The organism is Ercella succinigenes (genome assembly GCF_900002895.1).
Genome location: NZ_CDHP01000018.1, coordinates 1 through 57,671, shown reverse-complemented (window position 1 = coordinate 57,671; position 57,671 = coordinate 1). Strand labels below are relative to the sequence as shown.

Genomic DNA, 57,671 nt, shown 5'->3' with positions numbered 1-57,671 from the left:
ATTCCTCTCATGGAATCAATTGCACCAGGATTAGGTACGCACGATGTCCTCCTAAGATTAGATTGGGATACTTTGCAAAGTACTGATAACGACGATTTTGAGATAGAAAAGCCTGTAGAACAGTCCCCTGCAATTAATCATGAGGAACCCACAACAGGTGTGAAAATAAGTGCTGATAAAGGTGTATTCCCTGAAGGCACAACCTCATTAATAGAAGCTATAACCAACGGCAGTAACTATGAAAAAGCAAAAACAGCTCTTTCAGATGTTTCAGGCAAATTTATTCTGTTTGATATAACCTTTAAGGATGCAGATGGTAATATAATTCAGCCGAATGGATTAGTAAAGGTGAGCCTGCCTATACCGCAAGATTATGATCAGGAAAATATAGCAGTTTACCGCATTAATGATGATGGAACAAGAACACTTATGAGTGGAACTGTAGAAGATGGTTATTATGTATTCTATTCAAATCATTTCAGTTTGTATGCTCTTGTTGAAAAGACCGGTGATTTGTCAGACGATAGTTTGATAAGTGATGAACTGATAAAAACAGGTGAAAATTTATCTGGTGGTGTGATTCTGGGATTTGTTCTTTTGATGATCAGTGTTGCAGCGATGATTTTCATGAAAAAGAAAAAACAGCTTTTTCTGCCTGAATAAAGCAAATCACAAATCCTGCACTTGGAGAAATATTTTCAGGTGATATGTAAAGAGTAAAAATTATTCAATAGAGCACCCGGTAAAGATTCAGCAATTGATCTTTGCCGGGTGTTTTTCAGGTTAAGCCAATCAGTAAGAAGAAAAAATTAAACAAAATATGCGAAGAAAAATACAATTGTATATTATAATCTAGTTATTAACAGCATATGCCAAGGGAGGCGAATAACATAGATACAAAGATATATGAAGGTTTTGATAAATACCGAATTGGTTTGCGGACAATAAAAACAGCTATTGCAGTTTTTTTGTGTCTTGCAGTGCAATGGTTTTTCCCCGAAGTTTCAGCATTAAACGCAGGTATAGCAGCAGTAGTATGTATGCGTGAAACTCCCGGCAAAACTGTTGAAACAGGAATCAACAGATTCATAGGAACTGTAATTGGAGGTGTATTTGGCTTTGTGCTGGTAAAGCTTGCCGGTATAATACCGTTTTATGGTTCCGGATTGTTTGTAATTGTAATACCTTCTATAATGATGCTTTCGATAAGCACTTGTGTTTGGCTTAAAAAATATGATTCTGTAATAATATGCTGTGTTGTTTATTTAATAATTGCTTTGGAAGCGGGTGTTGATACCGGCAACACGATTAATTACGTTGTCATGCGTGTGCTAGATACAACAATAGGCATAATTTTTGCTACTTTGATAAACAAATTCTTCTTTCCTTATAAAGGCGAAGACAAGAAAGAACTTTCTTAAAAAGTTTTTGGCCGAGTTGTGTGAGGCAATATATATTTATTATATGCTTCGGCAATTCTTTTGGACAATTTGGTAAAAGCCCACATTGCTGAAGGAATAAGTAATGCCAGGACAAAAAGTATCAACTTGCTGCCAAATGTTAAAGCCTCAAGAGAAAATAGACCCGGGACAATTACCAGAATTAGAATCAGCATTATAATCAAGGATACAAATAGAAATTTTCTTTGCCAGTTAAAAGGTGTTGAAACACGCCAAAGCATTATAAAACCGACCCCTACAATTAATAATGCGGCTACTGTAGAAATCTCGTCGGCAGAGACTGGAAAAGCAAAAGAAAACAGCATCAGTATGTTGACAATCATTAGATTGGTTAAAGAGGCAGGCAGTGCACGATAAAGTACATTTTGCAAAAAGCGACCCTTTACAAGATCTGAATTAGGTTCCAGAGCAAGGAAAAAAGAAGGTGCACCAATGGTAAGAAAGCTGACCAGTGAAAGGTTTGCTGGGTTTAGTGGATAGGCGAAAATTGCAATTACCGATATTATTGCAAGGAAAAAGGAAAGAATATTTTTCACAAGAAACAGTGAAGCTGTTCTTTCAATATTATTGATTACACGTCGCCCTTCGGCCACAACCAGAGGCATGGAATCAAAATCCGAATCAAGAAGTACAAGATCGGAAACGTGGGCGGCAACGTCACTGCCGGAAGCCATAGCAATGCTGCAATCTGCTGCTTTGAGAGCAAGTACATCATTTACTCCGTCTCCTGTCATACCTACAGTATGCCCCGCTTTTTGAAGTGAACGTATAAGCTGGCGTTTTTGTTCAGGAGAAACGCGACCAAAAACAGTATATTTGTCAGCTGCTTGGATTATTTTTTCATATGTATTCAAAGTTGTGGCATCAATATAATTTCCGGCATCAATAATCCCGGCTTTTATTGCTGCAGTAGAAGCTGTTTGCGGATTATCACCTGATATGACTTTTATTTTTACATTCTGTGATGCAAAATAAGCAAAAGTTTCTTTGGCGGTGGCTTTTATCGGATTTTCCAGAGCAATAAAAGCAAGCGGCTGACCTGATATCTGATTTCCCTCAGCAACAGCGGCTTTTGTCAATAAAAGAATTCTTTTACCGTCTTCGAGCTGTCTTTGAACCATATTCATACATGATTTTTGCTCTGCTGATAGTAAAATCTCTGGTGCACCTAAAACATAGATCTCATCATTGTCAAAAGAAACCAGGCTATATTTTTTCTTGGAAGAAAATGGTTGAACAAACATAGCTTTTCGATAGTTTGTATAACCATACTTATCCTTGATTGCCTGCATAGTTGAGTTGTCAGATGGCATATTGGACGCATAATCTGATAGAATGGACTCGATCTTTTCAATAGGAGTATTATAATTTCCTTTATCAAAATCCGGATCATAGACTGGCAGCAGATCTGTCACCAGCATGTGGTTTTCCGTTATTGTGCCGGTTTTATCAAGACATAGTAAATCTACTCTTGCCAAAGTTTCTACTGAATTAAAATCGTGTACAACCGTCCTTTGCTGAGCAATACGTACAACACTTGCGGCAAGGGCAACACTAACCAGAAGATATAATCCTGCGGGGATCATTCCGACAAGCGCTCCGGTTGTATTTTCCACACTCTCTTTGACTGATAAGCCCAAGGTATCAATCTGCCTCCAATAGAGAAGAGCACCAACAGGTATTATAGAAACACCTATAATTTGCAAAAGCCTTGTTAGAGATTTCATCATACCTGCCGGTTTTTGTTTTTTTGATTTCTTGGCTGCCAAAGTAAGCTTGGCGGCAAATGAGTTTTCTCCCACATTATCAAGTCTGGCACGGCACTCTCCATTTATAACAAAGCTGCCGGATAGCAAAAGGTCTCCCAGCTTCTTTTGTATTTCATCGGATTCACCTGTTACAAGGGATTCATTAACAAGAATTTCGCCCTCCAACACAATAGCATCGGCAAAAATCTGATTTCCGCCTCTAAAAATGACAATATCATCCAAGACCATCATATTGGTTGGTGTTTCGTAAATGTTTCCTTCTCGAATTACTGTGCCGATAGGTTCTTTCAAAATTACAAGCTTATCAAGTTTTCTTTTGGCATTTATTTCCTGAACTGTGCCAATAGCAAGGTTAAAAAGAACTATTACCATAAACATAAGATTATTGTAGGAGCCAACAATAATTAATGCTGCCGCTATGACGAAAAAGATTAAATTAAAATAAGTAAAAATATTGCCGATTATTATCTGAGAAGTTGTTTTGGTAGGTGATTGAACTTCCTTATTATAAAGACCGGCTTCTAAACGCTCCCTGGCCTGATCCTCACTAAGACCATAGTCTGGCGTCGGAGAAAAACGTTGTATATTTTTATATTCATTTTCTGTACCGCTAGAACGTCTATTGCCTATTTTCATAAAACCAAAATCTGCCATGAAGATCACCTTCAAATAAAAAATTAAGCTTCTATCATTATAATACCACGTGTTTGATTATACGGACGGAACAGATTTGTTTTACATTAAAATGACAGTGGACGTATTAGAAAAATTTAGTATTGACAATTCAGAATAATCGTATAGAATACTATATAGTACAAGGTACTAATAAGCGAGGAGACAATTCATGAGTGCTAAAAGATCGACTATTCAGAAGCAGGTTATCTATGAAGCTGTAAATGAGCTCAAAATACATCCCTCTTCTGATGAAATCTATGAATATGTTCGAATCAAATATCCAAATATAAGCAGAGGCACTGTATTTCGCAATCTTAAGCAAATGGCAGATAATAGTGAAATAAAAAGGGTAGAAGTGCCTAACTCTGCTGATCGGTTTGATTTTAACTGCAGTGATCATTATCATATGCTCTGCAAAGAATGCGGGCGTGTTTATGATGTCGAAATCGACTATGTCAGTGATATGCTTTCAAGGATAAAAGATATGAACGGCTTCAAGATTGAAAAGCATGATATTGTCTTTAAGGGGATTTGTGCCAAGTGCAATAATAAATAAGACATCTGGAGGTAAGGGAAATGGTTAAATACGTATGTCAGGTTTGTGGTTATACAGCAGAGGGTGAGAAACCCGGCAAATGTCCACAGTGTGGCGCAGATGGTTCAAGATTTGATGAACTTTCAGGCGAAAGAGTGTGGGCAGATGAACATAGGATAGGTATAGCCGAAGGTCTTGACGAAGAGATTGTCAAGGGATTAAGAGAAAACTTTATGGGCGAGTGTACCGAAGTAGGTATGTATCTGGCTATGTCCAGACAAGCTGATCGTGAAGGCTATCCTGAAGTGGCAGAGGCTTATAAAAGAATAGCTTATGAGGAAGCAGAGCATGCTGCGAAATTTGCTGAATTATTGGGCGAAGTTGTTTTTGCAGATACTAAAAAGAATCTGCAGCTTAGAGCCGATGCAGAGGCTGGAGCTACAGCTGGTAAAATGGCAATCGCCAAAAGAGCAAAAGAACTCGGCTATGATGCCATACATGATACCGTGCACGAAATGGCAAAAGATGAAGCCCGTCATGGCTGTGCCTTTGAGGGACTTCTCAAACGTGTTGTGACTGATTAAGTAAATATAGAAAATTAAATAATTGAACGTAAATATACTGACAAGGTTTCAGCTTTTCATTTACTTTCAATGACCTAAAGAAAAATAAGAAACTGGAAAATCTTTTTTAAGCATTTTTCCAGTTTTTTATTGTATTTTTTGAGTTTCGAAGTTTGCTGTCTTTGTAGTTTTCTTGTTTATGCCCAAATGAGCCATAATCTGCTATCATATAGTTGTTGTAGCTCATTGGAAGATTGGATACAATCGAAATGAGATTTCCAAAGAAATTTTACTGTTTCAAAAAAGCCTGATGGAGGGTTTGTATGTTGGATATAAGATATTTGCAGCTTTTGTCGAGAGATTATCCGACGATTCATGCTGCAGCAGCAGAAGCCATAAGATTAAATGCTATTTTAAGTTTACCTAAAGGCACAGAATTCTTCTTTAGTGACCTGCACGGTGAACATGAAGCCTTTATTCATTTGCTTCGCAGTGCTTCCGGTTTTATACGTTTAAGAATAGATGATCTTTTTTCTAAATCTGTTTCCAAGGCGGATAGAATTGCTCTTTCAAATCTGATTTATTATCCAGAGAAAGAACTGGAAAGAGTTGATCTGGAAGGACAGGAGAAAGAAGACTGGTATAAAATAACCATATTCAGACTTCTGGAAATATGTAATAATGTTTCAGCAAAATATACACGTTACCAGGTCAGGAAAAAACTGCCATCACAGTTTGCTACCATACTTGATGAGCTTATGCATGTTGATTCTGCCAGTAAAGCAGAATTTTTTGATGCCGGAGTTGCATCAATTGCCAGAACTGGCATGATGAATGATTTTATAACAAGTCTTTGTATAACTATACAAAAACTGGCAATAGATAAATTGCATATAATAGGGGATATTTTTGACCGAGGGCCAAGAGCTGACGCTATTATGAACGCGCTTATAGAATTTCATGATGCAGATGTACAGTGGGGCAATCATGATATTCTCTGGATGGGTGCAGCAGCAGGAAGTCTTGCCTGCGTTGCTAATGTTGTACGTTTGGGAATCAGTTATAATAACTTTGATTTGCTGGAAGATGGTTATAATATAAATTTGCGGTCACTGTCGGTTTTTGCCTCACATGTATATCGTGATGATCCTTGTGAAATATTTAAACCACATATTCTTGACGAAAATAAATATGATCCGGTAGATATTGCTCTGGCTGCCAAGATGCATAAAGCTATAGCTGTTATTCAATTTAAGCTTGAAGGTCAACTGGTAAAAAGACATCCTGAATATAATATGAATGACCGTTGTATTTTAGAATCAATCAATATAGATGACGGCACTATAAAAATACAGGGAAAAACTTATCCGCTCAAGGATAGATTGTTCCCGACGATTAATCCCCGGAATCCACTTGAACTTATGCCCGAAGAAGAAGAACTGATCAGAACGATAGCTATTTCTTTCAGACATGGCAGAAAGCTGCAGGAACATGTTACTTTTTTGTATAATAAAGGGTCAATGTACAAAAAAATCAATGGCAATCTTCTTTATCACGGCTGCATACCAATGACACCGGAAGGTGAATTTGATCAGGCTAATTTTGATGGAAAAGATTACAGTGGCAAAGACTATCTTGACTATATAGACAGCAAGGTTAGAAGAGCACATTTTGCTCCCGCACATACTCAGGAGCAGTACGATGCAAGAGATTTCTTATGGTATTTGTGGTGTGGCCCTAAGTCGCCTCTTTTTGGCAAAAACAGAATGGCTACATTGGAGCGCTATCTGGTTGATGATAAAGCAACACATAAGGAAGTAATGAATCCTTATTATAAACAACTAGATGACCGTGTAGTATGCGAAAAAATACTAAAAGACTTTGATATGGATACGACAAAGTCGCATATAATAAACGGTCATGTGCCGGTTAAATTGAAAGCGGGAGAAAGTCCGGTAAAAGGCGGCGGCCTTTTATATGTTATTGACGGAGGTATATCAAAAGCTTATCAAAAACAGACCGGGATAGGTGGCTATACGCTGGTATATAATTCCCGTTACCTTGCACTTGCCGAGCATCTGCCTTTTCATGTGGATGAAGATAAGCGCCCAGTAGATTTTTCACCTGTAATGCAGATTGTTGAGAATATGCCATATAGAATAACTGTGGCAGATACTGATGAAGGCATAGAAATAAAGCAGGAAATAGACGAACTTCTGGATCTGGTTGAAGCATATAGAACCGGTCTGCTAAAAGAAAAAGTATGAGAATCTAACGTGCTATAAGGTGTTATCTTTGATATAATACCACTGAAATCTGAAAGGAGATATTTGTTATGGGTAATTCTGCTGAAATCAAATCTGCTATTGAAAGTGGTAAAACGTCTGTTGGTATTGAACTGGGGTCAACCAGAATCAAAACTGTGCTTGTAGGCACAGATAATTTCCCGATCGCTTCAGGTAGTTATGACTGGGAGAACAGTCATATAGACAATATCTGGACGTATAGCCTGGAAGACGTCTGGAAAGGCGTACAAAGCAGCTATCAGAAAATGGCTGAAAATGTCAAAAAAGAATATGGTATTACTATCACTAAATTAGGTGCTTTAGGATTTAGTGGCATGATGCATGGATATATGGTATTTGACAAAAATGATAAGCAGCTTGTTCCATTTCGTACATGGAGAAATAATTTTACCAGTCAGGCATCTGAAGAGCTGACTGAACTGTTTAACTATCCTATTCCTCAAAGATGGAATATAGCACACTTGTATCAGGCTATAATAAACAAAGAAGAGCATGTTTCCCAGATTAATTTCCTGACTACTTTGGCAGGATATGTACACTGGCAGCTCACTGGGGAAAAAGTACTAGGTATAGGTGAGGCTTCAGGTGTATTCCCTATCGACTCAGTTAATAAAAATTATAATCTCTCCATGGCTGATAAATTCGATCAGCATATAAGTAAGAACGGTTTTGAATGGAAGGTTGCCGATATACTGCCTAAAGTTATGGTTGCCGGAGAAACTGCAGGATATCTTACTGAAACTGGTGCGAAACTGCTTGATCCTACAGGTAATCTGCAGGCTGGTGTTCCTCTTTGTCCGCCGGAAGGTGATGCAGGTACAGGAATGGTTGCGACTAACAGTATTGCAGTCAGAACCGGTAATGTTTCTGCTGGAACTTCAGTTTTTGCGATGATCGTTTTGGAAAAAGAATTATCCAAAGCATATAGTGAGCTTGACCTAGTTACTACTCCAGAAGGAAATATGGTAGCTATGGTTCATTCTAATAACTGTACCTCCGATTATGATGCCTGGCTGGGGATTTTTGCCGAGGCTATCAAGGCATTAGGTCTTGATGTTCCCAAACCCAAGCTCTACGACACCTTGCTGGAAACAGCTCTTAAAGGTGATCCTGATTGCGGTGGTCTGCTCTCATACGGCTATATTTCCGGTGAGCACATGACCGGATTTGAAGAAGGTCGTCCTTTGATTGTTCGTTCATCAGCCAGCAACTTTAATCTTGCCAACTTTATGAGAGTTCATCTTTTCACCGCTCTAGGAGCACTTAAAACCGGAATGAAAATATTGATTGAACAGGAAAATGTTGAAGTTGATGAGATCAGAGGACATGGTGGATTCTTTAAGGCTCAGGAAGTAGGCCAGCGTGTGATGGGTGCTGCTACAGGTGTACCTATATCGATTATGGAAACAGCTGGTGAAGGCGGAGCATGGGGAATCGCATTGCTTGGTGCTTATATGATTAATAAAGCAGCTGGTGAAACTTTGACATCCTATCTGGAAAATAAAGTTTTTGCCGGCAAAGAAGCAGATGTTCTCACTCCTGATCCGGCCGATGTTGAAGGCTTCAATAAATTCTTTGAACGCTATACCAAAGGTCTGGCAATTGAAAGAGCCGCGGTTGAGAATCTCAGATGATTTTCAGATGATTTTCAAAAAATCATGTTTGTACTAAAAAAGTGACAACATAGGGCATAAAAATAAATTGATTATCGGACAATAAAATAGTATAAAGAAAAGGGATATTTCAAAAAGGTTTTAAAACCACGAGATATCCCTTTTTTCAGTAACTATTGAGCTGGAAATGTTTTTGCATAAGGTATATTGCTTAAAGTAGGAACTGGTATAGTAAATCAGTAAATATATTATAGAATCGAGGGATTCGTATGAATGTTATAAAAAAAGCTATTCTAGGCACATTAAAAGGTGCCTTGTATTCTTATCAGAAATATCCAACTGCTATGATAGGGGCTACTTTGCTTGCAATTCTAACCAGTATAAGAATTGCCGATGATAATCTTTGGCGCCCGGTATTATTTGACAAATGGCAAATGATATTTGTGTTAACAGCTTTAATCGGACTTGCCTTTACTGCCTGGCTGCAGACAAGAACAGAAACGAAAAAAGCCGGTCTTATTTCCCTTGCAGGTCTTATTGTAATTTTGCCTTTGTATTTTCTCATTCAACCTATAGATGAACGAATTCCACAGCTTACTGTTATAAGAGTGCTTGCAGTTTCTGTAATTGCAGTAATTGGTATGCTGATAATAATTAGTTATAAGCAAGATAACACAGATTTCAACAAACGCTTTTTTATGCTGCATAAAGCTTTCTTTATAGCTCTTTTATATATGCTTGTAGTAATGGGTGGATCTAATTTTATTGCAGCTGCAGTAAAAGCTTTGCTATATAACGATATGCCTTATGATGTGTATCAGCATCTTTCAACCTGGAGTGCATTTCTGGGCTTTGCTTTTTTCCTTGGCAATCTACCCGCTTTTCACAAAAACACTGATCTCAAAGAAATACAATCTTCCCAGAGACAGGCCCGTTTTATTGAAGTTCTTTTTGTTTATGTAATGATTCCTATCATAATGGTTTTGTCTTTTGTATTATTACTATGGTCTTTAAGGATGGTAGTTACAGGGGATTGGCCGCCCTTTGAACAATTAGCATCAATTTTTAGCGGCTATGTACTTTTAGGTGTATGGCTAACCATTATGGTTGCAGATTCAGCCAATGGTCTGGCAAAATTCTTCCGCAGAGTTTACCCGGTCACGGCAATAGTTTTCTTGCTGGTTGATGCGGCAGCAATTCTGCGTCAGATCAATCTGTATGGAATTAAAGCAGGTGAATATGCTGCCATTGTAATCTGGATATTTGCTTTCACAACTGCAATTTTTTTCCTAGTGAGGCCTGTTAAGTTCAATCATCTGACGGCCTGGCTGGCAGCAGCCCTGATTCTTGTCAGTGTATTGCCATTAACCGGTTTTAACGATATTACAGCAGGATCACAGACAAGAAGACTAAGAGCTGTGCTTGAAAAAAATAATATGCTCCAGAATGATCAAATTATTGCTGCGCCTGAAAACAATCTGCCGGAAAAAACGGATCAGATTCTAATAACTGAAGCAAGTTTTTACCTTGCCGAACTGGACAGCAGAACTAAATTGCCCTCGTGGTTCCCTGAACAAGAAGATATTAATTCACGTTTCAACACGATTTACGGATTTCAAAGCCGCTGGGATGATGGTGATTGGATTAGCACGCCAAGAGCCGCCTGGGTATGGCATGAATCAGCAGTTATTGATGTTAGTGAATATCAACTGGCAATTACAAGCGATATCGACACAACTGATATAACAAAACAATTTTCCACAGACAAGGCAGACTATGAAATAAACTGGAAGACACAAAAATATGAAACTCCCAGTGTGCCGCAACTTACCATAACCAGAGATAACGAAGTTATCATTGATCAAAGCCTGAAGGATTTTCTGGAGCCAATTGCCGAAAAAGCAAAAGAAGCAGGAACTTATCAGATTTCTCTGCCTGCTGAGGATATGCATTATACTTTAGACAATCAATACGTAAAAGTAATGATTGTCTTTGAAGCAATAGATATTAACTGGGAAAATACTAATCAAGAGACAAGCTACAATGTTAATATTTCTGCTTTGTATTTTGCTGAAAAATAATCGGCAAAATCTCGCTGAGATTTTCCAGCATATAGGTGGCCTTGGACTGTTCAAAACCAAAACGGTGGTCTTTGATAGCAGCTACATCAAGTCCTGCGGAAATTGCAGCTTGAATACCATAGGTAGAATCTTCGACAGCCAGACAATCTTCAACTTTTAATCCGATTGCATCAACAGAGTGAAGATATATTTCTGGATGAGGTTTACTTTGTGCGAACATTTGCCCACTTACAATAGACTGAAAGTAGTCTGTTAATTCAAGAGCATTGAGCACACGCTCTATGGTAGGCATTCCAGAAGAGGAGGCAAGTGCCATTATAAAACCTGCCTCCTTTATTTTACCCAAAACATCATAAACATCCGGAAAAATGATCTGCCTGTAATCAGGCCGCATGCCATCTGTAGATTCTTTGTACATTTCCCGCAGTTTTGCCGGTTCAATTTCCTCGCCCCAGTATCTGCTGACAATCTCAAATTCCATTTTGCTGGAAGCGCCTGTAAGTAAGCCTCTTACCTCATCGGTAAAAGGCTTATTATGATCTGCGAAAAATTTTACGAACTTAGATCTATAGAAAGGTTCACTGTCTATAATAACTCCGTCCATATCAAAAATTATTGCTTTATAAGATTTCTGTCTATTACTCATTATTCGTTAATCCATGCATCCATTTTCTGTTTAATCAGTTCATAAGTTTTACTTGAGATGTCGGGCAGCTGACCACCAAGAGCTTTTGATGCTTCGCTAAATCCTTTGTCAATAGCTGACATTAAAGTATCTATTTTGCTCTTGTCTCCCCCTGATATTGCTTTAGCAAACTCAACAATTCTGTCACTGACTGCTTCAGCACTAAAGGCACCACCATCTGCAATAGCCGCAGCAGCTTCCGTACGGGTCTGCTCGTCTACTATTATTTCGCCATCAAAACCCTCCAGATCCTTAAAAGTCATTCCCTGACGTTCAAGCATTTGTCTTACCATTTCGCGAAGATGACTATATGTTTGCTCGCTTTGAGCCTTTAACTTTGCTATTGTGGATTGATCAGGTTTGCTATAAACTGCCGACTTGGAATCGGTCTCACTAGGCTGCGAAGGTATGTACTTATCAGTTGTGTCCACACCTTGTGGCGGCTGATTGCTTGCAGCACCAGCCTTATTGCTCTTGCCTTGATTTACATTATCCGAAGTTTGTGTTTTCCCAGCCTGATTGTAGGCGTTCTCATTACCATTTACTCTCATTTTTTGCCTCCTGCATAATTTTGAACACACTAACATGCATCCTGCCTTGTTAGATAGATTTACCATATATATTATATCGTACAAATGTGAATTTGCTTTAATTATATAATAAATTGGCATGCCAGCTAAATAATATTGACAGTAAAAAAGCAATGTGATAATCTTCATCTGTGTTAGCTTTGGTTAACTTGAGTTTGTATCATGGAGGTAGATCATGCAGCAGGAAATGTCTGTTTTAAAGGCAAGAATACTTATTTGCCTGACACAAATGGGCAGAAGAAGCAGCAATGTAACACATCTTTCCGAAGTGTTTTGCGTTGCAAAATCAACTATAAGCCGCTCGGTGGACTGGTTTGAAAAAAAGAATTTATTATCTCGCAATCCTGACAGGACAATATCTTTAACTGATTACGGATATGAAATCGCCATGGATTATTCCTCCAAAAGAGAAATTTATTTTAGCTGGCTGATCTCCGAAGGTCTTCAACATAAAATTGCAGAACAAGATGCACTGATATTAGCTGTAGAAAGTTCAAATGAAACAGTCGCGATAATAAGAAAATATAATGAAATAAGACAGCTGAAGAAATTTTTTGGTAATAGTGCTCAGATGAATGGAAAAGACTTGTGTGAGCAAATGCATGATGGAATTTATCCCTTCGACTTTATGTTTTTCAAACAGGAGAAATATAACAGCTCCAGCTTAAGTCCATCAATGGCAAATGCAGGGTTTGACAGCTCTGGAGAATTAACAGTCAAGAATGGTAATGGACTTATTTCTTTAAATGCAAAACAAGTAGAGCATATATCGATCCTAGGTAGTTTAAAGGTAAAAGGTATTCTGAGAAATATGCAGTATCTTGCCGGCAAAGAGTATAAAGAAGCCGGCAAAGAGGGCAACACATACTTTTTTCCCGCTTCCTCACTAAATTTTGTACGTATAGGGAAAAATAATATTATACAAGGTTCGGTAAGGGTGAAATTATCCTGCAGTGCAGGTAAGGTTCATATGCCTGATAGTGAAGCCTTTTTTGTACTTTATTTATAAAAAAGATAATTCAGCGCATAAAACAGATTAACTTTGTTGCCATGACGCAACTCTCGAGAATAATTATTTTGCAGAGCAAATATTTGAAAATATAAGTTTTTTGTTGCATAGGGGCAACAAAAAGGTTTATTGACCTTATAAGGCTAAAATATTAGAGTAGAAAAGAAAGGAATTTTTTTGTCCTCAGGTTAGCTTAGGCTAACTTGATTCGCAACTATATAAAACTACTTTTTTTAATCATCATTAAATTTACAGGAGTCTAAAATGACAAGAAATAAACAAGTACTCATGTCTTTTTGCAGTTTTATCTTAATACTTACTTTTGTGATAAGTCTAACTCCCCAAAAAGCATTAGCTGCTTCTCATGGAATATATACTGCAATATCAACTTCACATTATATACATCCTGTAACAGGTGTAATTGAAGATAGTGGAAATAATGTAGAAATAGGGCAAGCAATGACAGAAAGTGCATTGCATAAAACTGCCTTGATAGAGGTAGATAGTAATGGTAAGCATTATGCAACTATAAGATTTAACCTGATGGACAATATCAGTAATTTTTCTTTTAAAGTGCAAAAAGATGGCAGTTCTGCATTTAGAGATGTAAGTTCGACAATAGTAAAAGAAGATTTGGGCAATAACAGATCTGATTTTCGTTTTGAGATACCCAGCGAGAAGGCTATTGTCAGAACTAGTTTTTATGTAGGGCCAATGGGCAGAGATGTTGTTTTTTACATTACATTTTCTGGATTGAAAGCAGGTAGTGCAGACTTTGTTACGCATATAAAAATAGAAGAAACCACCCAGCCAACAACTCAGGAAACTACTAAAGTTTCTGAGCCAAAACAGACTGATTTGCCTGCGCAGTCTACTGACAATAATACTCAAACCCAGCCAAGCACGACAACTAATGCACAAAATAATATAACAGCAGAAACACAAAATCAAAACAATAATGGCGCCGCTCAAATAACAGAAGCGTCGGACAATACATCAATTGATAATTCTGATACTGCTGCTGACATACCAGAAAGCAGCCAAACAGAAACTGATGTTTCAGATGATGAATTAGCCAATGGTGATAAATCAAAAACGAATCAGAGCGATAGCAACGAGACAGAGTATTCAGATGAGAATTCCGAGGTTCAAGAATATGAAGCAGAACCGCTGATTGACACCTTGAGTTATTCTGAAAAAGAAGGGCTGCAGATTTATCAGATAAAAGCACAGGCTGAACAAAAGCCGCCGCTTGGAAAAAATGCACTTATAATAATCCTTGTTCTTATTTTTATCGCTCTTGCATCTATACCGGCATACATTTTTATAAAACGCAGGAGATCAAAAAAAACATGAAAAAAATAATTTCAATACTTATTTGCCTGGCTTTTGCTATAAACATATCGGCATGCTCTTCGGATGAAAACAATGTTTACAGTGACGAAATACCAAAACTTAATCCGGATAATCTGCGAATAATCGGGACTTCACCGGCTGTTGTGGATATTCTTGACAAGTTGGAGATAGATTTGGTAGGTGTGCCTTCAAGTGAAATAAGTGTAATTCCGTCAAGGTACGATGATGCCACTGTAATAGGAACTGCAATGAGTCCGGATATGGAAATAGTAAAATCACTAGATCCAGACTGGATTCTAAGCCCTGTTACCCTCTTATCAGATTTAAAACCCAAATATGAAGCTGCAGAAATCAATTCAGCTTTTTTAGATCTTAGAAGTGTCAAAGGAATGTATACATCTATCGGCCAGTTAGGGTATATGTTCGACCGTCAAAATCTTGCTGAAGATCTAATAAATGATTTTGAACTGTTCTATGAAAAATACAAAGAAAAAACAGATGGCAAAGAATCACCAACCGTACTTGTATTAATGGGACTGCCCGGATCTTATATAGTTGCTACACCGAAAAGCTATGTAGGCTCTCTTGTCGAAATGGCAGGCGGTATTAATGTTTATTCAGAAGAAGACAAAGAATTCTTAAATGTCAATACAGAGGATTTGTCCAAAACAAATCCAGACATAATTCTCCGTACAGCACATGCCTTGCCCGAGTCGGTAAAAGAAATGTTTGCAGAAGAATTTGAAACAAATACAATCTGGAAACATTTCGGAGCAGTAAAAAACGAAAAAGTCTATGATCTCGACCACAGTCTTTTTGGTATGAGTGCTAAATTCAATTACGAGGAAGCACTTGAAGAGTTATACGATATTTTTTACGGAGATGCAGTCAATGACTAAAGAAATAAAGAGCTTTCTTGCCTTTTTTACCATAACAGTTATGCTGCTAATTATGATTTTTATTTCAATAAATACAGGCAGTATAAAAGTAACACCGGTTGAACTGTTCAAAGGACTATTTTTAGAATATAACAGCGATGTAAATGTAATTTTTGATTTAAGATTCCCACGTATTGTTATAGCTGTTTTTGGCGGAGCAGCTATGGCCGTGTCCGGTGTTCTTCTGCAGGCTGTTATGAAAAATCCTTTAGCAGATCCCGGCATTATAGGCATTGGTGCAGGAGCAAGTCTATCAGCAGTTATAATCTCAGCATTTTTACCTGCTTTATATTATTTCATACCTTTTTTTGCCTTTGTAGGAGGAATGATAGCCTGCTTGATAGTATATTTTCTTGCCTGGAAAAATAACTCATTAAACCCCTTACGCATAATACTTGTAGGTGTAGCTGTGAACGCTCTTTTTACCGGACTTATGAGTTCACTAAACTCCATTACAGGAAACAGCTATAGCGGTGTCGCCAACATAGTAAATGCTAATATATCCATGAAAACCTGGCAGGATGTGAGTATTTTGTTTTGGTATGTCTTAGTAGGGCTGTTGCTATCACTTATTGTTTCCAGATACTGTAATGTTCTGGCTCTGGAAGACAAAACCATACGCTCATTAGGCATCAATGTAAACTTAATTCGTATTTTGATATCAATAGTAGCTGTAGCATTAGCAAGTATCGCAACCGCTGTGCTTGGAGTCATAGGTTTCCTCGGACTGATTGTACCTCATATAGGCAGAATTATTATAGGATCGGATCACAAAAAATTGATTCCTTTTTCCACAATTCTAGGAGCCTTTACTCTACTGGCGGCAGATACATTAGGTAGAGTGATTGCATACCCTTATGAGATATCCCCATCTATAATAATGGCTGTAATTGGCGGCCCGTTTTTCATTTTTCTATTAAGAAGGAGTGCAAAGATATATGGCCTCTAAAGCAGTTTTCTCAATAAATAATTTAAGTTTCTCCTATGACCAGATAAAAGTTTTTCAAGATGTATCCCTGGATGTAGCAGCAGAGAAGATCACAACCATAATGGGAGCAAACGGTTGCGGCAAAACGACGCTTTTCAATTTGATGACAAAATCACTACAGCCGGAAAAAGGAACTATAGAACTGGAAAATAAAGATATACAGAAAATCAAATTGAAGAATTATGCACAAAAAGTAGCAATTGTTCATCAAAACAACGTAGCGCCGCACGACATCTCTGTAGAAAAATTAGTCAAATACGGGAGAACTCCCTACCATAAATTCGGACAGGCAGAAACTAAGGAAGACGAAATCGCAGTCGAGAAGGCTCTGGAAATAACAAAAACCAGCAATTACAGGAACCGTCTTCTCTCCGAATTGTCCGGAGGTCAAAAGCAAAGAGTATGGATAGCCATGGCTCTGGCACAGCAAACGAACATATTATTTTTGGACGAGCCGACAACATATCTGGATATACGTCATCAGATAGAAATACTGAAAATAATAAAAAACCTTAATAAAGAACATAATCTAACCATAGTAATGATACTCCATGATATAAACCAGGCGATTCATTACAGTGATGAGGTAATAGTTCTTTCACCACAAGGCAACGTTCTCGCCAAGGGTGAGCCGGAAAATGTAATTTCCAGTGAACTTATAAAAGAAACTTACGGTATAGAATTAGAACTATTTAATGTGAAAGAGAAAAAACTGGTGCTGGGCATTTAGCAATTGCTGCTTTATTAAGTTTGCAATTTTATATTCATAATATCTATAAAAAGTACTATATAAGATAAGATTTTACAAGAAAGCATTACTCTGTAAGTTTATAGTGATTTTACTACAAAATATGGAGGAATATTAAATGAATTCAATGGAGCGTATCCTGACAACCTTATCACATAAAGAGCCCGACCATGTTCCTGTTTATCCTATTTTAAGTGGTGTAACACGTAATCTTGTAAACGCAACTTATGAGGAATGGTCTAATGATTCCGATATTTGTGCTAAAGCATTACTTGCAGCTGCTGAAAAATTCGAACAGGATTGTATAGTTACGCTGGTAGACTTATCAGTCGAATGTGATGCTTGGGGACAACCTCTGATTTTTCCTGAAAAAGAAGCTGCACATCCAGACTATTCTCAGTGCTTAATCGAAGAAATTGAAGACTATGCCAAAATAAAAAAAGTAGATTATAAAAACTCTAGACGTATGATGTTTCATATAGATGTTTGCCGCAAACTGGTGAATGCTTCTGGTAAGGACAAACCAGTTGTAGGCTTTGTTTTTGGTCCTCTCGGCGTGCTTTCTATGCTGCGCAATCAACAGGACATGTATATGGATTTGTATGATGATCCTGATGCAGTTAAAGAAGCTGCACGACAAATCAACGAAACGCTAAAAGACTACGTAAATGCCATCATTGACACTGGTGTTGCTGCGGTAATGTTCGATACTTTGTTTGCTTCCGGATCTATAATGTCTAAACAAATGTGGGATGAAATGGAAGGTCCACTGGTACAAGAACTGGCACAGATTTGTCATGATCGTGGTGTTGCTGTAATGGTTCATAATTGTGGTCAGAATATTTACTTCGATGTGCAAATAGAGCGTATGAAGCCTGTTGCTATATCTTTCCTTTATCCACCTGATGATTGTGCAAATTTTGCCGAATGCAAACAAAAATATGGTGATAGCATTACTTTAATTGGCTGCATACCACCTGCAATGGTTGTAACGGCAACAGACGAAGAATGGGATGCAGCATGTAAAGAACAAATAGATAATATGGCAAAAGGTGGCGGCTTTATTCTGGCTACTGGTTGTGAATATCCTTCAAATGCATCATTTGACCGCGCGGCTCGTATGGTTGAAATAGCAAAGACTTATGGTAAGTATTAAAAATGGCTGTTATTGATCTGTTTACAGGACTTTTGGGTGCAGGTAAAACTACGCTTATTCGCCAGTATTGTCAATATCTTTCTAAACAAGGCAAAAATTTTGTGATTATTGAAAATGAATTCGGCAGTGCAGGTGTGGATTCTGCACTGCTTAGTTCCTGTGGAGTAAGGGTAAAAGAACTTTCTGGTGGCTGTATTTGTTGCACAATGAAAGCTGGTTTTGCTCAAATGCTTTTAGATTTAGCTGAACAGACCGACCATATTATAGTTGAACCATCCGGCGTGTTCACTTTAGGTGATTTTTTTGAAGTAATTAAGGCTCCTTCTCTGCAGTTCGATTGCTCGATAGGCATTGTTGCAACAGTTTTGGATGCAAGTATATTATCTTCACTAACAGAAGATGACAAAGCTTTGCTTACTGCTCAGTTGTGCGGAACTGGCAGCATTATTGTTAACCGCTGTAATTCAGAAGCTTTGCATAAAACAGTTTTTAAAATGATAAGAAGTCAAACTAAATCTCCTTTATTTTTAACCGATAGTATGCTTGGAAATATTGACTTTAATTCGCTTTATGCCTGCAAACCTAGTTTTGTAAAGGCAATTTGTGCAGATATCAACCATTCATATGTTTATCAAAGTACAACTATTTTCCCCAAACAAAACTACACAAGTGAACAAGCATACCTTATTGCTACTACTGCATGCAGCGGTAAGTATGGAGATGTTCTGCGAATAAAAGGCCAGCTGAATACTAAGGGCGACAGTATGATCTTTTTAAATGCTACAAAAAGCGGCATCCATACAGAAGAACTAGAGCAAAAAGGTTCTGGGATGATAAATGTAATCGGGCGTCGCTTACAAAGAAACAACTTAAAAAAACTATTTGAGTGAAATCACAATTACACCAGCATATGTTTAATAGCAATTATAGGGTGATATATCAACATTCTAGGTCCGGAAAATTTCATAACCTCTTTTATTTTAGAACGCATATCCTTTGAGTAACAAGGTGTCTTACACTTACTGCAAAAACTCTTGGACTCAATAAAACGACAATTATCAATACGAACAGCAGCATAATCAAAAAGCTTCTGACACTCAACACATAATTCTTTGGAATTCTTATGCTTCCGACGACAATAAATTTTAATCATCAATTCCACAAGCTCTTTTTCATTCTCTCTTTTAGATATTATGTTCATAATATTAAATAACCTCTTATATCAGATAATTATACTGGTAGAAAAATTGTTTCATTAAGCAAACTTTATTATAAACTAGATTTGAGGAAATACTCAACCTTATCTCTGCACAATATAGAAGACGATATTCAGAGAACTCTATCTTAGAAAAGCAACCACGGGGGAACAGAGGGACACTCTATCTTAAATCGAAAAAACTTTAGAACATCTGGCAATAGGTCTTTACAGCCGTATTTGCCTAGATGCTTGTCTGGCGCCTGGTGCCAGATAAGATTATCGATTTAAATAGTCAAAGGTGCTGATATAAAAACACTTCAAAGGATTATTCTTATATCCTTGTCTGGTACTAAGTACCAGATAAGAATTATAATAAGAAGCCTGTATAAGCCTGCAAATAATGCATTTCTAGGCTTGAATTAAATTATATAGAGTGTCCCGCTTAGGCGATTAATCATAAAAAGTTCGTAGCATAGTCTTAAAACAATCGGTAGGCAGAGACATAAAATGTTCAATTTTATTTTAATTGTAAATATTACAGCATGCAGATTTGAAAAATGTGATTAATAATAGTTTTAAGTTATTATAATCTGAAATCATTCGTTTAAGAAAATTGAGTGGAGGTTAAAAGTGTTATTGTTCTGACTTCTTCACGAATTTCGTATGATACAATATAACTTGTTTCAATCCACGCCCTCGCAAGGTTATAACTCCCCGAAATTCCTTGGTATGATATAATTTGAGTTCAGGCAGTCCGCCGATTGATGTCGTTATAACTCCCCGAAATTCCTTGGTATGATATAATAAAAATATGGATATCAAGCGCGGGATTTTCGTTATAACTCCCCGAAATTCCTTGGTATGATATAATGAACGGACTGAATTTCTGATCTGTTTTGGTGTTATAACTCCCCGAAATTCCTTGGTATGATATAATAGAGATAAGGCTATAGCGGCGATTGAGAAAGTTATAACTCCCCGAAATTCCTTGGTATGATATAATGTCAGAGTCGGCAGCAAGGTTAAGGTTCGGGTTATAACTCCCCGAAATTCCTTGGTATGATATAATCGAATGCTTTAACTTTTTCCGTTCTGATTGGTTATAACTCCCCGAAATTCCTTGGTATGATATAATAACGATTACGAGCTTCTGGAACTTTTTGCGGTTATAACTCCCCGAAATTCCTTGGTATGATATAATGCACCTTGTTATCACTGCTGATATTGCCAAGTTATAACTCCCCGAAATTCCTTGGTATGATATAATTTAATTTTGAATTGCAAGTAACGTGTATTGGTTATAACTCCCCGAAATTCCTTGGTATGATATAATAAAACATCATTTTTTTTCATGATGTTTTTAGTTATAACTCCCCGAAATTCCTTGGTATGATATAATCAGTCGGCACATTTATCGCTCAGGCGCTCGGTTATAACTCCCCGAAATTCCTTGGTATGATATAATCTGGGCATAGATTCCAACACAATGGTTAAGGTTATAACTCCCCGAAATTCCTTGGTATGATATAATTCTTTTGCCAGTCTTATCGATCGTGTAAGTGTTATAACTCCCCGAAATTCCTTGGTATGATATAATTGTCATTGGGTCAGGCAAAGGTACATCTACGTTATAACTCCCCGAAATTCCTTGGTATGATATAATATGAGATATATCTTTACCGCAAACTTTTGCGTTATAACTCCCCGAAATTCCTTGGTATGATATAATCCGATTGTAAAACAAAAAATCAGATATTAAGTTATAACTCCCCGAAATTCCTTGGTATGATATAATCGAAGCCGCGCCGCTCAGGCCATCAGGCATGTTATAACTCCCCGAAATTCCTTGGTATGATATAATATCAAAGCAGCAAACCGGCACTGATCCGTTGTTATAACTCCCCGAAATTCCTTGGTATGATATAATAGAAAAGCGGTCTATCAACTAGCAATTCCAGTTATAACTCCCCGAAATTCCTTGGTATGATATAATTGTCTTTCCTGCTTTGGTCCTCGTTATGAGGTTATAACTCCCCGAAATTCCTTGGTATGATATAATTCATAGTCCGTATAGAGCCAGATTAACGCAGTTATAACTCCCCGAAATTCCTTGGTATGATATAATCAGCTTTCTTTTGATGAAGTTGATGTTTATGTTATAACTCCCCGAAATTCCTTGGTATGATATAATCAGAGAGCTTGGCAAGGAAGTTATTGAGATGTTATAACTCCCCGAAATTCCTTGGTATGATATAATCAACTATAGTTGGTCTCACTCTTCCAACAAGTTATAACTCCCCGAAATTCCTTGGTATGATATAATCAAGGAACAGAGCGAGCCACGCAGTCAGCAGTTATAACTCCCCGAAATTCCTTGGTATGATATAATGTCGATCGGGTCAGTGAAGCTACCGCCGATGTTATAACTCCCCGAAATTCCTTGGTATGATATAATATCTACTGCCATCATCACAGCAAAGGTCATGTTATAACTCCCCGAAATTCCTTGGTATGATATAATTAAAAATATTTTCATAAAACCCCCTAAAAAGTTATAACTCCCCGAAATTCCTTGGTATGATATAATCATTAGGGATTACACGAACACTCCAAGCAAGTTATAACTCCCCGAAATTCCTTGGTATGATATAATATTTAACGCTGGTACAAAATCAGTGTGCAGGTTATAACTCCCCGAAATTCCTTGGTATGATATAATTTTATCAACTTATTATAGTCGTCTGTGCCGGTTATAACTCCCCGAAATTCCTTGGTATGATATAATAATCAAATGAAGGCCTTGAAACAGCAATCAGTTATAACTCCCCGAAATTCCTTGGTATGATATAATTGGCAGGCAGTTCGGAAGGATGGTCAGGCAGTTATAACTCCCCGAAATTCCTTGGTATGATATAATTAGATTGTTCACAACCTCGTCCGAATTGGTGTTATAACTCCCCGAAATTCCTTGGTATGATATAATTACACAGATGAAGGCTTCGCCGCTTACTTTGTTATAACTCCCCGAAATTCCTTGGTATGATATAATCATGCTCGGCAGCGGTACTGTGACTGTCGGGTTATAACTCCCCGAAATTCCTTGGTATGATATAATAGTGCAGATAGTAGCAATCGTCGCAATAGTGTTATAACTCCCCGAAATTCCTTGGTATGATATAATATGTTCTTCTTGTTCAGCATGCCCAGCTCTGTTATAACTCCCCGAAATTCCTTGGTATGATATAATGTAAGGCGGCTGCACGCGGCCGGATTGGAGGTTATAACTCCCCGAAATTCCTTGGTATGATATAATGGGTGCCCTACTCAACCGGTGCCAGCACCAGTTATAACTCCCCGAAATTCCTTGGTATGATATAATTATGTAAAATTGTTTTGTTATCGGAACTAGTTATAACTCCCCGAAATTCCTTGGTATGATATAATTCTTTTAACATGCCTCTGGCCTGCCTGCTCGTTATAACTCCCCGAAATTCCTTGGTATGATATAATTCCTCACGTAAAAACCAAATCCGGCAAATTGTTATAACTCCCCGAAATTCCTTGGTATGATATAATTTAATGGAATTCTTAGAAGGCATTTAGAAAGTTATAACTCCCCGAAATTCCTTGGTATGATATAATAACAAAATCAAAATGGAGGACTATAAAAATGTTATAACTCCCCGAAATTCCTTGGTATGATATAATATTGTTGTACCTGGCAAAAAGAGTAGCAAAGTTATAACTCCCCGAAATTCCTTGGTATGATATAATTGTAAGCGGTAGCGCCGCCGACACCAGTAAGTTATAACTCCCCGAAATTCCTTGGTATGATATAATGAAAACGCCTTTGAAGCTTGCAATATAAACGTTATAACTCCCCGAAATTCCTTGGTATGATATAATAAATATGCTGGACGGTTTCGTCCGAATGCTGTTATAACTCCCCGAAATTCCTTGGTATGATATAATACAACCGTTAGGAGGATAGTTTAATGATCGGTTATAACTCCCCGAAATTCCTTGGTATGATATAATAATAAAATCAGCAGCCAGGAAGGATTTAATGTTATAACTCCCCGAAATTCCTTGGTATGATATAATGACAGCAGCTGACATGAGAACCAGATAAATGTTATAACTCCCCGAAATTCCTTGGTATGATATAATGGCGAAAATGGCGACATTAACATTTCTGGGGTTATAACTCCCCGAAATTCCTTGGTATGATATAATAGAAATATGGATATCAAGCGCGGAATTGTTGTTATAACTCCCCGAAATTCCTTGGTATGATATAATTGATGGGAGTGAAAAGCTTGGAAACACTTTGTTTACAGGCTTTTTTTCTTTTAAAAATGGAAAAATCTAGAATAAAGTTAGTTGCTCATAAACAAAAGGTGTGTCGCTTTCTGTTAAATCACCAACTAGAATCTCCATTGATTCGTATTGTCTCTCTGTAACTATTAGCAAACGAATAGAGCCGTTATCTGGCAGAGCTTTATAGAGTCTGTTTTTGTGCTTAGTAACAGCATCGGTGCCATTACATACCCTAGCATAGACAGAAAACTGCACCATATGATAGCCGTCTTTAATCAAAAATTTTCGAAAAGACGTAGCTATGCGGCGTTCTTTTTTTGTTTTTACTGGTAAGTCAAAAAATACTAATAATCTCATAAAACTATTCATATCTATGCATTTTTAATTCAATTAATTCTGGAAATTCGATAATTGATTCGTTGTTGCTAAAACAGCGAGTTAATTTTTTTATAACTATTTCTATAGCATATGAAATGCTTTGGCGTTGACCATTCATTACTATTTCATGGTTCAAAAGATTTAGTAGAGATGATTTCATCTCTGTGTTCATAGAATCATCTACAGAAATATTTTGCTTAACATATAGATCAACAATTGGTCTGAATGGTTCAATTAAATCATCTGCCAAATTGTATTGATTTAGATAATTATGATGATGTATTCCTATGTAAGGGGTGAATCCGTATGTACATAATGTTCGTGCTATATATGATCTTAATATTGCATAGCCATAGTTTAAGGCTGCATTTATGCAATTTGCGCTGTCACCTCTACAAAAAGTTTTTCCAAATAAACTGCGAAAATAAAAGGCTGCCGCCGTAGCTTCAACATTACTTGTATCACCAGATAATACTTTTTTAATTAGACTATATAAATAATCTGCTTTTTCTTGCATTTTACAAAGAGATAAACAGTTGCCTTGATTATATATTTTTGCAATTACTATCTTTTGCCATATTCTTTTTTTGCAAGGTTCGGTCATTTTCAATTGATCATTTAAAACACTTAAAGGTTTATTATGTTGAGCAAATGGAAGTAAAACACCACAAGGAAGGTGCTTTTCATCACAAAAAATAACAGACGAACCATTTTGCATAAGCTTGCTTATAGCAGGAATGGATATTTTGCCACCATGCTGCTCTATCAATAATATATCTATATCTTCAATTGGTATGTGATGATCCGAATCAGTATTTATTACTAATTGTTCATCCTTGGTTGATATCAGTGCAGGGCTTGCTATCATTACTTTCCTGTAAGACATATTCTCCTCCGTTTTTTTTGAACCCCTGTCTTTTTTCCTTACAGACTTTATAATAATTACCCAATACATCTACTTGGTATTTTTCAAGTCTTTCTAAAGTTTTAATGCCTAAACTTCCTTTTTTGTATGTACTATCATGATTTTCCACTGTTATAACTCCAGAAGATATATTTGCTTTAATAAAATAGAAAAAGCCTTTTTTAATGCTATGTTTAGGAGGTAAAGAACTGTTTTTGTTGGCTAATTCTAGTTCAATAGAAGTTTTGTGCTCAACAAATAATAAATCATTTGGGTAGACTGAAAAAATAAAATCTTTGTCGCTCATTTCTTTCCAGTCAAAGTAAGGTTTTTTTGAAATGACTGCTTTGTTTGGTAATTCGGGCTTTACAACATCAGATGTATATATCGGCACAAAATAATAACCTTCTTTATCTATATGGAAAATATCTATCCTGATCATACTGCCATTGTCGGCTACCGCGTTTTCTTCAAGAACAGGTACTGTGAGGGAGGATTTTTCCATGATTTTTACTTTTTTCACTAAAGGACCTGCGCTTCCGTCACTTTTGGGTTTGAAAAAAGGTTCAGCAAAAGCGTCTTTAGCACTACCTTTAAAAACTTTTAGTCTTTTTATTAAAGCTTCATAGAGCAATTTATCACTCTCTGGATTATAGTAGTTTAATATCTCTTCGGTTTTACTATCTAGTTTTAGATTACTCAAAGCCGTCTTAGTAATTGTATATCCGCAGTTGCTAAGTCTCGCACTACGATAGGTTTCTTTATGAGCTGCTCCTGTTACTTTTCTTCTAGGCATTCTAGATACAAAAACCGGTTTGATAGTTGACAAATCTATTCCTCTGTAATAGGGCAAGTTTAATTTGCTTAATAATTCAGAAGGGTTATTACTTGTTCTTGCAGTTAACTCATCTCTGAAACCGTTCCAGGGAGCTGGAAATTCCTTAAGGACCTCACCTTCCTTATCAACCTCATAACTTGTGCTATTATATTGAACATAGTATGATTCGCGAACATTATAATATCTAGATATTTCTTGGATCATTTTATCTGTTGTGCAAGCTACAACCAGAGCATCGACTGCATGATGTATATCACCATCTTCTCTTATTTTTTGAATTCCCCAACGTTTTCTTATGTGCGATGTAACTGCACCATTTACAGCTGTTACTCTTTTGTTTTTCCCTGTATGTGATTCCGCAAATAACAAGTTATGGCGTATGTAGTTATATAGAAATCTGGACATGGTTTTTGTATCCTGAAGATTTCTTTCTTTAAATTTATTTTTGTCTTCCTCACTTAATTCTTTTTTTAATAGATTTTGTTTTTTTCTTAAATTTTTTACAGTAGTATTAACATATACGATATATCTATCTTTTCTTTCACCTGTTAAATATTGTAATGGCAGGCGATTACCTTTTTGTCTATTTTCATTTGAAAGAACTAGCACTTTGTTTTTATAGGAATCATCAAAGCAGATGCTGTAAGGAATAATATGATCAACATCTGCGTAGCCCGCTTCAAACAAACGATTAATAGAAATTGGTTTTTGAGAATAAATACATTTGCCGTCTTGTTCTTGCCAAAGTTTTAGTTTGACTATATCAAGTCCAGTTGGGTTTAAATTCCCGAATTCGTTTTTAATTCTATCTTTTATTCTTTCGTTAAGTGCTCGGTTTTCTTCTTGAGATTTAATAATTTTGTTGCGCTCTTGGAAATCTTTGGACATTTCTCTTGCTAGTTCTATGTTTAGATATATTGGACTACAACCTTGTTCTCTTATAATGGCATTTATAACTTTTATTGTCCGTGATACCGCTCTTTTCACCACAGGACTTGTTATGCTTTCCATTGCATCTGTCGTACTAGGAAGAGTAAACCTTTTTTCCTTTCCACTGTCTTTTTTGAAATCATAGCCCACTTCTGAACAGGCTTTGTCGTATTCAAGACCAGTTTCAAGAAAAGGTATGATTTTATCACATGCCATTATGGAAAGATGTCCAAATTTGCTAAAGCTGCCTATTTCCAAAACTGCTGTGATTTCATAATCTGATAAATCATAATTCTTCAGATAATCTATAATGTTTTTATCTGTTTTATATGCAGAAAGTGCATAACCTATTGCGTTTTTTTGCTCTTTAGTCAAAGAAGTAATACGATCCTTACTAATCTTGTTGAGAGCTTTTCGAATTCTATGATAGGACTGCATCTGATTAAATTTTGTTTTCTTTTCGGAAATTTCGATACCATCATCATAGTTAACAAAATTAAAAACATAATTTGAGGACAAATTAAGCGCTTTTCTAATTTGATTGTAATTTAGATTTTCTTTGGTGTGTGCAAGTTCCCTTATCACCAATCTTTGTTCAGGTGTTAATTTAATATTATGTCCATTATCTATTAATCTTAGACTATTGATTTTTTGCAGGAGCGAAAATAATTCAAAGGAATAAGTTGCCTTGGCTGCACGTTTTTGATCTTTTTCAAATGTGCACGAACCAATCATTTTCTCAATTAGATTACCTGAATAGGGGCTGTTGCCACCTGGGCCTTCATCAAAAGGTCTTTGCCCCAGCATTATTTTAAGAAATTCAGAAATGAATTCAGCCTTTATTTTATTATTTCCTAATTCAACTTGCTTTTCACAAATCTTTTTGACTTCTTCTTCGGTCATTGATCTATGCACTGTTGAAAGGTAACTTTCAGCCTTGTTTCTTTTTTGGAATTTATATATATCATCTTTGTAGAACATTTCACCGACAGTTCTGTATTGTTTTTTAGCCATTAGCTTTTTATTTGCTTCTACAGCAGATAAAAGCTTTCCTGCTTCTTTATCTGATGATTCAGATTTTCTGTTTGATTTAAATCCTCGTCTTTTAGCAATATGCAGTAGGGCTCTCATTAAATCTGAATTGCTTATTCGCTTGTCAAGAGCAGACGCGCGTATTTTGTAAATATCACGATCGTTTTGATCGTATAAACTATCGATCTCTTCTTGAGAAAGTATATTGGCTGATACAATTAATTTTTTCAACCTTTCAATTCTGTGCTTCTTTCTTCTGATTCTTCGTCTTGCACTTCTAGCCTCTCTACGTGGTTCCGCTAAAGATGCACCTGTTTTAGGATTTTCTGCTTTAGTAAATGTATGAGACCCAAGACGGATTATTCCGCATGGTTCCTCAACGGAGTTTAATGCCACTACTGCATATCCTACTGATCCAATGCCAACATCTAAACCTATTGCATATTTCATCTTGAACCTCTGACGATTAAAATCGTAAAATGGAATCTAGCTTAAATTAATAAATTACATAACTTTATAAATAGATAACGCCTTGCTAATCGCAAGGCGTTAGAGCTTTGCGGTTTGTTTCCTTATTATAACAACCCGACAATCCCTTGGTATGGTATAAGCTCATAATTAAAATTATCATAAGTTTCCCTTTTTGTAAACACTGTAATTATAATGAAATGAATTTATATTATATCTATAATAATGTTTTAAAAAATAATGCATAATCAACAAATATAGTTACTACAAGTGATAAATTAACAACAAAAACAGCTTGCCAAAAAAATGCCAAAAAAACAATCTCTAAGACATAGGCTAGGTTTAGGCTTTTTTCCTCCCCCATATCCAAATCCTCACCATCATCACAAAAACAAATATAGGCATAAACCGATCCTATTGCTATAATGAATTAAAACAGAGCTTTTCTGTTTGAACTGTATTTTTTCCTATGACAATGTTGACTATTGATGCTTCTGCTTGGTGTTGGAGGTAGGTGGCCAAATGGATGTTTCTGAGAAAAAAGCTTTAGTTTTTCAGTCTGATTTTGGTATTAGTGATGGTGCCGTTTCTGCTATGTACGGGGTAGCGTTTTCCGTTGATCCAAATTTGAGAATTTATGATCTGACTCATGATATACCGCAGTACAACGTTTGGGAGGCGTCCTATCGTTTGATCCAGACTGTCCAGTTCTGGCCTCGGGGAACTGTTTTTGTATCTGTGGTTGATCCGGGGGTTGGTTCCAACAGGCGCAGTGTTGCGGTTGAGACTAAGACAGGTCAAATTATTGTTACACCGGATAATGGTACATTGACGCATATTATCCGAATGCTTGGACTTGAACAGGCAAGGCATGTAATAGAGGCTGAGAATCATTCTCCTTATGCTGAGCTTTCATATACATTTCATGGCAGAGATGTGTATGCTTATGTTGGCGCTCGTCTGGCTGCAGGAGTTAGCAAGCTGTCGGAGATAGGGCCTGAATTGCCTTTAGATTCTCTTGTGCAGTTAAATGTTGTCGAGCCGGCAAAAACAGGTGATAGTGTAAGTGGAACAATTGATGTTCTCGATGTCAGATTCGGCAGCTTATGGACAAATATTTCTTTGAATATGTTTAGGGAACTTAATATTCCTGTTGGCGGCCGTGTTGAGGTTGATATACAGCATGATACGAGAGCTGTTTATAAGAATTTTCTTGTTTATGCAAAATCTTTTGCGGATGTGAATGTTGGTGAATCACTGGTTTATCTTAATTCATTGAGTAATATGGCGGTTGCTATTAATCAGGGTTCTTTTGCTCAGGCTTATAGTATAGGTACAGGTACAAACTGGAAAATCACTATGAGACGTGCTCCTAAATTGGTATATGATTGAGTTGGGGGAGATATTGTTTTCAAAGATAAACGGCTGTCTGGCTCTGCGGCTGTTTGTCTTTTTGAATAAAAAATAATAAGACAACGGTTGAAATGAAGTTTTTGCTTATTTCTAAGGAGGGCAACCATGAAAAACAAAATTTTTAGTATCCGTACAGTAGTCGCCATTGGTATTGGAGCGGCAATATTTTTTGTCTTAATGAGATTTGTTGCTGTACCGTCAGGTGTTCCCAATACTAATCTTAATCTTGCTATTGGTATTCTGGCTTTGTTCTCAGCAATTTTCGGGCCGATTGCCGGATTGCTTATTGGTCTGATTGGCCACGCTCTGACTGACCTTACCTGGGGATTTGGTATCTGGTGGAGCTGGGTTATTTCTTCTGCCTGCTTTGGATTTATTGTTGGTGTTTTCTACCGTCTTTATAAAATAGAAGAAGGTCGTTTTAATGCCAGACAGATTATTGGTTTTAATGTTGTTCAGATCATTGCTAATCTTGTAGTCTGGGTTGGGGTTGCTCCATCGCTTGATATCCTGATGTACAAGGAGCCTGCTGAAAAGGTTTATTTGCAGGGACTTGTTGCCGCAGGCCTTAATATAGCCGTGGTACTTATTGTTGGAACCTTGCTGGCTTTAGGTTATTCCAAAACAAGAACCCAAGAAGGTTCGCTGACAGAAGATGCGGATGAAAGCAACTAAACAGATCTGGCGAATTTATAACTGCATGTGCAAAAATTTGCATTTGCTGTTTTTGCAGAAAAGAGCCGTTGTTAAACGTCAGGTCAGTAAGTATGACCTGACGTTTGCTATAATATTTAACCAAAATATTTAATCAAGGGGTTGTAAATGATAGATTCCAGTCTGGTTTTTAAGGATTTTAGCTTCAAATACCGCAGTCAGTCTGAGCCTACTTTGTATGATATTAATCTTGATATCAAAGTGGGAGAAAAGATTCTGATTGTGGGGCCTTCAGGTTCCGGCAAATCAACGCTTGCGCATTGTATTAACGGTTTGATCCCTCATGCTTTTAAGGGTAAATGCCAGGGAGAGTTAACAATTTCTGGTGATAATGCTTTGTCTAAAGGTATTTTTGATATTTCTAAACTTGTCGGAACAGTTCTTCAGGATCCTGATGGTCAATTTGTCGGCTTAAGTGCTGGTGAAGACATTGCTTTTGTACTGGAAAATGATTGTGTGCCGCAGCCTGAAATGAGACAGCGTGTACTGGAAGTTTCAAATCTGGTTGAGATTGAAAGCCAGCTTCATAAAGCTCCTCAGGATTTATCAGGTGGTCAGAAACAACGTGTCTCAGTTGCAGGTGTGCTGATTGATGAAGTGGATATTCTTCTGTTTGATGAACCTTTAGCCAATCTGGATCCTCAAGCCGGTACGCATGCGATTGATCTGATTGATATGCTGCACAAGAAAACTGATAAAACTATTGTTATCATAGAGCATCGTTTAGAAGATGTTCTTTTTCGCAGTGTTGATAGAATTGTTGTTGTACATAAAGGACGTATTATTGCAGATGAATCGCCTGATAAACTGCTTGAGGGCAATCTGTTAAGAGAAATCGGCATAAGAGAACCGCTATATCTTACTGCTTTACGTTATTCAGGTGCCGAAATCACAAAAGAGATAAGACCTGAGAATGTAAATTTTCTGGAATTGTCTGTTGCTGGCGAAAAATTAAAGAAATGGGATGTCGGTCTCCCTCCTTCTCCTGAGAAAAAAAAGCTTGAGCCTCTTCTTGAAGTAGAAAATATCAGCTTTTTCTATCCGCAGGATTTACGGCAAAAGCTTGTTGTTGATGATATATCTTTTGCTATCGGTAAAGGTGAGGCGGTTAGCCTTGTAGGGCGAAATGGAGCCGGTAAATCGACTCTGGCTAAATTGATCTGTGGTTTTGAAAAACCTCAGAAAGGTAGTTTGAAGTATTGCGGACAGGATATGATGACAGATTCAATTAAGGAACGTGCTGAAAAAATCGGCTATATAATGCAAAATCCCAATCAGATGATTTCTTTGCCGATGATTTATGATGAAGTTGCTTTGGGGTTACGTGTTCGCGAAGTACCGGAGGAAGAGGTCAGGGAACGTGTTGACCAGACATTGAAGGTTTGTGGTTTGTATCCTTTTAGGAAATGGCCTGTAAGTGCTCTTAGTTTTGGTCAGAAAAAAAGACTTACCATTGCGTCAATTCTGGTATTAAAACCACAGCTTTTGATTTTGGATGAGCCTACGGCAGGTCAGGATTTTTATCATTATACTCAGATCATGGAATTTTTACTTGAATTGAATAGGGAAATAGGGCTTAGCCTTTTAATGATAACGCATGATATGCATTTGATGCTTGAATATACTACAAGAGCGATTGTAATTTCTGATTCCGTTAAACTTGCTGATGATACACCTGCGAATGTTCTTACAGATGATGCCCTGATTCAGGCTGCCAGTCTTAAAAGGACTTCTCTTTATGATCTGGCAATTCGTTGCAATCTTGATGATCCAAGGGGGTTTGTGCAGCGGTTTATTCATTTTGACAGGGAGGTGCGTGAGAATTGAGTAATTTGATGCTATCTTATATAGATCGTAAATCTCCTGTTCACACACTTAGCGGTGCTACAAAATTTGCTTTCTTTTTCTTGTGGGCCATTCTTGCCATGACAACATATGATGCCAGAATTTTACTTGTGATGGCAGTAATAGGCATTACGGCTTTTTTCGTTTCCAAAACAAAAATTTCTGAGATATCCTTTATCTTTAAGCTGCTTCTGGTATTTATGGGGCTTAATCTGCTGGCGATTTATTTATTTGCACCGGAACAAGGTGTTGCTATTTATGGTACGAGAAATATTATTTGGGATGGTATAGGACGTTATACGCTGACTGCTGAGCAGATATATTATCAGGGGAATATTTTTCTCAAATATTGTGTTGTGGTGCCTATAGCTATTCTGGTTATTGTGACTACACATCCAAGTGAATTTGCGTCTTCTCTAAATAAGATAGGAGTTAATTATTCGATCGCTTACGCCATAAGCCTTACCTTGAGATATATACCTGATGTTCAGCGTGATTATCAGGATATTTCTAAAGCGCAGCAGGCAAGGGGGATTGAGCTTTCGGGTAAGGTTGCCTGGTATAAGAGGGTCAAGGGTTCTGCAGCAATTCTGATGCCTTTGGTATTCTCGTCGCTGGAAAGAATCGATCTTATCAGTAATGCGATGGAACTTAGAGGATTTGGTAAAAAGAAGAAAAGAACATGGTATTCGGGACGCCCTTTTACCAGAGTAGATGCTTTTATTATGATCCTGACAATAATTTTGTTTGCTCTTGGCATGTGGCTGACTTTTCGCACAGGTACACGTTTTCATAATCCTTTTATAGACTGGTAGTTATGGTAACTGGTTCAACATAAATAATGATTGCAGCAGACTGAGAGGTGTTATCATGAAATCGGATGTTCAGAATTTGAAATGGTGGCAAAATGAGGTTGTATATCAGATATACCCCAGGAGTTTCCAGGATAGCAATGGAGATGGAGTAGGGGATATTCCCGGCATTATCAGTCGCCTTGATTATCTTAAAAGTCTGGGAGTAGGCGTTATCTGGCTGTCTCCGGTTTATAAATCTCCACAGGTTGATTGTGGTTATGATATTAGTGATTATTGCGATATTCATGAAGAATACGGCACTATGGAAGATATGGATGAATTGATCAGGCAGGCTGGTATGCGTGGTATCAGGATAATAATGGATCTGGTTATCAATCATACGTCCGACCAGCATGAGTGGTTTCAGCAAAGCAGAAATCCAGATAGCCCATATCGTGATTATTATATTTGGCGAGAGGGGAAAGAGAACAATAAGCCGCCGAATAACTGGACAAGTTTTTTCGGTGAGGATTGCTGGGTTTATGACGATAAAAGCGGTCAGTATTATTTGCATCTTTTTGCCAAAGGTCAACCTGACCTCAATTATAATCATCCGCCTGTTCTTGAAGAAATAAAGAAAATAATGCGTTTTTGGCTCGATCGTGGGATTGCAGGATTCCGCTGCGATGTCATTAATGTAATTTATAAAGACTCTCTTGAAGATGGGCGTAAACGCTTTATTCTTACGGGGAATGAACACTATATATCCAGACCGGGAACCCATGAGATTCTTCGCAAATTACGCCAAGATGTTTTGAGTGACTATGATTGTTTTACAGTTGGGGAGACCGTTTTTGTAACCCTTTCAATGGGAAAAGAATTATGCGATCCGGAGCGGGAAGAGCTGGATATGATATTTTCCTTTGAACATATGGATAGCGATCATTTTATTGTTAAATGGTTTAAGCGTAAATTCAACCCGGCGCGTTTTGGTAAAATAATCAATCGTTGGCAACAGGCTTTGTACTGGCCTGCTAATTATCTGGAAAATCATGATCAACCAAGAAGTGTTTCTCGTTTTGGCAATGATGGCAGATATTGGCGTGAATCTGCTACCATGCTGGCTGTCTTGTTATTAACACAAAGAGGTACTCCTTTTATTTATCAGGGTGAAGAAATAGGTATGACTAATTTTGATTTTACTTCTCTGGAGCAGCTTCAAGATGTTGAGTCTCATAATATAGACAGGCTGGCACGTAAATTATATTTCCCGGCTGGTTTGCGCTGGAAAATGATGCAAAGAAGCAGCAGAGACAATGCCAGAACACCAATGCAATGGTCGGAAGAGCCTTTTGCCGGATTTAGCAAAAAAAGACCCTGGCTGGGAATAAACAATAATTACCATAAGATTAATATGCAAAAGCAGGATAAAGATCCTGATTCGGTATTGAATTTCTATCGTTGCATGATAAATCTGCGGCGGGAACATCCGGCATTGCTGCATGGTAGTTTTAATTTGCTTGAAGCAAAGAAAAGTCACATTGTGTATGAACGTAAATCCGGTAGTGAAACAATGTTGATTCTTCTTAGTTTTTCGTCTAAAAAAATAAGGCTTCAGCATCGTGGTGATTTGATTGTGTCTAATTATGGCAGGCAGACTTTTGACGGTATATTAAAACCTTATGAGGCAATTGTGCTGGAGATAATAAAATGATTGAAGCGATTGATAATACTTTTTACCTGAACACTAATAATACCAGTTATATTTTCAAAATATCGTCGTTTGGACATCCGGAGCATGTCTATTATGGTGAAAAATTACCGGTTAAATGTGATATTAATTCTCTTGTTTTCAAACGTACGGCTGTTACGGGTGGTTCTGTTCTTTATGATGAAAGTGATGAAACATATTCACTCGATGCTCTTGCTCTTGAATGGGCTGGCACAGGTAAAGGTGATTTCAGGCATAGTCCGATAGAATTAAAAATGCCGGATGGCACGTTTGTCTGCGACTTTGTTTTTGACAGTTATGTCACGGGCGAAGGCGTTTTGCCGATGCAAAACCTTCCTTGCGCGCATAATAGTCATGATAATAATGTGCAATATCTGGAAATCACTTTGAAAGAAGTTCTTTACGAAATAGAACTCAAAATTATTTATACGGTTTTTGCCGACTGTGATGTGATTACACGTAGAATTGTTCTTGTAAATAAAATGGGCAGAATTATCGAAATCCGCAGGCTGATGAGTCTTATGCTAGACATGCCTGATAGGAATTTTTCTCTCACTACTTTGCATGGCAGCTGGATTAGGGAAGGGCAGCGGCAAAAACAGCTTTTGCCTGTTGGTGTTACAATACGTGAAAGCCTGACTGGAAATTCAAGTCATCGTCATAATCCTGCTTTTGCTTTATCCGAGCAAGGTACAGATGAACTATGTGGTAGAGTATATGGCTTCAATCTTGTTTATAGCGGTAATCATTATGAGGCTGTTGAGAAAAATGAGTTCGGTCTTGTAAGATTAATGAGCGGTATCAATCCTTATTGTTTTGACTGGCAGCTTTCTGATGGTAGTTTTGAAACACCTGAGGCTGTAATGACTTTTAGCAATCAAGGATTTAATGGCATGAGTGCTAATTTTCATAATTTTATTCATAATCACATTATCCCGCCTTTGTGGCGTTATAAAGAAAGGCCTGTTCTAGCAAATAGTTGGGAAGCACATTAATTTGATTTTGATCAGCGTAGATTATTGCGCCTGGCCAGGCAAGCTGCTAATTTAGGGGTCGAATTATTTGTTCTTGATGATGGCTGGTTTGGTAAAAGAGATAATGATCGTGCCGGGCTGGGAGATTATAATGTAAACCGTAAAAAATTCCCGTCAGGGCTACCTGCTTTTGCTGCCAAGTTAGCAAAGATGGGATTGAAATTTGGCTTGTGGTTTGAGCCTGAAATGATCAATCCCGATAGTGATCTCTATCGGCTTCATCCTGAATATGCTGTTCAGCTGCCGGGTCGCAAAGCTGCTTTAGGCAGACATCAGCTAGTACTGGATCTTTGCCGAAGTGATGTGCGTGATTATATTGTTGAGTCTGTTGGCAGTATACTTGATGAATCTTCAGTCAGTTATGTCAAATGGGATATGAATCGTCATATGAGCGATGTTTATTCTGCGCTTCTTTCAAATCAGGGAGAATTCTATCACCGCTATTGTATAGGCCTATATGATATTTTAAAACGTATTTTTGCTAAAAGACCAGAGATTTTGCTTGAGAGCTGTTCTAGTGGCGGCAATCGTTTTGATCTTGGCATGCTCTGCTTTTCTCCTCAAATCTGGGCATCAGACAATATAGACCCTATTGAAAGACTGGAAATACAAAGTGGACTTTCCATGTTCTATCCTCTTTCTGCAATAGGTTCGCATGTTGCAGATTCACCTCATTCACAGACTTTGAGGCAGACATCATTGGCAACCCGTTTTCAGGTTGCTGCTTTTGGTTGTCTTGGCTATGAGTTTAATCTCAATTTCCTTAATCGTTTGCAAAAAAGAGAAGTTAAAGAGCAGATTGAGTTTTACAAAAAATATCGCAAGGTTTTTCAGTTTGGCAAGTTTTACAGATTGCCGGCACAAAAAGAGAATAAAGTTCACTGGCAGGTAGTTTCTTCAGATCTTTCTTGTGCCGTTGCCGGGTTTTATCAAAAACGTATGGAAGCAGCAGAAGGATACGATAGTTTGCCTATAGTAGGACTGGATGAAGAAAAAATGTATGTCGTAGAGACCAGGCCGCTGCGTTTATCGATTGAACGTTTCGGCAGTCTGATAAATCATCTTTTGCCCATAAATATTAATCCGGTTAATCCTTTGGTTCGATTGGCAGGGAAGATTTATACTCTTCCAGACTGTGTAGAAACATACACGGCAAAAGGCTGTCAACTGCATAGAGGAATAATGCTCAACAACCAGTATATGGGTACAGGTTATAGCGATCGAATTCGAATGTTGGGAGATTTTGGTTCACATTTGTATCTAATTAACGAAAAAGATGGAGGACATGCCAATGAACAAGCAGAGGGATAGCAGAAACAGAATAACTTTCAGTCTTGGGACAATTGGACGCGATATGCTCTATAGTCTGGTTAGCATGTACCTGATATTTTATCTGACCGATATTTTAAGGGTCAGCAGCAGTACTTTATGGTGGGTTACGGGCATTATTCTTGCCGCAAGAGTTTTTGATGCTCTGAATGATCCGATTATGGGTACGATTGTAGATAATACAAAAGGTCGTTTTGGCAAATTCAAGCCCTGGATATTTTCCGGAGCACTTGTATCGGGCATATTTACAATACTTTTATTCACCGATATAGGTATAGGTGGAACCGGTTTTATTGTTACTTTCGCAATTATTTATGTAGGCTGGGGAATAAGTTTTACAGTTAATGATATTGCTTACTGGTCAATGCTGCCTTCATTATCTATGGATCAAAAAGTAAGAGAAAAGATAGGTGCTACGGCCAGAATTTGTGCCAACATAGGTTTGTTTACTGTTGTAGCAGGTATAGTTCCAATAACTGCTGCACTGGGAGAACTGTTTGGTAATATGCGTCAGGCTTACTTTGTTTTTGCCATAATGGTTGTTGTAATTATGTGGGGCGGACAGATGATTACCTTGCTCGGTGTAAAAGAGCCGCGCAATATTTTTAAAACACAAGAAACTACCACGCTCAAGGGCATGGTTATGGCGATCGTAAAAAATGACCAGCTGCTATTTACTGCTATCTCGATGGCCTTGTTTATGATTGGTTATATGACCACTACCGGTTTTGGTTTGTATTTCTTCAAATACGCTTATGGAGATGAAGGGATGTATGCAATTTTTGCTGTTATTCTAGGCATCGCTCAGATTACGGCTCTTTCTCTTTTCCCTTTGTTTTCAAAGCACTTTTCGCGCAAAAAACTTTATCAGGGTGCAACTGTTTTTGTTGTTCTAGGATATATTATTTTCTTTTTCTCTCCTATGAATATGATCTTTATTGGACTGGCAGGACTTCTTCTATTCATGGGACAGGCCTTTATTCAGCTTCTGATGCTGGTTTTCCTTGCTGATACTATTGAGTATGGACAATGGAAGCTAGGCAAAAGAAATGATAGTGTTTCGTTTTCCCTGCAACCATTCATTAATAAGATGGGTGGAGCTATAGCCAGTGGAATCACAGGTGCTACCGTAATTATATCTGGTATTAATGAAGCTGAAACTGCTGCGGAGGTAACAGAACAGGGTCTTCTAATCATGAAAGCGGCCATGCTTGTGTTGCCATTGGTTTTTATAGTTGCCGGTTATCTGGTATATCATTTTAAGTTTAAGATAGATAAAGAATTTTTCGAAAAAATTGTGAGTGACCTCAAAAAAAGAGGAGAAATTAAAGATTAATTATTATATAAAGATTATATAAATGCCTGCCTCTGTTATTTTAACAGGGGAAGCAAGACTGACGAATGAGCCTAGTTGTTCAATTTTCTGGAAGCTTTGATCTGCCTTTTATGCTTATACATCAGATCGTCCAGATTGCGGACATAAGCATCTGCCGATTTGTGTTTTTTGTAATCGAACATCGCATAGCCAATGCTAAAACTTAGCCGGTACGGTTTGGTGCTTACCTGATTATAATGATTAACTCTTGCTATAATTCGCTCAGCTGTGCTATGCAGCTTGTGATAATCTGTTGTATCTATAAGCAGCATAAATTCATCACCACCAAAACGGGCAATGGTATCATTAGAACGGACACAGCTTTTTAACAGCTTAGCAGCTGTTTCCAAAGCTTCATCGCCTACATCATGTCCCAGAATATCATTTATTTGTTTAAAATCATTAAGATCTATCATGATACCACCAAAGCTGGAATGGCTTTCGTAAGCTCCCCTGATTTTTGTCAATAAGGTTTCGTCGAACCCTTTACGGTTGCTTACACCTGTAAGGTAGTCTATGTTCATATGCTTGTTCTGAAGATTCAAGAACAGGATTAAAAGTGATATTACTGTTAAATTTAATGAGAAAGGAATGCCATAAAATCTTGCCTGAAGAAAAATCCCTATTATTGTAGGCACTGGAAAGAAAAGCATGGAAAAGTACTGCTTGTGGTCAATTTGCTTGCGGCGCCAGATGATTAAAAATTCTGTTAAAATTATGAGTGCAACTGTCCAGAAAAGTGGTATCCAAAACAACGGTCCGCGTTGATATATATTGCCTGGCTCGATTGAGTAAAACCAGCCCATCGGCAAAGAGATTACGTTGAAGACCATATAAATCAAGTATAAAACAGAAAGCCTTGAAATCATTTTGCCGAATTGTTTTTCGCCAATATTTATCTGATCGAAAACGAATAGAAGCCAGAGAGAGGGAAGTATAGGATTAAAAAGGAAAATCATAAAATTTGCTATTCTGTTAGCTATTGGAAAGAAACTGTAATCGTAACCATCCATGCGGCTGAAAATATCCACTATAAGAAGCAGTATCAAAGTAAAGCATAATGATGTAAACAGTTTGAACTGCATGGAATGACGATCCAGATGCTTGCGCCGCTGAAGTAAAATTACAATTGCTATGATAGTAGCATAAAGATTAAACAATATATTAGCGGTTAAACTCATGCGCTTTCCCTTTATTTGATTTGGCACGTAAAATATAAGACCCTGAACCAAGTATAAACCAGAAAGTGTTGCAAATCAAAAGTCCTGTTAAAATAAAGAGAAAATTATTTACATCAGATGAGGATAAATTTTTTGCAGATTCAAAACCTACAGAAAGAGACGTTTTATCAACGGTTGAAATGGTTTCAAATTTGGAGATTATATTGCCAAACCAGTAGCCTGGCAAAATAATCGAAATAGATTCCAGCACTTTGGCCCATTGCGGTAAAGGTGCTATCAGACCACTCCAGATAGCGTGAATAAAAGTAATTGCAGGAGCAGCAAATAAAAAAGTCAGAGGCTGACTTACCATATTTGACATTAAAATCATAATTGAAGAAATTGCTGCCATATATATAATGTATACTGGCAAAAGAAGAAAGACGGACATAACAGAGCCTCCCCAAAAGCTGATGCCTATAAATCCTGTAACCAAAAATCCAGCTGTAGCGATCGAAAGAGGAGGCAGACTTGATAATAATATAAGTTTCCATAAACTTATATCAAGTTGTATTATTCGCAACAGAATGTTTTTTCGCATAATATCAAGGAGCCAGGAAGAACCTCCTATTATGTAAAAAATAGATAAAGCAGCATACCAGCGTAAAGCTGTCGTTGTTCCTGTGGATAATTGTGAGAATACATTTGCTTTATTATTTTGTTTTTGCTCATTTTCTTCAGCCTGCAAAGTAATTTGATTAACTTTAATTTGTGAGCCTTCAGTCCAAATCGCCTGTGCATCTTGCTTTTGCCTATTATAGATAGCTTGAGTATAAGGAATATCATTTTGGCTGAAAAAATATCTTGTACGGTCAAATACCAGCTGCTCAGTGTAAAGCATAAGTGTTCCGGTTATGAAGGGTTCGCTTACTGCAGCAGTAAATCTGGAAGATGGTGCTACCACAGGAATAATTGAATTGGAAAAATCCCGCCTGCCCATTTTTTCCGAATAGTTTTGAGGAATAATAAAATAAGCTTCCAACCGATCCTGATTAAGCAAGATAGAGGCTTGCTGCTGTGTTGTTATTTCAACATTAAGATAAGAATGATTGCTGACAAAATCAATTAGCCTTTGACCGGAACTGCCTTGATCCTGATGAACAATTGCTATATTAAGCACCGGGTCATTATCCGCTTGAGCGAGTGCCCCCAGAGAGAGTGCGACAATGATAGCTAAAATAATAAACATCATTGTAAAAGGATGTTTGAGGCTGAGAATAAACCTTGATATGTAAAATTGTTTCCAGTTCACAGATCAGCCCTCCTTGTATTGTTGTTTTCGCAGAATCTGAATCCTGCCAGCCCTATTGCAGTTAGTAAAAACAAAGAGGGCAGCAGCCAGACAATTTCACTCCAGAATGTAGTTGCCTCATAATTAAAAACAGCATTGCTAAGAGCTCTCATTCCTGATCTAAGGGGAAGATACCTTCCGGAAAGTGAAAGCCAAACCGGCAAAGCTCCTTCTGGAATAATGACACCACCACTTATTGCCATGAACAACGCAAAATAAAAACCGACCCACATAGCAGAATCAGCTTTTCTGATCCAGCTGGCAATAGCTAGAGCCATCGCAGAAAGTGTTAGTGACTGAAGGAATATTGCTGTTAAAACTGCGGCTGTGCTGCTAGTAACAGCACCTAAATATAAATCTGCAAAACGAAGCAGTCTGCTGACAGGTATTAAAATTGCCAGAACAGAAGAGATCAGGATGGTGCCGGACAATAATCTGATCAGGTAAAATCTCCAGCTATGAAGTTCACTTAACAATCCGCGTTGCATAATTATGCTATGAAGATCTTTATTGGTAAAGCGGATCAAGGGCAGCATCGCCAGTGCTGCAAAGAAAATATACACTGCAATCAGATAATACTCTATCGGTAAATATTCTCCTAGTGGTGAAACAGCTCCTTGTGCGCCAAGTACATCACGTCTTTGCATATAATTACTTATTGATATATCGGTAGTAGTACGCAAAAATCTGTCGGCATCCAATGCAGAGATTCCTTGCTGGAGCAATAGATCTCTGGCTTCGTCTATTTGATTTTGACCTTGTCCCACAGCTACCAGAGATTGATTCAAAGTGGTTGTTACAAGACTTGATTCGAGAGCATGGCGATCAAGACTTATGATTTCAATAGCAGCCTCTTCTCTGGCTTTAATTTTTTCAAAAAGTTGTTCAGGAATATGTATGAGTACCGACACCTGATCTTCTTTAATCAGGCGATATCCTGTTTCCAGATCCTGAACAGGATATACCACAATCAGATCTGACAGGGCATGTGAATTTACCAGTTGATGTACAAACTGTCTTACGTCCTCACTGCCGTCAGCGTCGTATATTGCGACATTATAATGAAGATTTTCAGATGTCCTTAGCATAGGAACAACTATGGACGAGAATAACAATATCACTAATATTGGCAAAATCAGGCACATTGCAATCAAAGATCTTCCTGAATACATCCTTTTTAGATCGAGGCGAAAAAATCTCATACTAACCTGCCTGTGAGCATATTCTGCATTGTTTGGCGAGTAGAGTTGACTGCAGAGATTTTACGAAAATCTTCACTGCTGCCGTTAAAAACGGTCATACCTTGATTAAGAATTAACAATTTGTCGGCAAGTTCGATAATTTGCTCCGGGTTATGACCGGAGATTATCTGGCTTATGCCTTGTTTTCGTAATTCGATCAAAAAGTTTTCTATTGACTGCTCATGTTCACTGTCAATCCCGGCAAAAGGCTCATCCATAATCAGCAGCTTTGGCATATCTAAAAGAGCAACAGCAAGATTGACTCTGCGCTTCATACCTCCTGAAAGTGTAGAAACCCGCTTGCCTGAAATTGATTCCAGATCAAGCTGTTCAGAAATTTCTGCAATGCGTTTTTTTGCTGTCTTCGTTTTCTGACGAGACCAGCACATCAGATTGTCGTGTACCGTAAGTTCTTCAAAAAGAGCAATGTCCTGAGGCACATAACCAACCAACCGCCTGATCACAGCCGGCTTTTCCCAAACATTGGTTTTTTCAAAATAAATCTGACCGCAGTCTGGTTTTCTTATTAATGCTAATAAATTCATTAAAGTTGACTTTCCGGAACCGTTGGGGCCTAAAAGTCCTAAAATCTCTCCTGCTTGCAACTCTAATGAAATGTTTTGCAAAACCTTATGTTTTCCGTAGCTTGAGCAAATATCCTTTGTGTTCAGCAATTGATGTACTCTTGGCGTCCTTTCTTACTTTCTAAATAAGGGTTGTTTCTTTTTTCTTTTCAAAAGGCGTTTTAACGGGTTAGAAACTACTTTTGCTTCACCCATCTGCAATATAAAATTCTTTGTTATTTTCGGCTTGCCACTTCTTTTTCTGGTTTTTTTGTAGTTATAAGCAATTCTCATAGACGTAAAATCTCCTCTGCAAATTTCTCAGATAATATTTGTAAATATTGAGATTATCCTTGAAATTTTAAAACTCTAATATATTACTCGTTCATATCGCTCAGTGTATGATTCTCCCTCATAATACTCTGTTAGTATCATTGTGTTTTCATCTATTATCTCAGCTTCATAATAAATAGTGAAGTCTTCAAAATCATCCCAGTAGAAAGTAATTGATTCATAGTCAAGATCCATATAGCCATAGGATAGAACTTCAACATACCAGCTGCCATTTATAAAACCTTCATAATATGAATCTGGATTAGGTTCCGCTCCTGGATATGTCAGCAGCCATACAGCCTCATATCCTGAATAAATCTGTATTACAGAGTGAGTCCCGTCCGGCCATTGCTGGCTGATCCAATCACCTTGCAGGTAATCAATCAGGGCCTGACTGTCTGCTTCTGTCGTTTCTGCTGTCTGGGTTGTAGTAGGTTCTCTGGTAGTCTCTTCCGTAGTTTCTTTAGTCTTCTCTATCTCTGTCGGCTCAGTCTCTTGTTTACTGGTTGTTTTTTCTGTTTTTGAATCATCATCACGATCTCTTTTTCTGGTCTCTGTAATTGTTGTTTTATCTCTTTTTGTTTTTGCATCTTTATCTGAATCATTATTAAGTAAAGCTCTGACCAGGAAAAAGACTGCTGCTAAAAGAAGCACTGCAACAATACAAATAAGAATAATTATAAGTTTTCGATTATCTTTCGGCGGAGTGGGGGCATAGGGCATCTGATTTCCTGGCTGATGATATTGCTGTGGCGGATATTGTTGATTCGCCTGATTATCGTTCTGATTATATTGAGAGGCTGAATAGCTATAAGGTGTTGGATCTTTTTGATGTTCCGAATGTGAATTATAAACAGGATTTGGCAAGTGCTCAGGATCTGCACTCTGAGGACTATCTGGTATTGCCTTACTACCACATATTGGGCAAAAAGCGGCATCGTCTGGCATTGCTGAACCACATTGATTACAAAACATTACTAAACCTCCCTTTTACAAATGACAAATAATGTCTGTAAAAATATTATAACTGCAATGACTATATTATGATAGATAAAGAAAGCTGTAAAATCATATAAGTTGGTATTTGTTAAAAAAATAATGACAAATAATGTCTTGACTCTTAAAATATGCTAAGATAAATACCTAATTAATGAATATACATGTTTTGATTATGATATGATAAGGCATATTTTGACAAATAAAATTCTGTGACGACAGAAAGGATATACATAATGATATGCAGATTTTGTGGTTCTTCCTTATCAGAAGAGCAAAAAGCATGTAATAACTGTGGAGAAGAAATAACGATATCGGATAGACTGCCTGCTGAAAAAATAAATGCAGGTAAGGCGAAATATAGCCGTTTTAAGTTGATCGCTTTTTCGGTTGCCTCTATTTTGCTAATCGCTTCAATTCCGGTTATATATTTGCTGCATTCTATAATAGGTGTTGATCAGGTGAGAGATATAGATGTTGATTATTCATATGAGGATTATCTAAGTGCTGTGGAGAAACTTGGTTTTGAAATGAATTTTGAGCTGCAGGATAAAGAAATATTGAAAGAATTTACTGCGTCCTCTGATAAATCAAAAGTATCTTTATACAAGGATTACGAATGGATATACAGTGATTACACAGAAAAAGAGTTTGAACTTAGTGAAAATGAGATAAATGCACTGATGAACGAAATGATGCCTTTATCATTCTGGTTTGATAATTTTCAAATAAAAATACAAAAGGATGGCAATTTGGAGGCTGCGGGAACTTTGCTGCTGGCAAATATTGCTACAGACTTATTCCCGCAAAAAAAAGAAGAAATACCATTTCCCTTGGTTGAAAGAATTAATTATTATGTTATTTCTACTTTGTCTATTTATGAAAACCAGCTAAGAATAAATGCCGAGGATTTTAAGACAGGCAAGATTTCGCTCGTATCACCTGATATGCTGCAATATAATTCGGAATATCTTGAAAAGATATATACTTTTGTACCGGAATTGATAATACATTCACTGGAGATAACTGAACAGCAAACAATCTATGTGGAAGCAAGCATTCCGCAAAGTCTTCAAATTAGGAGGAGAACGGCTTAATGAGATATTTGATGATTAATGGGCAGAAACACGAAATACCACCTTATCCTCATCATAAAGACTATGTTTACCGCTGCAGGCGTTACTTTGAAGCAAAATCAATTCCTTCTTTTATGTCGATTGCTAAATTCAGAGTGTTTAAGGAACTTTTTAAAAGCGTCCGTTATCAGACAGGTATTCCAAGAGATATTTTGATTGATCCTACTAATGCTTGTAATCTTAATTGTACCGGCTGCTGGTCACATGACTATGATAATGCACGTAATCTTTCACTGGAAAAAATGGATGAGATTTTTACACAGGCAGAGCAGCTGGGAACGATGGATATACTTTTTACCGGTGGTGAGCCGATGATTCGTAAAGATGATATTCTAACTTTGGCTCAACGGCACAGCGGCATGTTTTTCGGGTTGTTTACCAATGCTACTTTAATAGATGAAGCTTTTGTCAAAAAAGTAAAAGAATTAGGTAACATATCATTTTTTATAAGTATTGAAGGCTTCCGTGAAGATACTGATTTTAGAAGAGGGAAAGGTACTTTTGATAAAGTGGTAAAGGCTATGGATCTTTTAAAAGCTAATGACATAGCTTTCGCTTTTTCTCTTTGTTATCATAGTCAAAATTATAAAACTGTGACAAGTGATGAATTTCTTGATTTTTTGCTGGAAAAAGGAGCCTGGTACGGCTGGGCTTTTGCTTACCGACCTATCGGTAAAGATGCAGACATGGGGCTTTGCCTTAATGCTGAGCAAAGGGAATATGCCAGAAATAAATTATCTGAATATGCTGTCAGAAAACAGATTACAATTATCGATTTATTTAACAGTGGGCACAAGGTTTTTGGCTGTGTAGCTGCAGGCAGTGGATATATTCATATAAATGCAAATGGGGATGTTGAACCATGTGCTTTTTGTCATTATTCTGATTCTAATATTCATGAGGTCAGTTTGCAGGAAGCTATGCGCTCACCTTTTTTCAGAGCTTTTAGAAAGGCTCAGCCTTTTTCCCCCGATCCTTTGCGCCCTTGCCCTATGATGGATGTGCCAGAAGCTATTGTTGAGCTTGTAGAAAGCACTGATGCTAAATCAACGCATATTTCAAATCCTGAAACAGCTGTTGAATTTTCGGATAAGGTACAGTTTTATGCCACTGAATGGGAAGCTTATACTAAAAGCAAAAGTCGGAGATATAGTAGAGGGGAAATGAGAAGATACAAAGCTTTTGTCAATTTTTTGAATTTCCGCAAAAAATTGACCGGTGATAACTGAAATTTTCATTTTTAACGATTTTTACAGCGATAAATTCAGAAAGATTTTAGGTTTGCAAACTATCTTTAGGTTTTAGATTCTTTAAAACCAGATAAAACCATAGACCTGTTATTAAGGCTGAAAGCAAATCTGCAAAAGGAGCAGCCAGCAAAATTCCGTCAAGCTGCCAGAAGCGTGGGAAAAGCAAAATTGCCGGAATTAATAGAATGACCTGTCTGGATAATGTAAGAATGATTGCCGAAAAAGGTCTGCCTATGGACTGGAAAAAATTAGCAGCAACTATCTGGAAACCAACTACAGGCAGGCCGAATAACCATAGCTTGAGTGCTCTGGTACTAAAGACAAGTAATTCTTCTTCACGATTAAATGCTGATATAAGCTGTCTGGGGAAAAGATTAATCAAGGCAAAACCAATCAAAGCTATACCTGTGGCAACAGAAATTGTTATGATAACAGTAGTTCTGACACGTTTATACTGCCTTGCTCCGTAATTAAAACTTATTATTGGCAGCATTCCCTGTTTAAGCCCTATGATAGGCAGATATAACAAGGCCTGCAGACTGTTTATTATGCCCATGCCGGAAACTGCTATGTCACCACCGTATATCAAAAGACCTTTATTAAGAATTACATTTAAAATACTGTTGGCAAACTGGAGCAGAAATCCTGGAAGTCCCAAAGTGATAATTCTTAAAGAAATAGAAAATCTAAGACGCATTTGATGCAGGCGCAGCTTAATATTGCTGTGCTTACCTGTGAAATATAATATGACCCAAAAAGTTGAAATCCCTTGAGCGATTATTGTCGCCCAGGCAGCTCCCTTCATTCCCATTCTTAGTCCAAAAATAAAAATGGGATCAAGGACAATATTAAGACCGGCACTAAAAAACATAGTTACCATCGCAAATTTAGGACTGCCGTCGGCTCGGATAAAATTATTCATGCCCAGACTGACTATCTGGAATATCGTACCTAAAAAAATTACACGCATATAGTCAACTGCATAAGGCATTACGATATCGCTTGCACCAAACAGTCGCAGTGCAGGTTTAAGAAATATTTGTCCCAGGATTGTAAAAGCAAGGCCTGTGATTAGCATCAGCATAAAAGCATTCCCCAAAGCCGCCTCTGCTTGCTGCTGTTTTTTTTCGCCAAGCTTCAATGAGAAAAGCGTAGCTCCCCCGGTGCCGAACATTATTCCCAAGGCAAGAATAATAATCATAATGGGAAAGCTTATGGTAATTCCAGCTAAACCTTCATGTCCCAGATCCTTGCTGTTGCCGATAAAAATACGGTCAACCACGTTATAGAAAGCAGTTACCATCATACCAACGATTGCAGGAATGCTATATTTAAGTAAAAGTTTATGAACCTGTTCCACTTCCAGTGGATTTTTTGCAGTCATTAAATTTCTCCTCTGATAACAGTATTTGTTATAATTATCAAAATATCATGTTATCAGATATTTAGACTTTTATTAAGATTTTTTTATGATTTTCCAGAAAAAGGGAGTATCGGGGTCGACATCTCCATGTTTTATAAAAATATATATCTCCTCAGCAAATCCTAAAACATATATTGCCAGAATAATTGTTACAAAATAAGTTGTATCTGCAAAATAAGATACTATCATTAAAAAATATACAAGAACTGCATTGAGCTTAAGTATATATGTATGCATAACAATAGGCTTCTTACACTTAATTGTAGAAATAATTAAAGATAAACCAAAAGCAGCAAAAAAGATTTTTAATAAACCATTATTTGCCCTTATATAATCAGGATAAAGCGCATATATAAACCAGGCAGTAGACAAATAGAAAAAGATATCTGCAACTGAATCGAGCGTTTTACCAATATCTGATTTCTGATTAAATCTGCGTGCGATGATACCGTCAAAAAAATCTGTCGAGCCAAGAATTATATAACCTGCCAGAAATAAGCCGGCTCTGTTAATTGTTATTAAATAGAAAAGAACAGGAAGAAATACAACTCTGGAAAGTGATAAAAAATTAGGTACGGTTATGATTCTCTTGTTAAGCTGATTCAATCTTTCTATTTCTGCAGAAGTCATACTGTTTATTCCCGCAGCTTTGATTGGCTCATTGCCCATAGCATAATACCCCCTGCCCCTCGATAGAGATATAAACTTTAATGGGCGTATTATACTATGAAAAGAAAATATAAGAAATATAAAAGCTGTCGAAAAATTGTTTTTTCGACAACCTTTATAGTTTTACCGTCTAATATAGCTCTAATCAACCTAGATCATCAAGACCTAAATCAGATAAATAATCTTCCAGATCTCCTAAATCGAAGTCGTCTGAGTCAGAGAAATAGTCTTCCATTTCATTGCTATCAAAACCAGTTGAAAAATCATTAAAAATAATATCTTCCGGTGGATTAAAGATGCTACTGTCAAATTTTTTATTTCCGTCATAATCGGTAATCCGCAGTCTGCTGATCATGGTATTATCAACATATTGCTCGTTTTGAATCATAAAACCTGTTTTAAGGGAATACCAGACTATATTTTTGAAATTTTGTCCTTCTTCAGAGCTCATTGTTTCAATATAAAGACATTCTGTACCTTCCAACTGTCTGATTTCTGCAACAAAATCGTCAGAATCTTCTACGAGATCAAGCATCTCCGAAAGTTCTCCGGCTCCGGATATTAAATCCTCATCATCTTCATCATCGCTGTAATCAGGCAGTTTCAGCCCGGTCTTTTCGCCTTCGCTGTATTGGTAAGTTACTTTGTCTTTGGCATTATATATCATTACGCCTTTTAGATCAGAATTTATCTGGTCACTTACCATTTTTATGCTTTCACCATCTGTCCAGAATTCCATTTTGTAAGTTTGTCCGTTATGATCAGTCATTTCTGCGGCATAGTACCAGCTGGAAGGCATATTCCAGACAATACTGCTTAAAAGTTCCTGACCGCTCAAAGATTTGTCCAGAGTAAATCCTTGTTCAGCGTCGGAAGATTCATTTTCGGTAGACGAATTTTCTTTGTCTTTTTCTGTCTTGTCGGTATCGGCAAGCTCTTTTTCAGTATTTTCAGTTTTAGGCTGAGAAGTTGTTTGTTCAGCCGCTTTGCCGCTGCAGGAAGACATCATAAAAGATGTGATCAAAAAAACCGTTAGCAAGATAAATAAAATTTTCAAATTCAGTTTGCTGCCTGATTTGTTTTGCGATAATTGATTTTTCAATTGTGTCACCTTATTTCAATATATTTATTTTACCAAAAATTGGTAATCTTTTTACCTTGCCCTGGAATCCATTAACCAGACCCATAATGCCAAAAATGAGTATAACAATAGGGTAGAAAATTAATAATATCCAACCAAGAATTGGAATCAGACCAAGCACAAAACTGCCGCCTACACCAAAAATCAAAAGAAGAAGACCTTGATTAGCGTGGAAACGTGCGAAACGTGAATCAGGACATGAAATTAAAGGTAAAAAGAATATAAGATAGGCAAGACCTGCCATAGTTTTGTTCTTATCAATATCTGCCTGATTGAATGATTCAAATGTTACTGGATCCTGTTGAGCGCCTCCTGCATTATTCTGAGGGTTACCCTGTGCCTGATTTTGATCATAATTCTCGTTCATATTAAATCCTCCATTAAAATGTTTAGGCATGACATAGTTTCAGCCTGATAAAAAATTTGTTATGCTACTTCATATTTAATACTTTTGCGTGTCTTTATAAAAGTCCGGCTGGTACTTATTTGAGTATGCATATTTAGACATGAATAGTCATTATTGTGACTTGGCATAGTCATTCGGATTATTATTTTTATGATAGAAGCTGTACTGCTATTGCTTTTTAGAAAAAGTTAGGATATTTTCGTATCATAGTTTAATTAAGATAAATTAACTATGATTTTTGAAATTCCTCGAGTATTCTCTGACTTTAATTAATCAGAACGGGAGGTAGTAATGCAAATATCAGACAAGCTGGCGAATGAGATCTTTGCTATTGCCAGTTCACATTTATTTGCCCTGACCGCTTTGATAGCTATAACAGTATATATTTATTTGAAAGCTCAAAAGAGCTCTCTACTCTATAGTTATCTTGCTCTGGTAATGATGATCTTAATCTGGCTTGCCTCTAAAATATTCAAGACAGTTGCACCTGATCCTAGTATGCGCTGGTTTTTCATTGTTTTACAATATTTCGGAGTACAGTTTTTAGGCTTTTGTCTTCTATTGTTTGCAATAATTTATGTCACTAGGCAAACGCCTTCCGGCACATGGCTGATTGCTTTAGCAATTGTACCCTCAATATCTTTTTTGATAGTGGTTACTAATCCTTGGCATATGCTTTTCTATTCTTATTATGATTTTTATAAAGATAGTTTCGGAATTTTATTTTTGCCTGTTCAAACAGCTTTATATATTTATCTGATTGCTGGAATTGTGCTTTTGGCGCGTGGATATTTGAAACAACCAGGAATTGCTGCCAGACCTTTTCTTGGCAGACTTATGGCAGGTGTTACTATATTGCCTTTATTGATGAATTTTTATTATCTGCTGTTTAAATTTGGTTTTGCAAATTGGATTTTCCCTTTTCCTGTTTTTGATGTTACTCCCATTTGTATAGCAATAGCGTTGATTCTTTTTGTTGTGCCGGCAATAAAATTTCGGTTTCTTGATATTTCTACTTTGTCTTATAGTCTCGTCTTTGAAAATATGCCTCAGGGAGCAGCTTTGATTGATGCAGGGGAAAGGGTTGTACTGGCAAATAAAAGTTTTAGAAAATGTCTTCAAAAGTATGGAGAAGATATAAATTCTCTTTCTCTTAACCAAGCTGTTGATTATAAAAAGCAAGCTTTTTTTGCTTCATGGAGTTTGGTTTTTGTAAAAGATCTTGAACCTATCTTAAAAATGGAGACTCAGTTAAAGACAAAAAATCAGAAACTGAAGCAGAATTATTCTAATCTGAAAATTTTGTCCGAAAAGAGTAAAGAATTGACAACAATTAAAGCAAGACGTGAAGTATCGCAAAAAATACATGATTTGCTTGGGCATACACTTACGGTTGCTATTGGACAAAGTGAACTGATTCTTCGCGAGAATGACTTAGATACAAAGTATAAACTGTTGATTGAAATAAAGGAATTGCTGCAATCAAATTTAAATGATCTTTCTGCCAACAATGTCTACAAAACAAACAGTTCACAGCCAAAAGAAATTTCGGGGAAAAAGGAAGTTTTGCCGGAACTGCTTCAATCTTTGCAAAATGATCTTGTGGATTTGGAAATAATTGTTCAAGGCGAACCTGAATTACTAAAGACCGAAGCAGTGGAAGCTATATTTGGACTTTGCAGAGAGTCTTTAACTAATTCCATAAGACATGGCGAGGCTAAAAAAGTCCATTTCATACTACGTTATGGTAGCCAGAGCATAGAAATATATGTCATAGATGATGGCACCGGCTGCAAGGAAATAAATAAAAATCACGGACTAAGTGGAATAGAAAAACGAATCTCTGATTCCGGTGGATATGTGGAATTCAGATCGGATGGAGAAAAGGGTTTCTTTACCTTTGCTTCAATTCCTTTAGCCAGGGAGGGTTCACTACTATAATTGTTAAATGATTTGATTTTTGAGAGCAAAAACAGTGATTGCATTGCGATCCGTCAAGCCTGTACTGGCAAGTAACGCAGAGACACGGTTTTTGATTGAACCTTCGCTGTAATGAAGTATTTGAGCAATTTCCTTGTTTGTTCTTCCTTGAGAAATCTGTTTTATAATCATCAGGTCTATATTATCGAAAGTTATACCATCATAAGTATATTTTTTATTAGCAGCGTTTGTTTTTCCAGGTACGGAATCAGTGTTTCTGCTTGGACAAATAACTGAAAAGGCACTTTGATGAACTACTGCCAGGTCATTATAAATACATTGCAAAGCCATTATGAGAATATCTGGTTCTATGTCCTTGATCAGGTAGGCATCGGCACCGCTATTGGCTGATTGAGTAATATTACTCACATCCTCAAATGTAGTCAGAATAACTGCTTTAGTAGAAGGTAAGGTGCGTTTTATTTCAATCATAGCCTCTATGCCGCTTTTTTCAGGCATCTGAATATCCAGAAGCACAATATCTGGTTGCAGCTTTAGTGCCATTTCGACGGCTTTCATGCCGTCGGGGACTGAAGCTACAACTTCAATATTTTTACAATCTGTAAGCACACGATTAAGCATAGTTCTGAAAAGGGTCTGATCATCTGCTATTAAAACTTTTATCATTAAATAATCCTCTCGTATAATAACTTTGTTTTATATCCTCAAGTGTTTCTATTCATTTCCTTTACTGTTTGTCTGACTTTTTTATAAATGCTGCGTAAATCTGCTGATAAAGATTTTATGTAATCATCTGATATCAATTGGTTGTATTCACCTGACTCAGAATTCGTCTTAGGAACAAAATTTTTTGATTGTACAGATCTATTGCAGATAGAATCATTTATTGCGGTTATTGTGATGCTAAGTTGATCTGCCAGATCGTTTTGAACAACTGTTATCAGATTTAGCTTTTCCTTTTCCAGCTGTAGCTTCTGTTCAATTTGTATTTTTTCAGAAAGTTTTTCAAAAGAAAATTCCAGTGCTTTATTGCTGTCTGCAAGTTGTTTTTGAAGTCTTTTTTCATGGGTAATATCATGGAAAAGCAAAACAACTCCCAGACTTTGTTTATGGCGGTCATGGACTGGAGAAGAACTTATGAGAAAAAACATATCTGATTGGTTTTGCTCGTTATTTTGTTTTTCCGGTGAATTTATTCTTATTTCACAGTTGAAACTGCTTTTTAACATTTCAGCGCAATCGTTATGATTCAATAGCCATTTGCTGTGCTCATCAATGATTTCATTTCTTTTGCGTAATTCTTCCACAAGGTTGTAGAGGGTGGAAGTTGTTTTAGCAGGCAAGGTAGAGCCAATTAATTCGGGATGATTGATAGCCACTAAATCAAAATTATCATTATAAACCAAGGCAAGGTCTTTCATTTTGGAAAGAATTACAGCCATATCTGGAGGCAGATACAAAGCGGAATCTTCTTTTTTTCGATTTGCCCAGATATGTACTATGGAAGTTATGGCAAATACAGATGAAATCATAAAACAAACAATAGAGGCTAGATAAAAAAAACTGTCGCTGTTATTTAGCAAACTTATCTTATTTAAGTATGTAAATATAAATCCCGTACCAAGAAAAAACAGAAAAACTTGAAAAAGGCGTAGAGAGAACGTTTGGCGCAACCTGATTCCCAAATACAAAATAAGGGTAACTACAGATATGATCATTAAAAGAAGAAATAGTATCTGTATTATTAGGAATGGATTTAAATAATGCATGTATTCTCCTAGTGTTTTGTTATTGACATGTTGTGACTTTGCTCTGAGCTAATTATACATCAGAATTAATAAAATTTTTTCGATATTTCGTCCTATTAATCATAATTTTTTTAGAATATAACAATTTGCCAAATATGTTATGAAATAAATCAGGCAAATATAGATATTTTTGAACATAAAAAATAATTATTGTGCTAGAATTTGTTACATAGGTGAATATCCTGAAATAAGAATTCGATCTGGCGCAGTTTCTGTTTTACATAGCTGCACAATGTAAGATTAGCATTTATTGAAAGGAGAAAAACCATGGATGAACAAAAGAAAAAGCTTACAACAGCCGCGGGAACTCCTGTTGTTGATAATCAGGATGTTATGACGGCAGGTTCTAGAGGACCGATGCTTTTACAGGATGTTTGGTATCTGGAGAAACTTGCCCATTTTGACAGGGAAGTAATTCCAGAAAGAAGAATGCATGCCAAGGGTTCAGGTGCTTTTGGTACTTTTACCGTCACTAACGACATAACCCAATACACCAGAGCTAAAATATTCTCAGAAGTTGGTAAAAAAACAGATTTATTAGTTCGTTTTTCTACTGTTGCCGGTGAGCGTGGAGCTGCTGATGCAGAGAGAGACATCAGAGGATTTGCTGTTAAATTTTATACAGAAGAAGGAAACTGGGATCTGGTTGGGAATAATACGCCGGTATTCTTTTTGCGTGATCCTTACAAGTTTCCTGATCTTAATCATGCCGTCAAGCGCGATCCCCGTACTAATATGCGCAGTGCAAAAAACAACTGGGATTTCTGGACTAATTTGCCGGAGGCTTTGCATCAGGTGACTATTACCATGAGTGACCGTGGTATTCCATACTCTTATCGGCATATGAATGGTTATGGCAGTCATGCTTTCAGTATGATAAATGCTGATAATGAGCGAATATGGGTTAAATTTCATTTAAAAACGCAGCAGGGAATAAAAAATATTACTGATGCGGAAAGCGAAGCTGTGATTGCGAAAGATCGTGAAAGTCATCAGCGTGACTTGTATGATTCAATTGAAAAAGGTGATTTCCCACGCTGGACGATGTCCATTCAGGTTATGACAGACGAGCAGGCGAAAGCTATGCCGTATAATCCTTTTGACTTGACAAAGGTATGGTACAAGTCAGAATTCCCTTTGATAGAAGTAGGTGTACTGGAGCTTAATCGTAATCCGGAAAATTATTTTGCGGAGATAGAACAAGCAGCTTTTAACCCGGCACATATTGTACCCGGGATAGGATTCTCTCCTGACAAAATGCTTCATGGCAGATTATTCTCCTATGGTGATGCCCAGCGTTACCGGCTAGGCGTAAACCATCATCAGATTCCGGTAAACGCTCCCAAATGTCCTTATCATGCATATCATCGAGATGGGCAGATGAGAGTTGATGGTAATTATGGCAGTACATTAGGTTATGAGCCTAATAGCTACGGAGAATGGCAGGAACAGCCTGATTACAAAGAGCCGCCGCTTGCTCTTGACGGTGCAGCTGATCATTGGAATGCACGTGAGGATGACAATGATTATTATACTCAGCCAGGTAAGCTTTTTAATCTTATGAGTGATGAGCAAAAACAAGTATTATTTGAAAATACTGCAAGAAATATGGGCGATGCTCCTCAAATGATCAAAGAAAGACATATTGGGAACTGTTATAAAGCTGATCCAGCTTATGGCAAAGGTGTTGCAGATGCTTTAGGGATATCTTTAGAAGATGTACTTAAATAAGGTTGTTTTTATTATTATTAAGATTTAACTAACGAAGGGGTGGTATATGCCGCCCTTTTGTTTTTTTAAAAATTATATGTTTTTTTTAATTTAATATATATGATAAAATTACTATTGATAAAGTTCTATGTTCCGAAGCAAATTTTGCATAAGAGTGAGGACATAAATATGGCAAATAAGATTCTTGTTGTTGACGACTCTCTTTCGGATATTATCATGATCAAAAGCATGCTATCCGGCTATGAATTAGTAGAGGCACATGATGGCATTGAAGCCTATGAAGTTCTAAAAAATGTGCCCGATATTGATTTAATGCTGTTAGATCTTCATATGCCAAGACTGGATGGTTTTGGGTTGCTTGAAAAAATCAATGAAAGTAAAAATTTTAACCGTGTGGTCACAGTAATTTTAACTAATCACGATGAAATAGAAAATGAAATCAGGGGTTTGGAGCTTGGCGCCAGCGATTATATTCGTAAACCTCTCAATATATCTTCTCTGCTCAAGAGAATAGAGGTGCATATTAACTTGCGAAAAGCTCGTCTGGAGCTTGAGGAAAATAATGCCGAACTGGAAGAAATAGTAGCCAGAAGGACAAGAGAAATGATGCTTACCAGAGACATAACAATCAGAGCCCTTACTGGCTTGCTGGAAATACGTAATATAGAATCTGGCAATCATACTCAAAGGACGCAGACTACGATGCATGCTTTTTGCAGGCATTTGCAGAAAAAAGATAAATATAGAGATAGTCTTACTGACAGTTTTGTACAGGAATTATATCAGACGGCTCCTTTGCATGACATTGGGAAAGTAGGAATACCGGATTCGATACTTCTGAAACCTGGTAAACTTACACCTGATGAGTTTGAGGTTATGAAGCGGCACACAACCTATGGTGTGAATGCTCTTATGAGTAATACAACGGTTGCAGTGTCGCTTTCTTTTATCAGGACAGCTATACAGATTATTGAAGCACATCATGAGTGGTATGATGGCAGTGGCTATCCTCACGGACTTAAAGGAGAAAATATTCCTTTGCCTGGACGTATAATGGCGATAATAGATGTTTATGATGCCTTGGTCAGCAAGCGAGTGTATAAGCCGGCTTTTTTCCATGAACAAGCGTTAAGAATGTTAAATGAGGAGCGTGGTACTCATTTTGACCCGGATCTTCTGGATAACTTTTTTGAGATAGCTGATGAAATTATGGCAATAACGAAAAGGTTTGTTCCTTACTAATCTAATTAATTTGCATGGAAGTTATCTATGTTGATTTTGTTTTTTTCTGCAAATTTTATTAAGTATCAATATATTTGCATTGTTCAGCATAAAAAGTAGAGGGCATTTTATGGAATATATAAATAAACGTATTTCATCTAGTCGTATTCTTTTTAAGTCAAGTCCAAAAAGTTGGTGTAAATTGTCTTCCGGTATCTGCATGAATCAGGTGACAACATGCAGGTATGCTGCTCGTTCTGCTAACGCTTCTTTTCTTGCTGTTTCTCTCTCATCAAAGTAGCGATCCATTATGAAATACTTTTTGCCGGTCAACCATTTTTCATGGTGCTCCATCAGAACTGCTCCCATCAGTCGGATAAGACTGTCATCATTGGGGAATATCCGTATAACGCGTTCCCTACGACGTAGCTCTTCGTTGAGTCGTTCTATGCTGTTACTGGTTCTCAGTCGTTTGCGATAGGCTTCCGGCAAAGCAAAAACAGCCGTAATCTCGTCGAAGCTATC

Annotated in this window: 46 protein-coding genes, 1 pseudogene and 1 CRISPR repeat array (1 of these 48 running past the window's edge); of the genes and pseudogenes, 27 read left to right on the top strand and 20 right to left on the bottom strand. The window is 37.2% G+C overall.

Translation table 11 applies throughout. The annotated features are described in order from the left end of the window. Positions 1–663, top strand: partial view of an NEAT domain-containing protein gene (locus tag AC0KSB_RS04920; protein ID WP_472307102.1) — the 3' end only. It extends 1,188 nt beyond the left edge of the window; 663 of the gene's 1,851 nt are visible here — the last part of the coding sequence; its start codon lies beyond the left edge, outside the window; its stop codon occupies positions 661–663. A 206-nt stretch (positions 664–869) separates the two neighbouring features. Next, on the top strand, positions 870–1,421 hold the full coding sequence (locus AC0KSB_RS04915) for an FUSC family protein (protein ID WP_472307101.1): 552 nt from the start codon (positions 870–872) through the stop codon (positions 1,419–1,421). On the opposite strand, the gene AC0KSB_RS04910 is transcribed toward AC0KSB_RS04915, so the two are convergent. Further along, positions 1,418–3,883: an HAD-IC family P-type ATPase gene (locus AC0KSB_RS04910; RefSeq protein ID WP_472307100.1), complete on the bottom strand. Its 2,466-nt coding sequence runs from the start codon at positions 3,881–3,883 to the stop codon at positions 1,418–1,420. The genes AC0KSB_RS04915 and AC0KSB_RS04910 overlap by 4 nt on opposite strands. 190 nt (positions 3,884–4,073) lie before the next feature. On the opposite strand from AC0KSB_RS04910, the gene AC0KSB_RS04905 reads away from it, so the two are divergent. The 5 genes from AC0KSB_RS04905 (at position 4,074) to AC0KSB_RS04885 (ending at position 11,002) form a co-directional block, all read left to right on the top strand. Continuing rightward, positions 4,074–4,460: a Fur family transcriptional regulator gene (locus AC0KSB_RS04905; protein WP_472307099.1), complete on the top strand. Its 387-nt coding sequence runs from the start codon at positions 4,074–4,076 to the stop codon at positions 4,458–4,460. A gap of 20 nt (positions 4,461–4,480) precedes the next feature. Continuing rightward, complete coding sequence (locus AC0KSB_RS04900; RefSeq protein WP_472307098.1) at positions 4,481–5,023, top strand: ferritin family protein; 543 nt, start codon at positions 4,481–4,483, stop codon at positions 5,021–5,023. A gap of 302 nt (positions 5,024–5,325) precedes the next feature. Then, positions 5,326–7,269 carry a fructose-1,6-bisphosphatase gene (locus AC0KSB_RS04895; protein ID WP_472307097.1) on the top strand — a complete coding sequence of 648 codons (1,944 nt, stop codon included), beginning with the start codon at positions 5,326–5,328 and terminating at the stop codon, positions 7,267–7,269. 68 nt (positions 7,270–7,337) lie between these two features. Next, positions 7,338–8,942: a xylulokinase gene (locus AC0KSB_RS04890; protein WP_472307096.1), complete on the top strand. Its 1,605-nt coding sequence runs from the start codon at positions 7,338–7,340 to the stop codon at positions 8,940–8,942. A gap of 248 nt (positions 8,943–9,190) precedes the next feature. Then, the gene (locus AC0KSB_RS04885) at positions 9,191–11,002 is read left to right on the top strand and encodes a hypothetical protein (protein WP_472307095.1); all 1,812 of its coding nucleotides are present in this window, start codon (positions 9,191–9,193) and stop codon (positions 11,000–11,002) included. On the opposite strand, the gene AC0KSB_RS04880 is transcribed toward AC0KSB_RS04885, so the two are convergent. Both AC0KSB_RS04880 and AC0KSB_RS04875 read right to left on the bottom strand, forming a co-directional pair. Then, positions 10,968–11,648, bottom strand: coding sequence for an HAD family hydrolase (locus AC0KSB_RS04880; protein WP_472307094.1), 681 nt, complete (start codon positions 11,646–11,648; stop codon positions 10,968–10,970). The genes AC0KSB_RS04885 and AC0KSB_RS04880 overlap by 35 nt on opposite strands. After that, positions 11,648–12,238 (bottom strand): hypothetical protein, encoded by a 591-nt coding sequence (locus AC0KSB_RS04875; protein ID WP_472307093.1) that lies wholly within the window; start codon positions 12,236–12,238, stop codon positions 11,648–11,650. The genes AC0KSB_RS04880 and AC0KSB_RS04875 overlap by 1 nt, the downstream gene beginning before the upstream one ends. A gap of 214 nt (positions 12,239–12,452) precedes the next feature. On the opposite strand from AC0KSB_RS04875, the gene AC0KSB_RS04870 reads away from it, so the two are divergent. The 7 genes from AC0KSB_RS04870 (at position 12,453) to AC0KSB_RS04840 (ending at position 19,362) form a co-directional block, all read left to right on the top strand. Then, complete coding sequence (locus tag AC0KSB_RS04870; RefSeq protein ID WP_472307092.1) at positions 12,453–13,286, top strand: hypothetical protein; 834 nt, start codon at positions 12,453–12,455, stop codon at positions 13,284–13,286. A gap of 264 nt (positions 13,287–13,550) precedes the next feature. Then, a complete protein-coding gene (locus tag AC0KSB_RS04865) occupies positions 13,551–14,642 on the top strand; it encodes a heme-binding Shp domain-containing protein (protein ID WP_472307091.1) in 1,092 nt (363 codons plus the stop codon). Beyond that, positions 14,639–15,541, top strand: a complete 903-nt coding sequence (gene isdE, locus AC0KSB_RS04860) for a heme ABC transporter substrate-binding protein IsdE (RefSeq protein ID WP_472307090.1) — start codon at positions 14,639–14,641, stop codon at positions 15,539–15,541. Before AC0KSB_RS04865 ends, isdE begins: the two co-directional genes overlap by 4 nt. Continuing rightward, entirely contained in the window at positions 15,534–16,529 is a 996-nt protein-coding gene (locus tag AC0KSB_RS04855) for a FecCD family ABC transporter permease (RefSeq protein WP_472307089.1), read from the top strand. The genes isdE and AC0KSB_RS04855 overlap by 8 nt, the downstream gene beginning before the upstream one ends. Continuing rightward, complete coding sequence (locus tag AC0KSB_RS04850) at positions 16,519–17,298, top strand: ABC transporter ATP-binding protein (RefSeq protein WP_472307088.1); 780 nt, start codon at positions 16,519–16,521, stop codon at positions 17,296–17,298. The genes AC0KSB_RS04855 and AC0KSB_RS04850 overlap by 11 nt, the downstream gene beginning before the upstream one ends. A 136-nt stretch (positions 17,299–17,434) precedes the next feature. Then, the gene (locus AC0KSB_RS04845; protein WP_472307087.1) at positions 17,435–18,472 is read left to right on the top strand and encodes a uroporphyrinogen decarboxylase family protein; all 1,038 of its coding nucleotides are present in this window, start codon (positions 17,435–17,437) and stop codon (positions 18,470–18,472) included. Positions 18,473–18,474: 2 nt separating this feature from the next. Then, positions 18,475–19,362: a GTP-binding protein gene (locus AC0KSB_RS04840; protein WP_472307086.1), complete on the top strand. Its 888-nt coding sequence runs from the start codon at positions 18,475–18,477 to the stop codon at positions 19,360–19,362. A gap of 8 nt (positions 19,363–19,370) precedes the next feature. Here the strand turns inward: AC0KSB_RS04840 and AC0KSB_RS04835 are convergent, their stop codons facing one another. From AC0KSB_RS04835 to AC0KSB_RS04815, 5 genes are all read right to left on the bottom strand, one after another. Continuing rightward, the gene (locus tag AC0KSB_RS04835) at positions 19,371–19,673 is read right to left on the bottom strand and encodes a nitrous oxide-stimulated promoter family protein (RefSeq protein WP_472307085.1); all 303 of its coding nucleotides are present in this window, start codon (positions 19,671–19,673) and stop codon (positions 19,371–19,373) included. A gap of 700 nt (positions 19,674–20,373) precedes the next feature. After that, positions 20,374–23,972: a CRISPR direct-repeat array (repeat unit 36 nt; unit sequence GTTATAACTCCCCGAAATTCCTTGGTATGATATAAT). Positions 23,973–24,038: 66 nt separating this feature from the next. Next, on the bottom strand, positions 24,039–24,359 hold the full coding sequence (gene cas2, locus AC0KSB_RS04830) for a CRISPR-associated endonuclease Cas2 (protein ID WP_472307084.1): 321 nt from the start codon (positions 24,357–24,359) through the stop codon (positions 24,039–24,041). After that, on the bottom strand, positions 24,352–25,254 hold the full coding sequence (cas1, locus tag AC0KSB_RS04825) for a type II CRISPR-associated endonuclease Cas1 (protein ID WP_472307083.1): 903 nt from the start codon (positions 25,252–25,254) through the stop codon (positions 24,352–24,354). The genes cas2 and cas1 overlap by 8 nt, the downstream gene beginning before the upstream one ends. Further along, the gene (gene cas9 / locus AC0KSB_RS04820) at positions 25,199–28,522 is read right to left on the bottom strand and encodes a type II CRISPR RNA-guided endonuclease Cas9 (protein ID WP_472307082.1); all 3,324 of its coding nucleotides are present in this window, start codon (positions 28,520–28,522) and stop codon (positions 25,199–25,201) included. The genes cas1 and cas9 overlap by 56 nt, the downstream gene beginning before the upstream one ends. A gap of 235 nt (positions 28,523–28,757) precedes the next feature. After that, positions 28,758–28,904 carry a hypothetical protein gene (locus tag AC0KSB_RS04815; protein ID WP_472307081.1) on the bottom strand — a complete coding sequence of 49 codons (147 nt, stop codon included), beginning with the start codon at positions 28,902–28,904 and terminating at the stop codon, positions 28,758–28,760. A 158-nt stretch (positions 28,905–29,062) separates the two neighbouring features. Here AC0KSB_RS04815 and AC0KSB_RS04810 point away from each other — a divergent pair, with 158 nt between their 5' ends. The 8 genes and pseudogenes from AC0KSB_RS04810 (at position 29,063) to AC0KSB_RS04775 (ending at position 38,737) form a co-directional block, all read left to right on the top strand. Next, complete coding sequence (locus AC0KSB_RS04810) at positions 29,063–29,932, top strand: SAM hydrolase/SAM-dependent halogenase family protein (RefSeq protein WP_472307080.1); 870 nt, start codon at positions 29,063–29,065, stop codon at positions 29,930–29,932. Positions 29,933–30,058: 126 nt separating this feature from the next. After that, complete coding sequence (locus AC0KSB_RS04805) at positions 30,059–30,628, top strand: ECF-type riboflavin transporter substrate-binding protein (RefSeq protein ID WP_472307079.1); 570 nt, start codon at positions 30,059–30,061, stop codon at positions 30,626–30,628. Positions 30,629–30,775: 147 nt separating this feature from the next. Further along, entirely contained in the window at positions 30,776–32,494 is a 1,719-nt protein-coding gene (locus tag AC0KSB_RS04800) for an ABC transporter ATP-binding protein (protein ID WP_472307078.1), read from the top strand. Positions 32,495–32,502: 8 nt separating this feature from the next. Next, the gene (locus AC0KSB_RS04795; protein ID WP_472307178.1) at positions 32,503–33,327 is read left to right on the top strand and encodes an energy-coupling factor transporter transmembrane component T family protein; all 825 of its coding nucleotides are present in this window, start codon (positions 32,503–32,505) and stop codon (positions 33,325–33,327) included. A 55-nt stretch (positions 33,328–33,382) separates the two neighbouring features. Continuing rightward, the gene (locus AC0KSB_RS04790; RefSeq protein WP_472307077.1) at positions 33,383–35,020 is read left to right on the top strand and encodes a glycoside hydrolase family 13 protein; all 1,638 of its coding nucleotides are present in this window, start codon (positions 33,383–33,385) and stop codon (positions 35,018–35,020) included. Continuing rightward, positions 35,017–36,900 (top strand): annotated as a pseudogene (locus tag AC0KSB_RS04785) (alpha-galactosidase); the annotation flags it as partial. The gene AC0KSB_RS04790 and the pseudogene AC0KSB_RS04785, both read left to right, overlap by 4 nt. A gap of 24 nt (positions 36,901–36,924) precedes the next feature. Then, entirely contained in the window at positions 36,925–37,383 is a 459-nt protein-coding gene (locus tag AC0KSB_RS04780) for a GH36 C-terminal domain-containing protein (RefSeq protein WP_472307177.1), read from the top strand. Continuing rightward, positions 37,364–38,737 carry a glycoside-pentoside-hexuronide (GPH):cation symporter gene (locus AC0KSB_RS04775; RefSeq protein WP_472307076.1) on the top strand — a complete coding sequence of 458 codons (1,374 nt, stop codon included), beginning with the start codon at positions 37,364–37,366 and terminating at the stop codon, positions 38,735–38,737. The genes AC0KSB_RS04780 and AC0KSB_RS04775 overlap by 20 nt, the downstream gene beginning before the upstream one ends. A gap of 71 nt (positions 38,738–38,808) precedes the next feature. Here AC0KSB_RS04775 and AC0KSB_RS04770 read toward each other — a convergent pair whose 3' ends face one another. From AC0KSB_RS04770 to AC0KSB_RS04750, 5 genes are all read right to left on the bottom strand, one after another. After that, positions 38,809–39,957, bottom strand: coding sequence for a diguanylate cyclase domain-containing protein (locus tag AC0KSB_RS04770; protein WP_472307075.1), 1,149 nt, complete (start codon positions 39,955–39,957; stop codon positions 38,809–38,811). Then, positions 39,941–41,248 carry an ABC transporter permease gene (locus AC0KSB_RS04765; protein WP_472307074.1) on the bottom strand — a complete coding sequence of 436 codons (1,308 nt, stop codon included), beginning with the start codon at positions 41,246–41,248 and terminating at the stop codon, positions 39,941–39,943. Before AC0KSB_RS04765 ends, AC0KSB_RS04770 begins: the two co-directional genes overlap by 17 nt. Beyond that, the gene (locus AC0KSB_RS04760; protein ID WP_472307073.1) at positions 41,245–42,489 is read right to left on the bottom strand and encodes an ABC transporter permease; all 1,245 of its coding nucleotides are present in this window, start codon (positions 42,487–42,489) and stop codon (positions 41,245–41,247) included. Before AC0KSB_RS04760 ends, AC0KSB_RS04765 begins: the two co-directional genes overlap by 4 nt. Next, entirely contained in the window at positions 42,486–43,202 is a 717-nt protein-coding gene (locus AC0KSB_RS04755) for an ABC transporter ATP-binding protein (protein ID WP_472307072.1), read from the bottom strand. The genes AC0KSB_RS04760 and AC0KSB_RS04755 overlap by 4 nt, the downstream gene beginning before the upstream one ends. Positions 43,203–43,460: 258 nt before the next feature. After that, complete coding sequence (locus tag AC0KSB_RS04750; protein WP_472307071.1) at positions 43,461–44,399, bottom strand: zinc-ribbon domain-containing protein; 939 nt, start codon at positions 44,397–44,399, stop codon at positions 43,461–43,463. A gap of 257 nt (positions 44,400–44,656) precedes the next feature. Between AC0KSB_RS04750 and AC0KSB_RS04745 the strand changes: the two genes are divergently transcribed. Together AC0KSB_RS04745 and AC0KSB_RS04740 are read left to right on the top strand one after the other, a co-directional pair. Next, on the top strand, positions 44,657–45,517 hold the full coding sequence (locus AC0KSB_RS04745) for a hypothetical protein (protein WP_472307070.1): 861 nt from the start codon (positions 44,657–44,659) through the stop codon (positions 45,515–45,517). Continuing rightward, positions 45,517–46,785 carry a radical SAM/SPASM domain-containing protein gene (locus AC0KSB_RS04740; RefSeq protein ID WP_472307069.1) on the top strand — a complete coding sequence of 423 codons (1,269 nt, stop codon included), beginning with the start codon at positions 45,517–45,519 and terminating at the stop codon, positions 46,783–46,785. Before AC0KSB_RS04745 ends, AC0KSB_RS04740 begins: the two co-directional genes overlap by 1 nt. Positions 46,786–46,831: 46 nt before the next feature. Here AC0KSB_RS04740 and AC0KSB_RS04735 read toward each other — a convergent pair whose 3' ends face one another. The 4 genes from AC0KSB_RS04735 to AC0KSB_RS04720 all read right to left on the bottom strand — a co-directional run bounded on the left by AC0KSB_RS04735 (position 46,832) and on the right by AC0KSB_RS04720 (position 50,406). After that, the gene (locus tag AC0KSB_RS04735) at positions 46,832–48,190 is read right to left on the bottom strand and encodes an MATE family efflux transporter (protein WP_472307068.1); all 1,359 of its coding nucleotides are present in this window, start codon (positions 48,188–48,190) and stop codon (positions 46,832–46,834) included. Between the two features lie 72 nt (positions 48,191–48,262). Further along, the gene (locus AC0KSB_RS04730) at positions 48,263–48,898 is read right to left on the bottom strand and encodes a CDP-alcohol phosphatidyltransferase family protein (RefSeq protein WP_472307067.1); all 636 of its coding nucleotides are present in this window, start codon (positions 48,896–48,898) and stop codon (positions 48,263–48,265) included. Positions 48,899–49,043: 145 nt separating this feature from the next. Next, entirely contained in the window at positions 49,044–50,000 is a 957-nt protein-coding gene (locus tag AC0KSB_RS04725; protein ID WP_472307066.1) for a hypothetical protein, read from the bottom strand. 10 nt (positions 50,001–50,010) lie between these two features. Continuing rightward, positions 50,011–50,406, bottom strand: a complete 396-nt coding sequence (locus tag AC0KSB_RS04720; RefSeq protein ID WP_472307065.1) for a DUF4870 domain-containing protein — start codon at positions 50,404–50,406, stop codon at positions 50,011–50,013. A gap of 330 nt (positions 50,407–50,736) precedes the next feature. Here AC0KSB_RS04720 and AC0KSB_RS04715 point away from each other — a divergent pair, with 330 nt between their 5' ends. Then, positions 50,737–52,386 (top strand): histidine kinase N-terminal 7TM domain-containing protein, encoded by a 1,650-nt coding sequence (locus tag AC0KSB_RS04715; RefSeq protein ID WP_472307064.1) that lies wholly within the window; start codon positions 50,737–50,739, stop codon positions 52,384–52,386. Positions 52,387–52,389: 3 nt separating this feature from the next. Here AC0KSB_RS04715 and AC0KSB_RS04710 read toward each other — a convergent pair whose 3' ends face one another. Beyond that, the gene (locus AC0KSB_RS04710) at positions 52,390–53,052 is read right to left on the bottom strand and encodes a response regulator (RefSeq protein WP_472307063.1); all 663 of its coding nucleotides are present in this window, start codon (positions 53,050–53,052) and stop codon (positions 52,390–52,392) included. Between the two features lie 38 nt (positions 53,053–53,090). After that, on the bottom strand, positions 53,091–53,918 hold the full coding sequence (locus AC0KSB_RS04705; protein ID WP_472307062.1) for a hypothetical protein: 828 nt from the start codon (positions 53,916–53,918) through the stop codon (positions 53,091–53,093). Between the two features lie 543 nt (positions 53,919–54,461). Between AC0KSB_RS04705 and AC0KSB_RS04700 the strand changes: the two genes are divergently transcribed. Together AC0KSB_RS04700 and AC0KSB_RS04695 are read left to right on the top strand one after the other, a co-directional pair. Beyond that, on the top strand, positions 54,462–55,925 hold the full coding sequence (locus AC0KSB_RS04700; protein WP_472307061.1) for a catalase: 1,464 nt from the start codon (positions 54,462–54,464) through the stop codon (positions 55,923–55,925). Between the two features lie 168 nt (positions 55,926–56,093). Then, positions 56,094–57,167 (top strand): HD-GYP domain-containing protein, encoded by a 1,074-nt coding sequence (locus AC0KSB_RS04695; protein ID WP_472307060.1) that lies wholly within the window; start codon positions 56,094–56,096, stop codon positions 57,165–57,167. 204 nt (positions 57,168–57,371) lie between these two features. Here the strand turns inward: AC0KSB_RS04695 and AC0KSB_RS04690 are convergent. After that, positions 57,372–57,671, bottom strand: a 300-nt coding sequence (locus AC0KSB_RS04690) for a transposase (protein ID WP_472305715.1), incomplete at its 5' end; no start/stop codon positions are given.

Bases quoted from the DNA above. Each gene is read 5' to 3' on its own strand.
- AC0KSB_RS04915 (WP_472307101.1), top strand. From the start codon at position 870: ATGCCAAGGGAGGCGAATAACATAGATACAAAGATATATGAAGGTTTT.
- AC0KSB_RS04910 (WP_472307100.1), bottom strand. From the start codon at position 3,883: ATGGCAGATTTTGGTTTTATGAAAATAGGCAATAGACGTTCTAGCGGT.
- AC0KSB_RS04905 (WP_472307099.1), top strand. From the start codon at position 4,074: ATGAGTGCTAAAAGATCGACTATTCAGAAGCAGGTTATCTATGAAGCT.
- AC0KSB_RS04900 (WP_472307098.1), top strand. From the start codon at position 4,481: ATGGTTAAATACGTATGTCAGGTTTGTGGTTATACAGCAGAGGGTGAG.
- AC0KSB_RS04895 (WP_472307097.1), top strand. From the start codon at position 5,326: ATGTTGGATATAAGATATTTGCAGCTTTTGTCGAGAGATTATCCGACG.
- AC0KSB_RS04890 (WP_472307096.1), top strand. From the start codon at position 7,338: ATGGGTAATTCTGCTGAAATCAAATCTGCTATTGAAAGTGGTAAAACG.
- AC0KSB_RS04885 (WP_472307095.1), top strand. From the start codon at position 9,191: ATGAATGTTATAAAAAAAGCTATTCTAGGCACATTAAAAGGTGCCTTG.
- AC0KSB_RS04880 (WP_472307094.1), bottom strand. From the start codon at position 11,648: ATGAGTAATAGACAGAAATCTTATAAAGCAATAATTTTTGATATGGAC.
- AC0KSB_RS04875 (WP_472307093.1), bottom strand. From the start codon at position 12,238: ATGAGAGTAAATGGTAATGAGAACGCCTACAATCAGGCTGGGAAAACA.
- AC0KSB_RS04870 (WP_472307092.1), top strand. From the start codon at position 12,453: ATGCAGCAGGAAATGTCTGTTTTAAAGGCAAGAATACTTATTTGCCTG.
- AC0KSB_RS04865 (WP_472307091.1), top strand. From the start codon at position 13,551: ATGACAAGAAATAAACAAGTACTCATGTCTTTTTGCAGTTTTATCTTA.
- isdE (WP_472307090.1), top strand. From the start codon at position 14,639: ATGAAAAAAATAATTTCAATACTTATTTGCCTGGCTTTTGCTATAAAC.
- AC0KSB_RS04855 (WP_472307089.1), top strand. From the start codon at position 15,534: ATGACTAAAGAAATAAAGAGCTTTCTTGCCTTTTTTACCATAACAGTT.
- AC0KSB_RS04850 (WP_472307088.1), top strand. From the start codon at position 16,519: ATGGCCTCTAAAGCAGTTTTCTCAATAAATAATTTAAGTTTCTCCTAT.
- AC0KSB_RS04845 (WP_472307087.1), top strand. From the start codon at position 17,435: ATGAATTCAATGGAGCGTATCCTGACAACCTTATCACATAAAGAGCCC.
- AC0KSB_RS04840 (WP_472307086.1), top strand. From the start codon at position 18,475: ATGGCTGTTATTGATCTGTTTACAGGACTTTTGGGTGCAGGTAAAACT.
- AC0KSB_RS04835 (WP_472307085.1), bottom strand. From the start codon at position 19,673: ATGAACATAATATCTAAAAGAGAGAATGAAAAAGAGCTTGTGGAATTG.
- cas2 (WP_472307084.1), bottom strand. From the start codon at position 24,359: ATGAATAGTTTTATGAGATTATTAGTATTTTTTGACTTACCAGTAAAA.
- cas1 (WP_472307083.1), bottom strand. From the start codon at position 25,254: ATGTCTTACAGGAAAGTAATGATAGCAAGCCCTGCACTGATATCAACC.
- cas9 (WP_472307082.1), bottom strand. From the start codon at position 28,522: ATGAAATATGCAATAGGTTTAGATGTTGGCATTGGATCAGTAGGATAT.
- AC0KSB_RS04815 (WP_472307081.1), bottom strand. From the start codon at position 28,904: ATGGGGGAGGAAAAAAGCCTAAACCTAGCCTATGTCTTAGAGATTGTT.
- AC0KSB_RS04810 (WP_472307080.1), top strand. From the start codon at position 29,063: ATGGATGTTTCTGAGAAAAAAGCTTTAGTTTTTCAGTCTGATTTTGGT.
- AC0KSB_RS04805 (WP_472307079.1), top strand. From the start codon at position 30,059: ATGAAAAACAAAATTTTTAGTATCCGTACAGTAGTCGCCATTGGTATT.
- AC0KSB_RS04800 (WP_472307078.1), top strand. From the start codon at position 30,776: ATGATAGATTCCAGTCTGGTTTTTAAGGATTTTAGCTTCAAATACCGC.
- AC0KSB_RS04795 (WP_472307178.1), top strand. From the start codon at position 32,503: ATGCTATCTTATATAGATCGTAAATCTCCTGTTCACACACTTAGCGGT.
- AC0KSB_RS04790 (WP_472307077.1), top strand. From the start codon at position 33,383: ATGAAATCGGATGTTCAGAATTTGAAATGGTGGCAAAATGAGGTTGTA.
- AC0KSB_RS04775 (WP_472307076.1), top strand. From the start codon at position 37,364: ATGAACAAGCAGAGGGATAGCAGAAACAGAATAACTTTCAGTCTTGGG.
- AC0KSB_RS04770 (WP_472307075.1), bottom strand. From the start codon at position 39,957: ATGAGTTTAACCGCTAATATATTGTTTAATCTTTATGCTACTATCATA.
- AC0KSB_RS04760 (WP_472307073.1), bottom strand. From the start codon at position 42,489: ATGAGATTTTTTCGCCTCGATCTAAAAAGGATGTATTCAGGAAGATCT.
- AC0KSB_RS04750 (WP_472307071.1), bottom strand. From the start codon at position 44,399: ATGTTTTGTAATCAATGTGGTTCAGCAATGCCAGACGATGCCGCTTTT.
- AC0KSB_RS04745 (WP_472307070.1), top strand. From the start codon at position 44,657: ATGATATGCAGATTTTGTGGTTCTTCCTTATCAGAAGAGCAAAAAGCA.
- AC0KSB_RS04740 (WP_472307069.1), top strand. From the start codon at position 45,517: ATGAGATATTTGATGATTAATGGGCAGAAACACGAAATACCACCTTAT.
- AC0KSB_RS04735 (WP_472307068.1), bottom strand. From the start codon at position 48,190: ATGACTGCAAAAAATCCACTGGAAGTGGAACAGGTTCATAAACTTTTA.
- AC0KSB_RS04730 (WP_472307067.1), bottom strand. From the start codon at position 48,898: ATGGGCAATGAGCCAATCAAAGCTGCGGGAATAAACAGTATGACTTCT.
- AC0KSB_RS04720 (WP_472307065.1), bottom strand. From the start codon at position 50,406: ATGAACGAGAATTATGATCAAAATCAGGCACAGGGTAACCCTCAGAAT.
- AC0KSB_RS04715 (WP_472307064.1), top strand. From the start codon at position 50,737: ATGCAAATATCAGACAAGCTGGCGAATGAGATCTTTGCTATTGCCAGT.
- AC0KSB_RS04710 (WP_472307063.1), bottom strand. From the start codon at position 53,052: ATGATAAAAGTTTTAATAGCAGATGATCAGACCCTTTTCAGAACTATG.
- AC0KSB_RS04705 (WP_472307062.1), bottom strand. From the start codon at position 53,918: ATGATTTCATCTGTATTTGCCATAACTTCCATAGTACATATCTGGGCA.
- AC0KSB_RS04700 (WP_472307061.1), top strand. From the start codon at position 54,462: ATGGATGAACAAAAGAAAAAGCTTACAACAGCCGCGGGAACTCCTGTT.
- AC0KSB_RS04695 (WP_472307060.1), top strand. From the start codon at position 56,094: ATGGCAAATAAGATTCTTGTTGTTGACGACTCTCTTTCGGATATTATC.